Origin of the sequence: Herbaspirillum autotrophicum (assembly GCF_001189915.1) — a bacterium.
Lineage (GTDB): Bacteria > Pseudomonadota > Gammaproteobacteria > Burkholderiales > Burkholderiaceae_D > Herbaspirillum > Herbaspirillum autotrophicum.
The window spans coordinates 57672-115150 of sequence record NZ_LFLS01000019.1 but is presented as its reverse complement, the minus strand read 5'-3'; the positions used below and the strand labels follow the sequence as shown (position 1 = coordinate 115150).

Annotated in this window: 51 protein-coding genes (1 of these 51 only partly in view); 18 read left to right on the top strand and 33 right to left on the bottom strand. The window is 58.6% G+C overall.

Going from position 1 to position 57479, the window contains the following annotated elements; translation table 11 throughout:
- From AKL27_RS27215 to AKL27_RS15855, 6 genes are all read right to left on the bottom strand, one after another.
- Positions 1–159: CoA transferase (locus AKL27_RS27215; RefSeq protein WP_198155985.1), on the bottom strand; the 159-nt coding region annotated here is incomplete at its 3' end.
- The gene (locus AKL27_RS15880) at positions 156–1544 is read right to left on the bottom strand and encodes an FAD-dependent oxidoreductase (RefSeq protein ID WP_050463820.1); all 1389 of its coding nucleotides are present in this window, start codon (positions 1542–1544) and stop codon (positions 156–158) included. The genes AKL27_RS15880 and AKL27_RS27215, both read right to left, overlap by 4 nt.
- A gap of 36 nt (positions 1545–1580) precedes the next feature.
- A complete protein-coding gene (locus AKL27_RS15875; RefSeq protein WP_050463819.1) occupies positions 1581–2417 on the bottom strand; it encodes an ABC transporter permease in 837 nt (278 codons plus the stop codon).
- Positions 2417–3184 carry an ABC transporter ATP-binding protein gene (locus AKL27_RS15870; protein ID WP_157056954.1) on the bottom strand — a complete coding sequence of 256 codons (768 nt, stop codon included), beginning with the start codon at positions 3182–3184 and terminating at the stop codon, positions 2417–2419. The genes AKL27_RS15875 and AKL27_RS15870 overlap by 1 nt, the downstream gene beginning before the upstream one ends.
- An 86-nt stretch (positions 3185–3270) precedes the next feature.
- Positions 3271–4299: an ABC transporter substrate-binding protein gene (locus AKL27_RS15865; protein ID WP_050463817.1), complete on the bottom strand. Its 1029-nt coding sequence runs from the start codon at positions 4297–4299 to the stop codon at positions 3271–3273.
- Between the two features lie 296 nt (positions 4300–4595).
- Complete coding sequence (locus AKL27_RS15855; protein ID WP_050463815.1) at positions 4596–5288, bottom strand: M24 family metallopeptidase; 693 nt, start codon at positions 5286–5288, stop codon at positions 4596–4598.
- A gap of 191 nt (positions 5289–5479) precedes the next feature.
- Between AKL27_RS15855 and AKL27_RS15850 the strand changes: the two genes are divergently transcribed.
- The 4 genes from AKL27_RS15850 to AKL27_RS15835 all read left to right on the top strand — a co-directional run bounded on the left by AKL27_RS15850 (position 5480) and on the right by AKL27_RS15835 (position 11404).
- A complete protein-coding gene (locus tag AKL27_RS15850) occupies positions 5480–6460 on the top strand; it encodes a GlxA family transcriptional regulator (protein WP_050463814.1) in 981 nt (326 codons plus the stop codon).
- A gap of 275 nt (positions 6461–6735) precedes the next feature.
- Positions 6736–8715, top strand: coding sequence for a TonB-dependent receptor plug domain-containing protein (locus AKL27_RS15845; RefSeq protein WP_050463813.1), 1980 nt, complete (start codon positions 6736–6738; stop codon positions 8713–8715).
- 14 nt (positions 8716–8729) lie between these two features.
- Positions 8730–10055, top strand: coding sequence for an ABC transporter substrate-binding protein (locus AKL27_RS15840; RefSeq protein ID WP_157056952.1), 1326 nt, complete (start codon positions 8730–8732; stop codon positions 10053–10055).
- The gene (locus tag AKL27_RS15835; RefSeq protein ID WP_050463812.1) at positions 10052–11404 is read left to right on the top strand and encodes a di-heme oxidoreductase family protein; all 1353 of its coding nucleotides are present in this window, start codon (positions 10052–10054) and stop codon (positions 11402–11404) included. Before AKL27_RS15840 ends, AKL27_RS15835 begins: the two co-directional genes overlap by 4 nt.
- Before the next feature lie 123 nt (positions 11405–11527).
- Here the strand turns inward: AKL27_RS15835 and AKL27_RS27780 are convergent, their stop codons facing one another.
- From AKL27_RS27780 to AKL27_RS15825, 3 genes are all read right to left on the bottom strand, one after another.
- Positions 11528–11680 carry a hypothetical protein gene (locus tag AKL27_RS27780; protein WP_157056951.1) on the bottom strand — a complete coding sequence of 51 codons (153 nt, stop codon included), beginning with the start codon at positions 11678–11680 and terminating at the stop codon, positions 11528–11530.
- Positions 11681–11807: 127 nt separating this feature from the next.
- Positions 11808–13301, bottom strand: a complete 1494-nt coding sequence (locus tag AKL27_RS15830; protein WP_050463811.1) for a M81 family metallopeptidase — start codon at positions 13299–13301, stop codon at positions 11808–11810.
- Positions 13302–13382: 81 nt separating this feature from the next.
- Entirely contained in the window at positions 13383–14702 is a 1320-nt protein-coding gene (locus AKL27_RS15825; protein WP_050463810.1) for an MFS transporter, read from the bottom strand.
- 186 nt (positions 14703–14888) lie between these two features.
- Here AKL27_RS15825 and AKL27_RS15820 point away from each other — a divergent pair, with 186 nt between their 5' ends.
- On the top strand, positions 14889–15806 hold the full coding sequence (locus AKL27_RS15820; RefSeq protein ID WP_050463809.1) for a LysR family transcriptional regulator: 918 nt from the start codon (positions 14889–14891) through the stop codon (positions 15804–15806).
- Positions 15807–15819: 13 nt separating this feature from the next.
- Here the strand turns inward: AKL27_RS15820 and AKL27_RS15815 are convergent, their stop codons facing one another.
- On the bottom strand, positions 15820–16764 hold the full coding sequence (locus AKL27_RS15815; protein ID WP_083439088.1) for an EamA family transporter: 945 nt from the start codon (positions 16762–16764) through the stop codon (positions 15820–15822).
- Between the two features lie 84 nt (positions 16765–16848).
- Here AKL27_RS15815 and AKL27_RS15810 point away from each other — a divergent pair, with 84 nt between their 5' ends.
- The gene (locus AKL27_RS15810) at positions 16849–17328 is read left to right on the top strand and encodes an Lrp/AsnC family transcriptional regulator (protein ID WP_050463808.1); all 480 of its coding nucleotides are present in this window, start codon (positions 16849–16851) and stop codon (positions 17326–17328) included.
- Between the two features lie 28 nt (positions 17329–17356).
- Here the strand turns inward: AKL27_RS15810 and AKL27_RS15805 are convergent, their stop codons facing one another.
- The 6 genes from AKL27_RS15805 to AKL27_RS15780 form a co-directional block, all read right to left on the bottom strand.
- Complete coding sequence (locus AKL27_RS15805) at positions 17357–17704, bottom strand: DUF3325 domain-containing protein (RefSeq protein ID WP_050463807.1); 348 nt, start codon at positions 17702–17704, stop codon at positions 17357–17359.
- On the bottom strand, positions 17701–19335 hold the full coding sequence (locus AKL27_RS15800; RefSeq protein ID WP_050463806.1) for a PepSY-associated TM helix domain-containing protein: 1635 nt from the start codon (positions 19333–19335) through the stop codon (positions 17701–17703). Before AKL27_RS15800 ends, AKL27_RS15805 begins: the two co-directional genes overlap by 4 nt.
- Positions 19332–19622: a DUF3649 domain-containing protein gene (locus AKL27_RS15795; RefSeq protein WP_050463805.1), complete on the bottom strand. Its 291-nt coding sequence runs from the start codon at positions 19620–19622 to the stop codon at positions 19332–19334. Before AKL27_RS15795 ends, AKL27_RS15800 begins: the two co-directional genes overlap by 4 nt.
- A gap of 318 nt (positions 19623–19940) precedes the next feature.
- Complete coding sequence (locus AKL27_RS15790) at positions 19941–20840, bottom strand: PCC domain-containing protein (protein ID WP_083439091.1); 900 nt, start codon at positions 20838–20840, stop codon at positions 19941–19943.
- 76 nt (positions 20841–20916) lie between these two features.
- On the bottom strand, positions 20917–21243 hold the full coding sequence (locus tag AKL27_RS15785) for a hypothetical protein (protein ID WP_050463803.1): 327 nt from the start codon (positions 21241–21243) through the stop codon (positions 20917–20919).
- A gap of 3 nt (positions 21244–21246) precedes the next feature.
- Positions 21247–22212 (bottom strand): DMT family transporter, encoded by a 966-nt coding sequence (locus AKL27_RS15780; RefSeq protein WP_050463802.1) that lies wholly within the window; start codon positions 22210–22212, stop codon positions 21247–21249.
- A gap of 243 nt (positions 22213–22455) precedes the next feature.
- Here AKL27_RS15780 and AKL27_RS15775 point away from each other — a divergent pair, with 243 nt between their 5' ends.
- The gene (locus tag AKL27_RS15775) at positions 22456–22827 is read left to right on the top strand and encodes a hypothetical protein (RefSeq protein ID WP_050463801.1); all 372 of its coding nucleotides are present in this window, start codon (positions 22456–22458) and stop codon (positions 22825–22827) included.
- A gap of 96 nt (positions 22828–22923) precedes the next feature.
- The gene (locus tag AKL27_RS15770; protein ID WP_050463834.1) at positions 22924–23481 is read left to right on the top strand and encodes a flavin reductase family protein; all 558 of its coding nucleotides are present in this window, start codon (positions 22924–22926) and stop codon (positions 23479–23481) included.
- A 34-nt stretch (positions 23482–23515) separates the two neighbouring features.
- Here AKL27_RS15770 and AKL27_RS15765 read toward each other — a convergent pair whose 3' ends face one another.
- The 6 genes from AKL27_RS15765 to AKL27_RS15740 form a co-directional block, all read right to left on the bottom strand.
- Positions 23516–25177, bottom strand: coding sequence for a methyl-accepting chemotaxis protein (locus tag AKL27_RS15765; protein WP_050463800.1), 1662 nt, complete (start codon positions 25175–25177; stop codon positions 23516–23518).
- 92 nt (positions 25178–25269) lie between these two features.
- On the bottom strand, positions 25270–26361 hold the full coding sequence (locus tag AKL27_RS15760) for a patatin-like phospholipase family protein (RefSeq protein ID WP_050463799.1): 1092 nt from the start codon (positions 26359–26361) through the stop codon (positions 25270–25272).
- 519 nt (positions 26362–26880) lie between these two features.
- The gene (locus AKL27_RS15755) at positions 26881–27825 is read right to left on the bottom strand and encodes a dihydrodipicolinate synthase family protein (protein WP_050463798.1); all 945 of its coding nucleotides are present in this window, start codon (positions 27823–27825) and stop codon (positions 26881–26883) included.
- A gap of 90 nt (positions 27826–27915) precedes the next feature.
- Positions 27916–30180 carry a putative bifunctional diguanylate cyclase/phosphodiesterase gene (locus AKL27_RS15750; protein WP_083439087.1) on the bottom strand — a complete coding sequence of 755 codons (2265 nt, stop codon included), beginning with the start codon at positions 30178–30180 and terminating at the stop codon, positions 27916–27918.
- Between the two features lie 174 nt (positions 30181–30354).
- Positions 30355–31914: a methyl-accepting chemotaxis protein gene (locus AKL27_RS15745; protein ID WP_050463796.1), complete on the bottom strand. Its 1560-nt coding sequence runs from the start codon at positions 31912–31914 to the stop codon at positions 30355–30357.
- Positions 31915–32255: 341 nt separating this feature from the next.
- Entirely contained in the window at positions 32256–32867 is a 612-nt protein-coding gene (locus tag AKL27_RS15740) for a TetR/AcrR family transcriptional regulator (RefSeq protein ID WP_050463795.1), read from the bottom strand.
- A gap of 164 nt (positions 32868–33031) precedes the next feature.
- Between AKL27_RS15740 and AKL27_RS15735 the strand changes: the two genes are divergently transcribed.
- Genes AKL27_RS15735 through AKL27_RS15725 form a run of 3 tightly spaced genes read left to right on the top strand, consistent with a single transcriptional unit; the run spans position 33032 to position 37287 of the window.
- Complete coding sequence (locus AKL27_RS15735) at positions 33032–34486, top strand: efflux transporter outer membrane subunit (RefSeq protein ID WP_050463833.1); 1455 nt, start codon at positions 33032–33034, stop codon at positions 34484–34486.
- Positions 34487–34542: 56 nt separating this feature from the next.
- On the top strand, positions 34543–35733 hold the full coding sequence (locus AKL27_RS15730) for an HlyD family secretion protein (RefSeq protein WP_050463794.1): 1191 nt from the start codon (positions 34543–34545) through the stop codon (positions 35731–35733).
- Between the two features lie 6 nt (positions 35734–35739).
- On the top strand, positions 35740–37287 hold the full coding sequence (locus AKL27_RS15725; protein WP_050463793.1) for a DHA2 family efflux MFS transporter permease subunit: 1548 nt from the start codon (positions 35740–35742) through the stop codon (positions 37285–37287).
- A gap of 121 nt (positions 37288–37408) precedes the next feature.
- Here the strand turns inward: AKL27_RS15725 and AKL27_RS15720 are convergent, their stop codons facing one another.
- Positions 37409–39667, bottom strand: coding sequence for a TonB-dependent receptor (locus AKL27_RS15720; RefSeq protein WP_050463792.1), 2259 nt, complete (start codon positions 39665–39667; stop codon positions 37409–37411).
- Between the two features lie 351 nt (positions 39668–40018).
- On the opposite strand from AKL27_RS15720, the gene AKL27_RS15715 reads away from it, so the two are divergent.
- On the top strand, positions 40019–40735 hold the full coding sequence (locus AKL27_RS15715; protein ID WP_157056950.1) for a tetratricopeptide repeat protein: 717 nt from the start codon (positions 40019–40021) through the stop codon (positions 40733–40735).
- Here the strand turns inward: AKL27_RS15715 and AKL27_RS15710 are convergent.
- The 3 genes from AKL27_RS15710 to AKL27_RS15700 are packed head-to-tail and all read right to left on the bottom strand — an operon-like array spanning position 40695 to position 46610.
- Positions 40695–42170 (bottom strand): efflux transporter outer membrane subunit, encoded by a 1476-nt coding sequence (locus tag AKL27_RS15710; protein WP_050463791.1) that lies wholly within the window; start codon positions 42168–42170, stop codon positions 40695–40697. The genes AKL27_RS15715 and AKL27_RS15710 overlap by 41 nt on opposite strands.
- Positions 42167–43387: an efflux RND transporter periplasmic adaptor subunit gene (locus AKL27_RS15705; protein WP_050463790.1), complete on the bottom strand. Its 1221-nt coding sequence runs from the start codon at positions 43385–43387 to the stop codon at positions 42167–42169. The genes AKL27_RS15710 and AKL27_RS15705 overlap by 4 nt, the downstream gene beginning before the upstream one ends.
- 4 nt (positions 43388–43391) lie before the next feature.
- On the bottom strand, positions 43392–46610 hold the full coding sequence (locus AKL27_RS15700; RefSeq protein ID WP_050463831.1) for an efflux RND transporter permease subunit: 3219 nt from the start codon (positions 46608–46610) through the stop codon (positions 43392–43394).
- A 231-nt stretch (positions 46611–46841) separates the two neighbouring features.
- Between AKL27_RS15700 and AKL27_RS15695 the strand changes: the two genes are divergently transcribed.
- A complete protein-coding gene (locus tag AKL27_RS15695) occupies positions 46842–47714 on the top strand; it encodes an oxygenase MpaB family protein (protein ID WP_050463789.1) in 873 nt (290 codons plus the stop codon).
- Here AKL27_RS15695 and AKL27_RS15690 read toward each other — a convergent pair whose 3' ends face one another.
- Positions 47715–48260, bottom strand: coding sequence for an RBBP9/YdeN family alpha/beta hydrolase (locus AKL27_RS15690; RefSeq protein ID WP_050463788.1), 546 nt, complete (start codon positions 48258–48260; stop codon positions 47715–47717).
- A gap of 139 nt (positions 48261–48399) precedes the next feature.
- Between AKL27_RS15690 and AKL27_RS15685 the strand changes: the two genes are divergently transcribed.
- Positions 48400–48909 carry a DinB family protein gene (locus AKL27_RS15685; RefSeq protein WP_198155984.1) on the top strand — a complete coding sequence of 170 codons (510 nt, stop codon included), beginning with the start codon at positions 48400–48402 and terminating at the stop codon, positions 48907–48909.
- 11 nt (positions 48910–48920) lie between these two features.
- Here AKL27_RS15685 and AKL27_RS15680 read toward each other — a convergent pair whose 3' ends face one another.
- From AKL27_RS15680 to AKL27_RS15670, 3 genes are read right to left on the bottom strand one after another with little or no spacing between them, the layout of a single operon-like run.
- Positions 48921–49727, bottom strand: a complete 807-nt coding sequence (locus AKL27_RS15680; protein ID WP_050463787.1) for a sulfite exporter TauE/SafE family protein — start codon at positions 49725–49727, stop codon at positions 48921–48923.
- Between the two features lie 9 nt (positions 49728–49736).
- On the bottom strand, positions 49737–51344 hold the full coding sequence (locus AKL27_RS15675) for a bifunctional protein tyrosine phosphatase family protein/NAD(P)/FAD-dependent oxidoreductase (RefSeq protein ID WP_083439086.1): 1608 nt from the start codon (positions 51342–51344) through the stop codon (positions 49737–49739).
- A 55-nt stretch (positions 51345–51399) separates the two neighbouring features.
- Positions 51400–51738 (bottom strand): ArsR/SmtB family transcription factor, encoded by a 339-nt coding sequence (locus tag AKL27_RS15670; RefSeq protein WP_050463786.1) that lies wholly within the window; start codon positions 51736–51738, stop codon positions 51400–51402.
- Between the two features lie 116 nt (positions 51739–51854).
- On the opposite strand from AKL27_RS15670, the gene AKL27_RS15665 reads away from it, so the two are divergent.
- Positions 51855–52718: an MBL fold metallo-hydrolase gene (locus AKL27_RS15665; RefSeq protein WP_050463828.1), complete on the top strand. Its 864-nt coding sequence runs from the start codon at positions 51855–51857 to the stop codon at positions 52716–52718.
- Positions 52719–52852: 134 nt separating this feature from the next.
- The gene (locus AKL27_RS15660) at positions 52853–53203 is read left to right on the top strand and encodes a hypothetical protein (protein WP_050463785.1); all 351 of its coding nucleotides are present in this window, start codon (positions 52853–52855) and stop codon (positions 53201–53203) included.
- Positions 53204–53525: 322 nt separating this feature from the next.
- Here AKL27_RS15660 and AKL27_RS15655 read toward each other — a convergent pair whose 3' ends face one another.
- A complete protein-coding gene (locus AKL27_RS15655; RefSeq protein ID WP_050463784.1) occupies positions 53526–54176 on the bottom strand; it encodes a 3-oxoacid CoA-transferase subunit B in 651 nt (216 codons plus the stop codon).
- A gap of 1 nt (position 54177) precedes the next feature.
- Positions 54178–54879 carry a CoA transferase subunit A gene (locus tag AKL27_RS15650; RefSeq protein WP_050463783.1) on the bottom strand — a complete coding sequence of 234 codons (702 nt, stop codon included), beginning with the start codon at positions 54877–54879 and terminating at the stop codon, positions 54178–54180.
- Between the two features lie 160 nt (positions 54880–55039).
- On the opposite strand from AKL27_RS15650, the gene AKL27_RS15645 reads away from it, so the two are divergent.
- Positions 55040–55600 (top strand): PAS and helix-turn-helix domain-containing protein, encoded by a 561-nt coding sequence (locus tag AKL27_RS15645; protein ID WP_050463782.1) that lies wholly within the window; start codon positions 55040–55042, stop codon positions 55598–55600.
- A 12-nt stretch (positions 55601–55612) separates the two neighbouring features.
- Here the strand turns inward: AKL27_RS15645 and AKL27_RS15640 are convergent, their stop codons facing one another.
- Positions 55613–56509 (bottom strand): LysR family transcriptional regulator, encoded by an 897-nt coding sequence (locus AKL27_RS15640; RefSeq protein ID WP_050463827.1) that lies wholly within the window; start codon positions 56507–56509, stop codon positions 55613–55615.
- 175 nt (positions 56510–56684) lie between these two features.
- Between AKL27_RS15640 and AKL27_RS15635 the strand changes: the two genes are divergently transcribed.
- Positions 56685–57479, top strand: partial view of an L-tyrosine/L-tryptophan isonitrile synthase family protein gene (locus AKL27_RS15635; protein ID WP_050463781.1) — the 5' portion only. It continues 201 nt past the right edge of the window; 795 of the gene's 996 nt are visible here — the first part of the coding sequence; the start codon lies at positions 56685–56687; its stop codon lies off the right edge, out of view.

Here is a 57479-nt window from a genome sequence, read left to right as displayed (position 1 = left end):
ATCGCCGGCGCCGATACGTTCGATCTTGATGACATCGGCGCCGTAATCGCCCAGCATCTGGGTGCAGACCGGGCCCATCATCACTTGCGAAAAGTCGACGATGCGAACACCGCTGAGCGGCAGATTCTGATCGCCGCTGCCGCCGATATCGGTGCTCATGCAGCCTCCTGCGCGGCCGTATTGCGGATAAACGGCGGCACGGCCAGCCTGGCGCTGCCGTCGTGACCGGGATCGGCACCTTGCGCCAGCAATAGCCGCTGCACCGTAGCAACATCGACATTGCGTACCGTGACGCCGCTGCTCAATGCCACCGCTGCCGCGACACCGGCCGCCTCGCCCATCGCCATGCACGGTGGAATTTCACGTGACATTTTCTGCGCCTGCGACGTCGCCGAGTAATGACGTCCCGCGACCAGCAAATTGTCGATGACCTTCGGCAACAGCACGCCATACGGCATGTAGTAATCGCGGCCACGGGCAATGCTGTCATCGAAACGGGTACGCTGTGCCAGGTCTTCCTTGGTCATGACATATTCGCCCTCCAGCAGACGCGTCTGCCGCACACCAGTTTGCGGCGCGACATCAATCACATGACAGTTCTCGAAACCAGGCATGTTCTGACGCACATAATCGACCAGCGCGTGAATATGCGTGCGACCTTTCACTTCCGCCAGGGTCAGGTCTTCGACCTTGGTGCCATCCAGGCCCGGAATATGCGGACAGTTGCACCAGACGATGCCCGGCAACGGCGTCTTCAGCCACCAGTAAGCCCACGAGCCGCCAAGCACCCGTTTTGCCTGGCGATCGATTTCTGCGAATTTTTCCGGTTCTTCCTGTTCGAAGCGTTCTGCCGTTTCGGTATCGACACCGCCCAGACGGAATACGGTGGTGACAATATAATTGCCGCCGGTATGCGGCGCACCGGCAGATGCCGCCACGTCAAGATCGCCGGTAGTGTCGATCACGACGTCGGCCAGAATGGCTTCGCGGCCATTCTTGGTATCGCAGATGACGCCCTTTACCTTGCCATCTTCGACCAGCGTGCGCGAGAACCAGGAATGCAAGCGCAGTTTGATGCCCAGTTCGGCCACCATCTCCAGCGCCACCCGTTTCCAGCCGTCGGGATCGAAGGCGGCCGCAAAGCAGATCGGATGCGGCGTGGTCTTGCTATGGAAATCAAACGTGCCCCAGCGCGCCCAGCGCTTGTACATCTCCGGATCCCCGCCCCATTCATGATCCTTGGGAAACATGGCCAGTCCCAGCGCTGCCATGCGTTCGATCATGGTCATGCAATTGCCGCGCACCGAAATTTCCTGACGGTGACTGTCCCACATATCGTCCAGCACCAGCACCATACCGCCGGCGGCAAGTCCGCCCAGATGGTTATAGCGTTCCAGCAAAATCACTTCAGCGCCATTGCGGGCAGCAGCAACCGCCGCCGACAATCCCGCCGGTCCGCCGCCGACCACCACTACCTGCGCCGTTGCCGCGATGCGTACGTCGTGCGCGGATTCCTGGATCCAGTCATTTATTTTGGTATGCATAAAACTCTTTCATGAAAAATATAAGACACCTGCTGCTTAATGCGTCACCGCCGGCCACCTGATCACCCAGCGTTCGATCAGCGCGACGATGAAAAAGAAGGCTCCCGTCAACGCCGCACTCATGACGATGGCGGAGTACAGCAGCGCGGAGTCAAAGTTGAAGGTGGCCTGGATGATCAAGGCGCCAATCCCTTCGGTGGAACCGATCCATTCCCCGACAATGGCGCCGATCACCGACATCGAGGCGGCAATACGCAATGAAGAAAACAGGAATGGCAGCGAGTGGTAAGCCCGCAGTTTGAAAAATACTTCGGTCTTGCTGGCCGACAGCACGCGCATCAACTCCAGCGTCTGCGGGTTGACCGAATCCAGGCCTTTGACCATATTGATCAGCGTCGGAAAGAAGCACACCAACGCGGCAATGGTGATTTTCGGTTCGATGCCGTTCCCCATGATGAGCACCAGAATCGGCGCCTTGGCGACAATCGGAATGGAATTGATCGCGACGAACACCGGGAACAAGGTATCGTTGAGCGTCTTGTTGTGAATGAAGACCGTGGCCAGCAAGATCGCCACGATATTGCCCAGCAAGAATCCGCCCAATGCTTCGAGCGCCGTCAACTGCACGTTTTGCAGCAGTACCGAAGACTTGCTGTACAAGGTTTGCGCCACCAGCCACGGTGACGGTGCAATGAACGGCTTGATGTCGAAACCGGCAACTACCGCCCACCACAACACCAGCAATCCCAGCATGCCGGCCAGCGGCAACAGCCGTCGCCGGCGCAGACGCTGACGCCGCTCGCGCAGATAAGTATCGGCCTCCACATCCGGTTCGGTGACCAGCAGGTCACGTTGCAAATCAAGCGTAGTCATCAGCAAGCCTCCAGCACGCGGCGCAGATGCGCGGCGAGTGCGACAAAGTCAGTGGTTTCGCGCACATCCAGCGTGCGATCTTCGGCAAGATTGACCGGCACGATTTCTTTCACCCGTCCCGGATTGGCTGCCAGCATCAAGACCCGCTGACCCAGAAATGCAGCTTCATAAATGCTGTGTGTCACAAACAGGATGGTGATGCCGGTTTCTTTCCATACCCGGCGCAACTCTTCGTTCAGGCGATCACGGGTGATTTCGTCGAGCGCGCCGAACGGCTCATCCATGAGCAAGATCCGCGGCCCGCTGACCAACGCCCGGGCAATCGATACCCGTTGCCGCATGCCACCCGACAGTTCGTGCGGATAGGAATTTTCCCAGCCACTCAAGCCCACCAGTTCCAGCAATTCGCGTGGTGTCGACTTGCCGGCGCGCTTGGCGCCGCCGGCCACTTCCAGCGGCAGCTCGACGTTCTGCAATGCCGTGCGCCACGGCAGCAAGGCGGCATCCTGAAACACAAAGCCGATATCGCGTCGCAACCGGGCTGCTTCCGGCGCTGCCCCCAATACATTGATGCTGCCTTTGCTCGGATTGATGAGATCGGCGACGACGCGCAACAGGGTCGACTTGCCGCAACCGGAGGGGCCGAGCAAGGTCAAAAACTCGCCTTCGGCCACGTCCAGGTCGAGTCCCTGCAACGCGGTAACGCTGCGCCGTTCGGTAAAAAAGCGGACGCCCAGATTGCGGCAGGATATGGCGCTGCCGGCCATTGCCGGCAGCGGTATGGTGCCGGGCGACACCAGCCCCTGCGCCACCTTGTGATGTGACGCGTGATGTGTAATTGCAGACTGCATGATTATGCTTTCAGACGTGAAGCCAGCGTCGCGGCGAGAATATCCATGGTGTAGACATCTTCCGGTTTCGGCGTGTGCTTGGTGAACTGTCCCAGTTGACTGTACATATCGATTTGCTCTTGCCATACCACCGGGTCCATCGCGCCCCAGCCGTGCACCTGGGTGTTCTGATTGAAGGCGTAGGTCATGAAGGTATTGATGGCCTCGCGCTCATCGGCACGATTCAGATTGGGAAATTCCTTGACCAGCATATCGACGGCGCGATCCCGGTTGGCATTGGCGTAGACATAGCCGCGCGCAGTCGCCTTCAGGAATCGTTGCAGCACATCAGAGCGGCTCTGGATGGTCTTGACGGTGGCGTAGTAAGGCAGCGCATACAGGCGCACGCCGGCATCCCACATGCGCAAATCGATACGATCGGGTCCCAGCGCCTTGAGCGCCGTGGTGTTGGTTTGCCAGCCGGCAATCGCATCTACCTGGCCGGCCAGCAGCGGACTCATGTCGGTGCCGATGGGGATGATTTGCACTTCTTTTTCCGGCACCTTGTTCTTCGCCAGCAATGCCTTGAGCAGGATCATGCCGGTCGAGTGGATACCGATTTTTTTACCGGCCATGTCTTTGACGGTGCGCACCGGATTCTTTTTCAGTGAAAAGAAACAGTAAGGATGTTGCTGCAAGCCGGTAGCAAAACATTTGATCGGCAATCCTTGCGACGCAGCCAGCATGATCGACGGACTGGAAGAGATCTGGCCGACCTCGAAACGACCGGAGGCAACCACCGCAACGCCATCGGTACTCGGGCCGCCGGATTCGATCTTGAGTTCTATTCCTTCCTGCGCGTAGAAGCCCATCTGCTTGGCGACGACTTCCCCGATCTGGTTCCCGCCCGGAATCCATCCCAGTTGCATGCTGACGACAGCCTTGTCTGCGGCCAGTGCCTCGCAAGATAAAAATGTCCCGCTGAAACCCGTTACGGCAACGGCACCGGCTTGCAACAAACGCCTGCGCCTGACATCAAAAACTTCCGACATAGTTCATCTCCTGTTTGTTATGGCAACACTTCAAACACTGGCTGTCACACCGTGTCATTGAGTTTCTTGTGGATGGACTATAACGACGGCATCGCGCTCGCGATAGCGCTAGATTTCTTCATGGGCGATGCTTTTTTTAGAGCGCTTGATCAGCGCCGCGAGCAGAAAAACCAAGTCGCAGTGCAGCATTTTTTGTCGCGGAACAGGACAAAAGACAGGCCGTGCAAGGCCAGATGGAAGGCAGGAGACAGGTGCGGCGCAATCAACGCCGTGATCGCGCCCGGCTCGATATTCAGTTACGCAACATAATGCGCGTCATCGAGCAGCATATCCTCGAAGAAAGCGCCGAATTCACCGGCCGGATCACGCAAATGGATCTCCAGTATCCAGCGCATTGCCTGTGGTGCAACCTCGAATTCGGCCAGTGAGCCGGTGTGAATCGCGGCGTGCGGGAAATCCGAGATGCGGTGGCCGGGCAAGTCCATGTTCAGCTCCCAGCCAAGTTCATGCGCCCGTTGCGCCGCATAGCGATACAGGCCTTGACCGCTCAACTGATGTTCGCGCCAGACTTTGCGTACTTCATGAAAGACGATCTGGGCATCGCGTGCACAGCGTTCGCGGCGCTTGTCGCTGCCGACCGTAAACGAGGCGCCGCCGTCACCTTCCCAGAGATCGACGCGCGGTGCGATATCGATGAAGAAAATGTCATTCTCCTGCAGCACCACGCCGGGTGTCGAGGCCAGCTTCATCGCTTTCATGGTGTTCCGGCCAAAGCGGACCCGGGTCGGATGCCAACTGCGCGCATGTCCCTGCGCCAGCAAGATCTGCTGCGCCTGCACTACTGCCTCTTCTTCCAGCATGCCGGGCCGGACCATGGCGGCAATGTCGTGAATCGCCCGCCGCGTTGCTGCCCGCGCTCGCAACATTCCTTCATCGCTGAATGCTGCGCCTACACTTTCTGCTGCCTGATATTCTGCTGCCTGCTTCATACACTTCTCCTGTTGGCCGGTTCGGGATTGCGCTGACTTCGCTGCGCTCAAGTATGCGTATCGCGGGACCCCGACAGAAGCACGACATGACGCGGCAAACTGCCAGCAGCAACGACTTTTCTGCCATGCGCTGCGGCCGGCGGCAAAGCAGGCTAAGGTAGCGCATGATTTGAACTGCGCAGGAGCTGACCATGCCCGTTATTGCCATGCTGGTGTTTCCCGGTGTGCAAGCCCTTGATGTTTCCGGACCGCTGGACGTGTTCGCCGAAGCCAACCGTTTCTTGCCGGCGGCGGCGCATTATCAGTTGCACGTCATCGGCAGCATCCCTGGCATGATTGCCTGTTCCAACGGCATGCAACTGCTGCCGCAGCAGTACTACGCCGATGTCGTCATGCCCTTCGATTTGCTGCTGGTGGCCGGTGGTCCGGACCTGCCAATGCAGCCGCCCGATGCCGCGTTGTCGGCGTGGTTATGCACCACCACTGCGCGCGCCCGCCGTTTCGGCTCGATCTGCAACGGTGCGTTCTTGCTGGGTCATGCCGGTCTGCTGGCTGGCAAGATGGTCACCACGCACTGGAATGACAGCGCCGTACTGGCTGCCATGTTTCCCGCAGCGCGGGTCGACGCCGACCGCATCTTTTTACGCGACGGCAATCTCTACACCTCAGCGGGCGTGACGGCCGGCATTGATCTGTCGCTGCATTTATTGTTTGAAGATGCCGGCCCCGAAGTTTCGCTGCAAGTGGCCAAGCGGCTGGTGGTATTCACTCAGCGCTACGGCGGTCAATCGCAATTCAGTCCCTATCTGACACCCCATCTGCCGGCCGCTGCGGCCGCGCCGTCGCCGGTCGCCCAAGTGCAACAACATGTGCTGGCGCATCTGGGCGAGGATCTGACGGTCGATGCATTGGCGCGACAGGCCGGCATGAGCGCGCGCAACTTCGCCCGCGTATTTGCGCGCGATGCCGGCGTCACGCCAGCCGAATTCATTGAAAATGCCCGTCTGGATGCGGCGCGGGTCATGCTCGAAGCCAGCCGCGAACCGCTCAAGACCATCGCCTGGCGCTGCGGTTTTCGCAATCGCGACCACTTGCGCGCCGTATTTGTCAAACGTCTCGGCTTGACTGCAATGCAATACCGCAGCAATTTCGCCGGCTTCAATCTGCGCTGAAACCCTTTCCGGATAAGCACCTCAGGCCAATATCGGCCGCTTCGCTGCGCATTGCCATTGCAATTTGTGCCACGGACATTTATAGTTCGCTATCTCCGGCTGAATATAGCGTATATAACTATAGACTGCGTTAACAGCATCGATTGCCGTGCATAGTCCGCGTTGATCGGCCGGTGCGAATTGCCTTTGATGCGCAATGTGCCTGCACGTCGCGTTCGAGGGGTAGTTACGGCTATCGCTATATCCATAAAAATATTACGAGGGGATTTTCCATCATGAAAAAGAAATTGCTTGCACTGTCGATCTTGCCAGTGTTGATCAACAACGCCTTTGCTGCGCCTGACAGCAGCGTCTTCACGCTCGGCGAAATCCGGGTGACCGCCAGCGGCAATAAAGACAGCGACAACTTCGGCGGCAGCACTGTCGATATCGATGAAATGCGCCAGCAAGATCGCAATACCGTCGGCGAAGCCTTGAATCTGGCACCGGGCATCAGCTTGAGCAAGGTCGGTGCGCGCAATGAACAGATGGCCTACATCCGCGGTTTCGATCTGCGTCAGGTGCCGATCTATGTCGATGGCATTCCGGTCTATGTCCCGTATGACGGCTATGTCGATCTGGCCCGCTTCAGCACCTTCGACTTGTCGCGCATCGATGTGGCCAAGGGTTTCAGTTCTGCCTTGTATGGTGCCAACACGCTGGGCGGTGCGATCAATCTGGTCAGCCGTCGTCCGGAAAAGAAATTCGAAGGTGAAGTCGGCGGCGGCATCGTGTTTGGCGACAAGGGCGGCATGTCCGGCCAGCAGTATTACGGCAACGCCGGCACCAATCAGGGCAGCTGGTATTTGCAGGTCGGCGCGTCGTATACCAATCAGGACTTTTACATGTTGCCGTCCTCATTCACACCGACCAAGACGCAAGGCAGCGGTGAGCGCAACAACAGTGCTCAGCATGACTCCAAGGTCAACATCAAGATTGGTCTGACGCCGAATGCGACCGATGAGTACGTGTTCAATTACATCAACCAGCATGGCGTCAAGGATGTGCCGCCTTATACTGGCGCCGATCCGGATATGGCCATCAGGTACTGGCAATGGCCGTACTGGGACAAGGAAAGTTTTTACTTCCTGAGCAAGACCCAACTCGGCAATCACACGCTGAAGTTCCGCGCCTTCTACGACACCTTCAAGAATTCGCTGTCGCAATTTACCAATGCGACCTATACCACGCTGGGCACCGGCAGCAGCGCGCCGAGCTTTTACAATGATTTCACCACCGGCTTCAGCGTCGAAGATGATATCCGCATCGGTGAACGCAATCAGTTGCAGATCGCTTACAACATCAAGACCGACGTACACCGCGAAAACGCCGTGGGCCAGCCGGTACAGACCGACAAGGATCAAACCCAGACGCTGGCGATTGAAGACACGCACGCCGTCACTGACCGGCTGACACTGGCGACCGGCCTGTCATTCCAGCGTGCCGAAGTATTGAGTGCGCAGAACTACAACTCCACCACCAAGGTTCTCAGCAATTACGAGACCGGTTCCAAGTCCGCACTGAATGGCCAGGTCGGCCTCAATTACAAGCTCAATGACAGCGACTCGGTACACGCCACGATTGCACGCAAGAGCCGCTTTGCCACCATCAAGGACCGCTATTCATATCGCATGGGCAGGGCGATTCCGAATCCCGAACTGCAACCGGAAAAAGCCACGCATTACGAAATCGGCTATCGCGGCAAGGTGGCCGACAAATGGATGCTGGGTGCCAATCTGTTCCGCAGTGACATCACCAACATGATTCAGGCCACCTCCATCACCAGTTCGATTTCGCAACAGCAAAACGTCGGCAAGGTGGAAGTCAACGGCATCGAACTCGAACTGCGCGGCAGCATCGGAAGGCTTGATCTGGGCGGCAACTACACGCTGATGAATCGCGCCAATCTGAGCAATAACAACAAGCTGACCGATACGCCAAAGCAAAAGCTGTTCACTTATGCGACCTGGAATGTCAGCGAAGGCTGGACCGTCAATGGCAGTTTCGAAGCCAACTCCATGCGTTACTCCAGCACCGACGGCAAGCAGGTCGTTCCGGGTTACGCGGTCACCAACGGCAAGCTCGGCTACCGCACGAATGGCGGTCTGCTGGTGGAAGCCGGCGTGCGCAACATGTTTGATCGCCTGTATTCCTATACCGAAGGTTTCCCCGAAGCCGGACGTACTTACTTTGTTCAATTCAATCAATCGATGTAAACCAGGAGTCGCAGATGTCATCGAAGATGCAAAAGTCATTACTGCCGAATCGGCGGCGTCTGCTGCTGGCGCTGAGCGGCGCCAGCCTGTTGCCGGCTTTGCCGCTGGCCGCGCTGGCGGCAGCACCACGCCAGATCAACATTCTCACCAGCTATCCGGATGAAGTGATGGCGCGCTTTGAAAGCGCGTTCGAAAAGCGTTATCCGCAATACCGCATCCGCTTTCTGTGGCGCATGCCGCACGACGCGCTGCCGTATCTGGAACAGCAAAGCGGCAGCGAAACGGTGGATGTGTACTGGTCGGCGTCACCGCGCACGTTTGCGCGGCTCAAGGATCAGCGCTTGCTGCGCAAGCTCGATATCGGTCACGGCACTTTGCCGGCCCGCATCGGCAAGACCCAGATTTCCGATCCCGACGGTTATTACCTGGCGACCGAAATCGCTGCGTATGTATTTGCCTGGAATCAAAAGAAACTCGACGTCCTCGGTGTTGCGCCGCCGCGCGACTGGCCCGATCTGGTCAATCCCAGACTGCGCAACAACATCGCCTTGCCGGTGCCGTCCGAAGTCGGCTTTGCGCCGGTGATGTTCGACATCGTGCTGCAAGCTTATGGCTGGAAAGCCGGCTGGGCCATGTGGAGTGAAATCGCCGGTTTGTCGCGACTGGTGCGACGCGGCTCGACCTTCATCAGCGACCTGATCGGTTCCGGCGACACCGCAATCGGTTTGTCGATCGACTTCTTCGTCAATGCCGCGATTGCCAACGGCGCCGATATCCGGCAACGCTACCCGATTCACAACGGCATCAATCCGGGCCATATCGCGTTACCGCTGGCCGGCAACAATGCCGCCGGTGCCCAAGCCTTTGCCGAATTCGTGTTGTCGCCGGAAGGCCAGCGCTTGCTGACGCTGCGCGACATCCGCAAATTACCGGTGCGGCCGGAAATCTATACCAATGCCGACAGCAACGAATTCAATCCTTTCCGTGCCGCCGCCGACGGTGCCATGAATTACGACGGCGAACGCGGACGCTGGCGACTGGCGGTGATTTCCGCCATCTTCAGCAGCATGCTGGCCGAACCGCATGCCGAGATCAGCGCCTTGTGGCAACGCGTGCATGTGGCGGAAGCGGCCGGCAAGCCGATGGCTGAAGTACGGCAACTGCTGGAAACGCCGCCGGCCGATGAAGCGATGGCGGAAAGTTATGCCGTCAAGAAATTGTTCTACAACGATCTGGAAGGCGCGGTCGCGACGCGTCAGGACATCATGCAAAACTGGAGCGCGACCTGCGCCAAACGACGTGCACAAGCACAAGCCTTGCTCGACAGCGCAGGCGCATGATGCGCCGGTTCACCATCCGCTGCTGCCTGTTGACGGTTGCCGGTATGCTGCCAGCCGTGGCATCGGCAGCCGGCCCCTACGCCACCACCAATGTCACGCGCGAAGCATTTTCGCAGCCGTTGCCGCAACTGCCGGAACAACTGCGCGACAGTTTTGCGCGCGGCCGTTCCCTGTTTCGCCAGAACTGGGTCATCGCACCGGCGCGTGACAGTGAAGTGGATGGGCTCGGCCCGTTGTACAACCGCATTTCCTGCATCGCCTGCCATGCCGCCAACGGCAAGGGACATGCGCCCGATGACCCGCGCGAGCGCGCCGGTTCGTTGCTGGTGCGTTTATCCGTCGCCGGACAAGATGCGCATGGCGGCCCCAACCCCCATCCGGTCTATGGCGATCAATTCAATGAAGCCAGCATTCCGGGGGTGCCGGCCGAAGGCCGGGTCAGCGTCAGCTGGCGCAGCCATCAGGTAACGCTGGCCGGTGGTGAAAAAGTCAGTCTGCGGCAACCGCGTTTGCGCTTTCATGAACTCGGTTACGGTGCGCTCGGCAAGGTCATGACCTCGGCCCGGGTCGGACCGCCGGTATTCGGCCTCGGCTTGCTGGAAGCGGTACCCGAACAGGCCTTGCTGACACTGGCGCAGCAAGCACCGGCGCGCGCCGTGCGCGGACGGATCAACCGCGTCTACGATGTACAGAGCGGGCAAACCGTGTCCGGACGCTTCGGCTTGAAAGCCAATCGCAGTAGCTTGCGCGATCAGATCGCTGCCGCCATGGCCGGCGATCTCGGCATCACCTCGACCTTGATGCCACACGACGGTTGCATGCCAGCCCAGACTGCCTGCCTGCAAGCGCCCCATGGCGGCATTCCGGAATTGTCGGATCAGCAACTGGATGACTTGACGATTTATCTCAGCTTCCTGGCACCGCCGGCAGCACGCGACACTGACCGTACCGACGTCAAACGCGGCGCGCAATTATTCAAGGCTGCCGGTTGTGTGGCCTGCCATCGTCCGCACTTGCCGCTGGCGCAACATCCGCTGCTGGGCGATCTGAGCGGCACGGAGATTGCGCCCTATACCGATCTGTTGCTGCATGACATGGGGCCGGGTCTGGCCGATGGCCGTCCCGATTATCTGGCCAATGGCCGCCAGTGGCGTACCGCGCCGCTGTGGGGCGCCGGCTTGCTGCGCAAGATGAATGAACGGGCCGGCTATCTGCACGATGGCCGTGCCCGCAATGTGCAGGAAGCGATCTTGTGGCATGGCGGCGAAGCACAAGCGGCGCAACGCCGTTACGTGCAACTGACGGCGGAAGAACGCAAGGCGTTGCTGGCGTTTATCGATTCACTGTAACGATGCTGCCAGGCGCTCACTGATACAGGCCGGAGATGCGGCTCAAGGCCATGCGCACGGCAACCAGACGACCATTGCCGCAGCGCCGGTAAACGCCATAGAAGCGGAAAAAGTCATCGATTTTCATGTCGTCAACCGATAGCCGGTGACATTGGTATTGGTCTTGACCGGTGCCACAGCGGGTGCCGCCGAGGGCGCCTGTGACGCCAGCCAGACCACGATCAGCGACAGAAATACCGCGCCGCACATAAAGCCGAGAAAAAATCCTTTTTTCATGATGTTCCCTCCTGACTGCTGCCATAGTGACAATCGTCGTACCCTGAGAGAAATCATAAAGCGCGCGGCCATGGCGAAAACGACAAAACCTTGTCAGATTGCGCCAGATGCACAGCCAATCAAATACTCAGTTCAGGCCAGCCTTGAACGGCTTGCCGCCAGGACTCATGCGAATCCCGTCCGCCAGCCGGGTCCACGGCAAATCGGCGGAGTCGGCGACGAATGGCCCCGGTGACTTGGCTACCAGCACGCTTTCGGCAATCGGCTGGAAGTCGGCGCGGAAATGGACCGAACTCTTGTTGACCAGAATCTTCATCTGCTCCGGTGCAATGCCGGCGGCGCGGTACAGATTGCGGTCTTGCATGGCGACCTTGACCGAGCTGACGGCAATGCGGATGTCGTCGATTCTGAGGCAGGCCACCGGTCCCAGTTCGACCTGCATGCCGTTCATCATCGGACCATCGAGCCGGCAACTGCCATCCGCCAAATATTCGACGTGGAACGTGGCGTGCAGTGGTTCGTCACCGGGCGTACCGGATTGGCCGCCGAGCGCCAGCGTGATGTCGCTGCCGACACCGCTCTGATGCGCCAGTGCGGCAGCCGCGGGGTCGAACAGCAAACCCAGTGCTGCGCCCTGCGCCTTGCAGCGTATCAGTGCCCGCAGCATGCCGGTGGTATTCGAATCGCCACCGGCGCCGGGATTATCTTGCGTGTCGGCAATCACCACCGGACGCGATGCATGTTGCGCAATGCGCTGCGCTTCCAGTACCGCTGCATCGGGGGTCATGAACTCTACCCGCCATGCATTTTCACGCGCCAGCAATTCCTGATACAGGCTGTCGACGGTTCGCTCGACCACGGCGGCATCCTTGCCGTAACCCCAGATCACCGGACCGCATTCAGGAAAGTCGGCGGCCGGGAAACCGGGGGCGAACGATAAGGCGACGCCGCTGCTGCGTTCCATATGTTCCAGTTGCTGGTAGGTATCGCGCGCCGGTTCCAGCAAGGTGCACATGGCATTGATCGGAATCAGGAACGGCAGCCTGCGTGCCACGTGGTGCGGTTTGATGCCGCTGTTGAAACAATCGTTGAGAAATGCGGCAGCGCGTTCGCCGGTTGCTGCCATGTCCACATGCGGATAGGTGCGAAACGCAATCAGGCCATCGGCATTGGCCAGCATTTGGGCGGTGACGTTGGCATGCAGATCCAGACTTGCCACGATCAGCACATCGGGACCCACTACCTGCCGCAGGCGGGCCAGCAATTCGCCTTCGCCATCGTCGATATGCTGCGCCACCATGGCGCCGTGCAGATCGAGATAGATGGCATCGACGGTTTCCGCTTGCGCGGCGGCCACGATTTCACCGGCAATGCGCTCATAGGCATCTTGCGTCACATGCGCCGATGGTGTGGCGCCGGCCCAGATGACCGGCACCAATTCATGGCCCGACATGGCATTGATGAAACCGCCGATGGGTATATTGACTTCGCGCATGGCCAGCATATCCGCGCCGCGCCGCATGGCCGGAAAACCTTCGCCGCGCACGAAATTGTCGTAGCTGGCCGGTGACGGCGCGAAGGTATTGGTTTCGTGCTGAAACCCGGCGATCAAAATGCGCATACAAAATCCTTCATACTCTGATGGTGACAAATCAAATCATGCTTGCCGCCGGCACCGGGCCGGCAGCGGTTACGCGCAATCTCAACCGCGTGCGGGCTTGCGTGACAATGGCGGCAACACCGGCATGACGCGCTTGTTGAGTACCACGGCAATGCTGCCCAGCACCAGCAAACCGACCATCACGTACAGACCGGCGTTGAGACTGCCGTAGGTGGTCTTGGCCCAGCCGATCAGCGACGGGCTGAAAAATCCGCCGAGCAAACCGATGCTGTTGATCAACGCAATGCCACCGGCGGCGGCCTGGCCTTTCAGATATTCCGACGGCATCGCCCAGAATACCGTGTAAGCCGCCCAGATACCTGCGGTAGCAACACTCATGCAGACCATGAACAACACGAAATTGTCCGGCACCAGCGCCGCCAGACCCAATGCCAGTGCCGCTGCCAATGCTGCCAGCGCCACGTGCCAGCGCCGTTCGCGCAAGCGATCCGAGCTGCGGGCCAGCAGCAACATGACCACGCCTCCAACCAGATACGGGATCGCCGAATACAAACCGATCTGCATGACATCCACGATGCCGGCATTCTTGATCATGGTCGGCAACCAGAAGCTGATGGTGTAGATGCCGCAGATAAAGCAGAAGTAACTGAACGCCATGACGTAGACGCGCGGGTCCTTCAGCACCGTCAGGAACGACGAATGCGAGGTTTCCGGCTGGACGATATCGGCCGCCAGCAATTTCTTTTCGCGCTCGGACAGCCAGCGCGCATCGGCCGGCTTGTCGACCAGGAAGAAGTAAGCGAACACGCCCAGCACCACGCATGGCAAGCCTTCCAGCAGGAACATCCATTGCCAGCCGTGCATGCCGTGGCTGCCTTCGAAGGCAGTCATGATCCAGGTCGAGACCGGGCCACCGAGCGTGCCGCCCAACGGGCCGACCAGCATCAGGACCGCCAGCGCACCGGCCATCCGCGAGGATGAGTACCAGTAGGTCAGATAGAAAATCATGCCCGGAGCAAAGCCGGCTTCAAACACGCCCAGCATGAAGCGCAGGATATAAAAGGTCTGCGCGTCGCGCACGAACAGCATGGCGGCGGAGGTCAGGCCCCACAACACCAGGATGCGGCTCATGGTCTTGCGGGCGCCAACCTTGACCAGCAGCAGGTTGCTCGGCACTTCAAACATCACATAGCCGAGGAAGAAAATGCCGGCGGCCAGGCCGTAGACGGCATCGCTGATACCGATATCTTGTTGCATCTGCAGCTTGGCAAAACCGATATTGATGCGGTCAAGATAGGCAAAGAAATAGCACACCAACATCAGCGGCAGCACGCGCCAGCTGATTTTGCGGTAAATCGCGGCAAGCTCGGCGGCTGAACCGTTAAGGCGCTCGGTAGTCATTGATAGGTCTCCTGGCTGATCGTTCTTGTTGAGTCGGCAAATGATTCAGGAATCCGGAAGTGTTGACAATAGCAACGACAGTCAATTATCGTTGCCCATCGAGCAACGCAAGGCAAGGCATGCCGATTCCCTTGATCCGCGCCCGCCCGGCAACCACGAAACCCCTTCCACCAAGGCAAGCCAGTCATGAATGAAATCAATCAGCGGCGCATGCATTACTTTCATGAAGTGTTGCTGGCCGGCTCCATCCGCGGTGCGGCAGATAAGCTGAACATCGCGCCGTCGGTGATTACCCGGCAAATCAAATTGCTGGAAACCGAACTCGCGGTCACCTTGTTCGAGCGCCGGCCGCGTGGCGTGGCGCCGACCGAAGCGGCCGGCATCTTGCTGGACTATTATCGTGGCTGCCGCTCGCAGCAAGAACTGCTGACCGCGCATTTGCAGGAGCTCAACGGCTTGCAACGCGGCCATGTCGATATCGTGGTGACCGAAGGGTTCATCGATCCGCTGATGGATGAGATCGTGAATGATTTTTGCCGACAGTATCCGCGCCTGAGCGTGGTGGTCGAGCAAGTCTCTGCCAGTGAAGTGGTGACGCGCCTGATGGAAGATTCGGCGCATATCGGTCTGGCCTTCAATCCGCCGATTGATCCCGCCGTGCGCTGCCGGCTGCGTACTACCCAGCCGGTGTGCCTGCTGGCCGCCACCGATCATCCGCTGGCGCAAAGCGCGGCCCCGGTCACCATCGCCGATGCCATGCGCTATCCGATTGCGCTCATGCCGGCCACCTTCGGCTTGCGGCACATCATGCACATGGTGGAGTTTTCAGAAAAGATCCGAATCACGCCGATGCTGACCACCAATTCGATTGCGGCCCTGAAGCGTTTTGTGCGCAGCGGCGCCGGCCTGACCTTCGTGCCGGCATTCGCAGCGCGCCGCGAAATCGATGCCGGCGAACTGGTCGCGCTGGATCTCGGCCATCCGATTCTGGCCAGCGCCGAAACCCGCGCCATGGTGCGGCTCGGACGGCAATTGCCGGTGGCCAGCAATATGTTGCTGACGCAGATCCTGTCGCGCTTGTCGATCTTTGCGCGTCAGACCTGAGGTCTGCCCCGCGTCACCCCGGCATGATCAGATCGCGTTCGGCCTGCAGTTTGGCCATGCGCGCCCGGTGCGCGGTCACGGTACTGCCGGCCGAGGCCACGATGATGCTGACAATCGCCAGCCATTCGAGCCCGCTCAGATGTTCCCCGAGAATCACCAGCGCTGCCAGCGCGCTGATGGCCGGTTCCATGCTCAGCAAGATACCGAAGGTATGACGCGGCAGACGTTTGAGCGCGACCATTTCGAGTGAGTACGGAATCGTGCTGGAAAGAATCGCCACGCCGAGTCCGATCAGCAATAGCGACGGATCGAGCAAGGCCATCCCGGCATGGGCGACACCGAACGGCAACACCGTCAGCGCTGCCACCGACATGCCGAGCGCCACCGCCTGACCGCCATGCAAACTGCCGGCGCGCTGACCGAAGATGATATACAGCGCCCAGCACACGGCGGCCGCCAATACATAGGCGACACCGACCGGATCGAGCGAGCTGGCGCCATGACCGAACGGCAGCAACAAGGCCAGACCGGCAACAGCAAAAGCGATCCAGACGAAATCGACCAGCCGCCGCGACGATGCCATCGCCACCACCAGCGGGCCGGTAAATTCGATGGCAACCGCAATGCCCAGCGGAATGGTTTTGAGCGCCATGTAAAACAGCAGATTCATCGCCCCCAGTGCCACCCCGTACAGGATCACCGAACGCACATCGCGCGCCGTCAACGGCCAGCGCCACGGCCGCCAGATGGCAATCAGCAGCAAAGCCGAAAACACAACGCGATAAGTGGTGGTGCCCTGCGCACCGACGGCGGGAAACAATTGCTTGGCCAGCGAACTGCCCACCGCCAGCGACACGATGCCGCCGATCAGGGCGGCAACCGGCAGCAGTGCCGTCAGCGTGGCAGAAGCAGGAGCAGACGCCGCAGCGCCAGAGGAAAGATTGGTCTGATTTGACATCGGCTGAGCATACGCGGAATACGTTGCGCTTATGGGCATAATCAGGCGGCAAGCCAACTTTTTCCGTCTTATAATCGGCGCATCATGCCGAAATCATTCAACATCGATGCCTTTGACCGCGCCCTGCTGGAATTGGTACGCCGCAATAATCTGACACCGGCGCACGCGCTGGCCAGCCAGGTCGGACTTTCCGAGAGTGCGGTATTGCGCCGCTTGCGGCAGTTGCGACGGGATGGCGCGATTACTGCCGATGTCGCGGTCCTGAATCCGGCGGCTTTCGGTTCAGCGCTGACGATGCATGTGCATGTGACGATGGAACGCGAAGGCAGCGCCGTGCTCGATGCCTTTACCCGCAAGGTCAGGCAACGGCCGGAAGTGCGTCATGCATGGTATGTCGCCGGCGATATCGACTTCATCCTGCAAATCGAAGTGGCCAGCATGGAAGCATTCGATACCTTCAGCCGCGAAGTACTCAATGACGATCCGAATGTGCGCGCGTTTCGCACCATCATTGCGATCCGTCAGATTGTCGACGCCACCAATGCCTGCCTGCCGCCGTTATGAGAGACGGGCAACTTTGCCCGCCGGCCCATCAGCCAATCAGCCAGGCCACACCACAAGCGAGTGACAACAATGCCGCCAGCCGGCCGCTTCTGATCGTCCAGTGCGGTACGTAACTGAGCACCACGACGCTGATCAGCGCTGCCATGGTAATGGTTCCCATCCAGTACACCGGTCCGATACCCCAGCCGTCGGTCACCACACAAATGGCAAACGTGACCACCAGCGCCAGCGTCCCGGCCAGCCGGCAACGTGTACGGATCTTCGGCGGCGGCTCGGTGCCGCGACCATGCACGTCGGCATAGTGGCGGTCCATGCCCATGCTCAATGCACTCCAGCCGCTGTAAGCCAGCGCCAGACAAATGACGAAGGCAATCATGCGGCTTCCTTTTGCGGTTCCGCATGCTTGCGGACAGCGACTGCGGCGGCACCGCTTTTACTCCTGGCCTTGCGTCCCACCTTGCGCGCCGCTGCTGCCAAAAACAAACCCAGCGCCAATACCGTCAAATCAAATCCGGCCACTGCCCACGGCCCGCGTCCCTGCAACAGCGTCACGCCCAGATGCGACGAGGTGGTGAACACATTCAACACCGGCAAACCGATGAACAGCAAGGCACCGGCCCGCAATTGCCATTGCCACATGCGGCGGTCGGGCCGGAGTTGCGCCAGTACCGCAGCCACCCCCCAGGCGGCGAAGAAACAGGTAATTTCAGCTTCGGCCCGTTTTTCCAGCACGATCGGCAACAGACGGTTGGCCCAGAAATAGGCGGCAAAGGCAATCGGCAGACCGGCAATCGCGCCGATGTTCAGGCCATCCACCAGACGCAGCCCGAAACCGACGCGCCCGCCCTTGGCCAGCACCTTGGCATGCCCCTGTCGTTCCTTGACCGCCCATAACAAAGCGCCGGTGGCGACCATCGCACAGCCGGCCAGACCACAGAGGAAAAACAAGACCCGCAGCAAGGGTTGCGCAAAATGCGCCATGTGCAAACCGTACAAGGCACCGCGCGTTTGCGCTGCGGGCGCGATCTGATCGCCATTGGTCGCCAGCAATTCACCGGTGACACCGTTGAATTGCATCGATGGCTGCAAATAGGAAAGCTCGGCGCCGCGCTGACGCGTGATCACGACGGTGGCGTTGGCATCGCCCGGATGATTGACCACCAGTCGCGCCGCCCGCGTGCCGCCCCAGTGCTGCTCGGCTTGCGCCACCAGTGGCGCCATTGCGGTCAGCGGTGCTTTGACGCCGGCGGGTTTGGTATTCGAGGAATTGCCTGGAAACACGTCGCTGAAGAATGCCTTTTCGTCTCCCTTGTATGCCATCTGCGCCGCCGACGGCATGTACATGAACATCAGCGTGACCAGTCCGGTATAGGTGATCATCAGGTGATACGGCAACGCCAGCACCGCCGTTGCATTGTGTGCATCGAGCCAGGAACGCTGGCCTTTGCCGGAACGGAAAGTAAAGAAATCCTTGAAGATGCGTTTGTGCGTGATCACGCCGCTGATGATTGCCACCAGCATGAACATGGCGCAGATGCCGACAATCCAGCGCGCCCACAGCACCGGCATGTAATGCAGGTCGTAATGCAGCCGGTACAGAAATTCACCGCCGCGGGTCTCGCGCACGTCGGCAGCTTTCTCGCCAGTGACGGTGTCGATGGTATCGCTCTTGAATTTGCCGCGCTTGCCGGCCGCCTTGTCGGCGGCAGATGGCGGCACCACGTAGCCGCCGCTCAATTCGCTGCTGCGATCCGCCGGCAAGCTGATAAACCAGCGCGGCGCCTGCGCTGCATGCTTGCCCATGTAATTGACGGCGATCTGTGCCTGCTGTCCGGTGGATGCCGGTTGCTGTGCGGCGCGATGCAATTCCGGTTTCATCCACAGCGTGATTTCTTCCTTGAAGTAGGAAGCGGTACCGGCGCCAAACACCAGAAACAAGACCCAGCACACCAGCAAACCCGACCATGTATGCAGCCACGCCATGGACTGCCGCAAACCTTCTCTCATGCCATGCTCCTCGTTATCAGCAACAGCAAGCCGAGACCGAGCGCCGGCAGCAGAATGCCGAACCAGGCGCGCCAGGCACTGCGCGCGGCGAACACCCAGATCACGGCGCCGGCATAGAGCGCAAACGACAACAGGGTGGCGGTCAACACCGCTTCGGCACGCGCCATGGGCAGCCACAGCGCCAGCAAGGCAATCGCCACCGCGGTCAGCGCATAGCCGCCGAGGATGGCAGCGAGCGCGCGCGATGCGACGGCAAAACGGTAACCAATGGCGGTACCCGGTTTCATGCACGCCCCCCGGCGTCAGCGACATCAATGTCGCGCGTGTGAATAACTGGTGTTGGCATCTGGTGGCTCAAAAAATGGCGTCACCTGTACCCTGCATCAGGTCGCGGCCTGAGCAAGCGGCACAAATGAATCAGGAAACAGAACGCAATAAAAAAACGGACATCGCTTTCGGATGCCCGCCAAGCACTCTCTGAGGAGAATATTGAGAATGATTATCATTATATACGTGGTATTTACATCGTGCAAATACCAGCCGCTTGCCAACTGCCCCGCTGTCGCCGCTGGCGATCAGGGTTCGGGTTCAGCGCTGCGCGGTCTTCAGTGAGACGGTTGCTGCACCTCTTCCAGCACCAGTTCAAAACAGATCAGCACCGGATTGCAGCCGCGCGCCAGGCGTCCGCGATGTACGGCGCCGTGAATATCGATCAGAAAAATGTCGAGAGTGGTCATCAGGGTACCGGCGGCATCGATATCGACGCGGCCATTCTCGACCAGGATTTCGGTGGCGCGCTCAGGGATGATGCGCCCATCCTCGAAGACCGCACCGACAATGCTGCCCAGGCTGCCACGAATGATGGCGTGATCAAAACCGTGGCGGGCGCAGATTTCTTCCAGCGCATGGGACAAATCCTGATTCGGCCGGATGCGTGCCACGGCTGAGCGCGGCTGTTTTTCAGCAGCGGCAGCCGGCGCCGGCGTGGTACAGGCCAGCGGATGAAACAGCGAAAAATTGGTCTCCGGATCGTAGTCGACCTGCATCGCCACATCGCGACTGCCCCAGGCCATCGCGGCAACCGGTGCTGCGATCAGCGACAGATCGGTCAGCACATGACCGCCCTCGCAATTGCCGTCGGCATCTTCCCACCATGCATGGCAGTGCACGAACGGCGCGCCATCCTTGCTGCCGAAGGTGGCATTGGCGCGCATCATGCACACCGCCGGCTGGCTGAATTGGTCGCTGTAGTACGCGGCATGGTCGGGCGTCGCCGACAACGCCGGACGCACGTAATGAAATGGTGCAAATTGTACGTTTTCCAGTCGCACGCTGGCACTGACGATACCGGCCGCCAGCAACGGCGCGGCAATTGCCTCGCGCAAGGTGAGACCGGGTTCCAGCGTGAATGACAACGGCACTGCGGTGCTGGCGATACTATCGATACGTTCTGCTGCTGCCGGGCCGGGTTGGGTTACCTGCCGGTCAAGATAAGAAAGAGTCATGGTGTCGTCGAAGTGGAGGGATTGCCATCGGATGCCGACGAGTATAGCGCCGCGCGCCGGTGGCTGCAGAACATCGTCAGGCTTGCCAGACGCCATAGCCGGCTTCGCGCAAACCGATAGCCAGTTCGACTTCCATTTCCCGTGCGCCTTCATATGGCATCGGGTTATACATTTCGTACAACGCCGGCAACAGGCGCAATCCGAAATCGCGCACGAACCGATTCGACTGGATACCGGCCTTGTGCTTGTCGAAGCGAACGTCCGGATTGAGTCCGGTCATGCCGACATACACACATGCCATACCGGTAACGTAATCCGGATTGGCCTTGCGAAACTTGCTTTCCCAAATCACATCCGCCGCGAGCTCAATGACATAGACCGAGTAGTGATAGCGGCGTCCCATGGCTCAGCTCTGATGCGGCAATTTCCCGCTGACGGTCCCGGCATCTCCGGTGTCACGCCCCTGCTTGCCGGGCAAGGTCACCAGCAACATGCCCGACAAGGCAATCGCAAATGCCAGCAGTTGCATCATGCTGAACTGTTCGCCGAGTACCGCCACGCCGATCACTGCCGCGGTAATCGGCAGCAATACGGTAAACACGCTGGCACGCGACGCCGGGATTGATTTCAGCCCGGTCATCCACAACCACACGCTCCAGACGCTGGCGGCCAACGCATAGAACAGCAGCAACAGCCAGATATCGGCGCCGACGGCAGTAAAGTCGAAATGGAAGGCGGCATAAATGCCCATCGGCGTCATCAGCACCAGTCCCCACAAATTGATGATGGCACTGATGCGTTTGGGACTGAGGACGGCGGTCAGCTTCTTGCCGAGGACCGCATAGATTGCCTCGCACATGACGGCACCGATGATGAACAGATTCCCGAGCCAGGCTTGCTGATGGGCGGCGTCACTGAGCTGATCGACATGACCGGCCTTGCTGAACGACAACAGGCTGATGCCGAGCACGCTGCAGGCAACTGCCAGCCAGGTCCGCAGACCGATTTTTTCACGCAGAAAAATCCAGCTCATCAGCGCCACCATGGCCGGAATGGCAGACATGATGACGCCGGCCGAGACGGCGCTGGTCATGCTGACGCCGGTAATCATGCATACCGTGAACAGGAAGTTGCCGAAAAAGGATTCCAGAAACACCAGCATTTTGGTGTGGCCTGAAATTGCCGGCTCCGCGGCCGGCTTGACCAGCCAGCGCGTCATCGCGATGGCGCCGATGCCAAACCGCATCCAGCCCAGCAAAAAGACCGGCAATGCCAGCGACAGCGGCTTGGTCAGCGCGACATACGCGCCCACCATGGACATGCTCAACGCGAGACAGGCGTACGCCACGGGGCGGCTGGGAGAATAAGACATGGACTTGTGTTTTTCTGTTTGCGGATGGAAGACAGGCACTGTGCGATGCATTCTAATATGAATACGCCCGCTTCATGCCTGCCCGCTGCGGCGCACTGCCGGTGCAGAACTTGCTCCGGGCAAATTGGCGGCATCGGTAAGAAGTGTAAGCAATTACTGCGATTCGCGCGAAACGCCTGGAAATGACCTATATTCAATTCGTCGCACCACCCTATCGGTGCTACCTATAAAGAGGACCACATCATGTTCACCAAGAAAACCATCCCCGCGCTGCTGGCTGTTGCCGTGCTTGCAGTATCGGTATCCAGCTCCGCCGTTGCCGGTGATCGTTATCATCGCGGTGGCGGTGGGGGAAATGGCCTGGCGATTGCCGCCGGCATCCTCGGTGCAGTGGTCGTCGGCTCGATGATTGCCAATGCCAACTCGGCGCCAAGCTATGCGCCGCCGCAACAGCAGATTTATGCACCGCCGCCACAGGCATATTACCCGCCGCAACAGGTTTATTATCAACCGGCCCAACCGGTGTATGTCCAGCCGCGTTATGTGCAGCAATATGACAATCGCTATTATCGCGATGACCGTGGTTATAACGACGGCTATTACTACTCACGCTAAGCGCGGCCGGTGCCTGCACCGTGACGTTGCCCCGCCGTTGACAATGCCTGCATGCCTGCCATGCGGGCATTATCTTTTTGAGGAGCTTGCATGACCATGAAAACCCATGACAAGGAAGACTTTCCGGTGGCGCAGATTCGGCGTTATCTGGAGCCGGGGCCAATCGTGCTGGTGAGTTCGGCATGGCGCAAGGAAGTCAATGTCATGACCATGGGCTGGCATACCGTCATGGAATTTTCACCGTCGCTGGTCGGTTGCGTGATCGCCAGCGGCAACCACAGTTTTGAGCTGATCCGCAACAGCCGGGAATGCGTCATCAATATTCCCACTGCCAGCCTGATCGATCAGGTAGTCGGCGCCGGCAATTGCTCGGGCCGCGATATCGACAAGTTCGCGCACTTCGGCTTCACCGCCAGCAAAGCCGGCAAGGTCAGGGCACCGCTGATTGCGGAATGCTTTGCCAGCCTGGAATGCAAGCTGGCCGACGACAGCCTGATCGACAAGTACAACTTCTTCATCTTCGAGGTCGTGCGCGCCCATGTCGCGCGCGTCCCCAAACATCCGAAAACGCTGCATTACACCGGCAATGGTGAATTTGTGGTGGCCGGCAAGACGCTCAGCCGCCGGCGGCAGTTCCGGCCCGAGTATCTTTAGGCCACCGCGCGCCGGCTTGTTGCGTCAAGGTTCATCACACCTGTTCATGCTGCAAGCGTTGCTGTCCCCTGCCACCTGACAGTTGCCGGCCAGCCGGGGTGATGTCGATCACGTTGCGTCGTTCTGCGCTGATGCCGGCGGCGGCCACCGCCGAGGCCGACAGCTTGAATACGCTGACCACCTGTTCCAGGGTCTCTGCCTGATGTTGCAATGCTTCGGCAGCTGCCGCCGCCTCTTCGACCAGTGCCGCGTTTTGCTGCGTCACTTCATCCATTTGCGATACCGCCTGATTGACCTGCACGATATCGCCGCTCTGCTCTTCGCTGGCGCTGGAAATTTCACCAACGATATGACTGACGCGCTGCACGCTGGCCACGATGTCGCTCATGGTGACACCGGCCTGTTCCACCAGCTTGCTGCCGGACCCGACCTTGCTGACCGAGTCATCGATCAAACCCTTGATTTCCTTGGCCGCCGAAGCGCTGCGCTGGGCCAGATTACGTACCTCGCTGGCCACCACTGCAAAACCACGCCCCTGCTCGCCGGCGCGTGCCGCTTCGACGGCGGCGTTCAATGCCAGGATATTGGTCTGGAACGCAATGCCGTCAATCACGCTGATGATATCGACGATCTTGCGCGAGGAGTCGTTGATCGAATTCATGGTCTCCACCACTTGCCGCACCACGTCACCGCCCTGCGACGCGATCTCGGATGCCGACGCCGCCAGTTGATTGGCCTGACGCGCATTCTCGGTGTTCTGCTTGACCATCGTCGTGAGCTGCTCAAGGCTCGATGCAGTTTCTTCCAGCGACGCCGCCTGGCGTTCGGTACGCGACGACAAATCGGCATTGCCGACGGCAATCTGGCGCGCCGCAACACTGACCGAGTCGGTCGAGCTGCGCACCGTGGCAACGACTTCGACGATGCGCGCCTGCAATTTATTGAAGGCAGTTGCGGTATGGCCGATCTCATCCATGCGGTCGATCTTCACCGGCTGCGACAGATCCAGCGACTGACTCACGCGCTCGAAGGTGGCCCGGATCGAACCGAGACTGCCGCTGATGTTGCGATACAAATGCAATGCCAGCACGGCCGTCAGCAGCAATGCCACGACGATGACTGCGACCATGCTGCGAACTGCAAAATGATAGGCCGCCATACTGTCCTGTCGCACATCCTCGACCAGCTTGTTGTTATAGGCAATATGGTCGTCGAAGCCTTTCTTGACCGCAGCAGCGGCCACCGCCAGCGGGCTGCCCGCCACCAGCGTGGCGCGCACACCATCCATATCGCCGGCATAGGCCGCGGTGAAGAACGGTTTCAGCGATTCGCGATAGGCTGCCATGTTGGCCTGATCGGCCACCAGCATGTTGCGGTCGGTGTCGTCATACACGCGCTCGCGTTCGTAATTGGTGACGACGTCGTCAAACGCCTTGTTGGTATCGGCCACCGATTTGCTAAGCGCGGTCTTGTCACTCAGATTGGAAAAAACCGCAAGCCGATATCCTGCGAGCCGGGTATCGGCCAGATAGCCTTTGGCGGCATACAGACCATGAATGCTCGGAATGATTTTGTCTTGCACGGTATCGAGGCGTTGCTGTGCCCGCTGCAATTGCCACAGCCCGCCAAAGCCGACAAACAGGAGCGCCAGCAGCGCCGTCGATAAAGTCAGTATCAATCGCTTGGTAATAGTCATGTGATGGGTCTCTAACAGTCAAAAGTTGGATAAGCGCGGCAAGGATTCATGCCGTCACGGCGACCGGACTGTGCCGGATCTGCATGCAACGTTCAGGCGGCTAACGGTGTATCGTCAGTGCTTCCGGTCAGACCGCCACCGTCGCGACGACAGAAGTCGCGGCCGGCCCGATAACCGAGGTCGAACAGCAATTGCATGTTCGAGGCTGACCAGTCGAGTATCTGCGGCCAGTGATCTGACGGCACTTCCGCCATCAGATCAACCTTGAGCATGCGGCGCAGCGGTTTGCCGCTGAGCGGGTCGGTGTTGTGTTCCAGTTCGAACAACCGCAATTCACTCTTCGACATCTGCACCAGCGGCGTGATGATGGAACGGGTCCAGGCGTCGTACAGATCGCGCGGTTTGCGAATCAGACGCTCTTCGCCGAGAATGTCCAGCACCACGATCGTGGTCACGTCGTTTTCCAGGGCCGGATTGTCCGGGGCGCCGATGAATGGTTTGAAGTTCAGTGTTTCCAGTGCCGCCCCTTCGATATAGTCGTTGCCATCAATCTCGGTGGGCGGATACAGAAACGGAAAAGACAATGCCGCACGTACATGGCGTGCCGTGATTTCATGCTTGCCCCAGATTTGCATGCGGCCCTGGTTCACATTGAACGCATTGATGTAGAACGCCGGCCCCATGGCGGCGATAACGTCGAAATCAATCGCTTGTTCGATGAACGGCAAGTGTGCGCACAAGCCCAGGCTTTTGGCGGACAAATCCGATGGCGACAATGCGCTCATCATCAGATTGCTCCAGTCCGACCAGGCTTCGGTGGCATCGCTGAACTGTTTCGTGAATGCATTCAGGAACGGATTGCCGGCCATCGCTTGCATGCTGTCGCGATAACTCTGCGCCTTGATTCCGGGTTGCTTGAAGATTTTGTAGTTGACCGGGAACATGCTGTAAATGCTGTCGGCCACGCCGACATCGGCCCAGCGGCGCAGCGCCTCGCCCGGCGTGCCATTCTTGGGCGCGGTATAGAGCAGTCCCATCACGACCCCGGCACCGGAAGCGGAGATCACATCAAAACTGATTCCCTCTTCCAGAAATGCCGCCAATGCTCCTGCGATCAGCGTTGAATTTGGTGCTCCACCTCCGATGACCAAAGCCGTTTTGCCGGCGTTGCATTGTGTATTCATGATCGCCCCCACGCTATCAATATGCCTCAAAATACATCTCCCCCCACGTCAGAGATGCTGCTTCCGTACAAGCAAAATATAGCCTCATGGCAACACAGGAACATCGAAGAAATTCGATTTTATTTATCCATATCTGCTATTCAAAGAATTGATATCTGGGTCCAATCCCATTTTGACTCTGCGTCGCTCAACAGAATCATGACGATGTAAAATTTTCGTTCGTTGTGAATTGGCTGCACATCGGGAAAACAAACGTAACGCGCACGTCGGCACATCGACATGTGCCATGACGGATCGGTGCAAGGGCGGGAATTGCGCGGCAAATCACAGGCAGAAAATCAACATGCCCGTGCGGTGTTTTTATATCGCAGGCCGATGACATGGTAATGACCATTTTTCCGCGACGGGTGAATTGCCAAAGCCGGGATGGCATCCGCAGCCGGTGGCATGGCGGATGCTATATGAAACCGGGAGCAATGCCGGCGCTCCATTGCAGAGCGCCGGCAATTTGTAGATTGCTTACTTGCCCCAGCTTAGTACCAGCGGATTGAGACGTCGTGCAATCTTCAGCAAGCCGGCGCGGGTTGCCGGCTGCATTGCCGGGAACGGATGCCGCACAGCGTCCGATTTGATGACGCCACCTTCCAGCATCAGCGCCTTGCAGGTAGCAAAGCCACCCTGACGATTTTCATAATTGATCAACGGCAGCCATTGTTCGTAATGCTGCGCCGCCAGTTCGGTATCGCCGGCGACATAGGCATCCACGATCTTGCGGATGCCATCAGGAAAACCACCGCCGGTCATGGCACCGGTAGCGCCGGCATCGAGATCGGCCATCAGGGTAATCGCTTCTTCACCATCCCACGGTCCGATGATGGCATCGCCACCGAGCGCGATCAGTTCACGCAACTTGTTGGCGGCCTGCGGCACTTCGATCTTGAAATAGGATATCTGTCCGATCTCTTGCGCCATCTTGACCAGGAACGGTGCCGACAATGCGGTGCCGCTGACCGGCGCGTCCTGAATCATGATCGGGATGTCGATGGCATCGGAGACGGTACTGAAAAATTCGTAGATGCCGCGCTCGCCGATGCGAATCGTGGCGCCATGATACGGCGGCATGATCATGACCATGGCGGCGCCGGCATCCTGTGCTGCGCGACTGCGCTGGGCACAGATGCGCGAACTGAAATGGGTGGTCGTGACAATCACCGGAACCCGCCCCGCCACATGCTTGAGCACAGTGTCGACCAGCAGACTGCGTTCATCGTCAGCCAATGCAAACTGCTCGGAGAAGTTGGCCAGAATACAGATACCGTTGGAACCGGCATCGATCATGAAGTCGATACAGCGCCGCTGACCGTCCAGATCCAATTCACCGCGCTCGTCGAAAATCGTAGGCGCTACCGGGAAAACGCCGCGATAAACGGGTGCAACGCCGGGCGCAGTAATGGTCTTGGTCATAGGTCTCTCTTGGTCTCGGTGAAAATGATTTGCCGCCGTGACGGCGGAAATTGGTAAGACCAATATCTTAACGCAGCTGCGACCGGTTTGCTACGCGCCGGATAAATTCGCGTTCAACAGGGCCACGACCTGTTCAAATTCCATTGGCCGGTAGTAATAGAATCCCTGAAAAAATCCGCAGCCGATGGCCTTCAGAAATACTTCCTGCTCCCGCGTTTCCACACCTTCAGCCACCGTGGTGCAGGACAGAATGGCGGCCAGCGAGACCACCGCGCGAATGATCAGTTCGCTTTTTTCGTTAAGGCCGATCTGCGCCACGAATGATTGATCGATCTTGATGCTCTTGGTCGGAAAGCGGCTCAACTTGGACAACGACGAATAGCCGGTGCCGAAATCATCAATGGTGATGCCGAACCCTTTGGCGCGCAGCGCTTCCAGATGTTGAATCGCCAGATTTTCGTTACCGATCAGACCGGTTTCGGTGATTTCGAACTCCAGACATTCGGGCGCGACGCCATGTCGCTGGCAACTGGCGTTCACCAGCATCAGCAAATCCTCGCGCACCACATCAATGGCAGACAGGTTGATGGCAACCGGTAAACAACTGCCCTGCAAATTGGTGATCTGGCGAATATGCGCGCACACCTGATCGACCACGAATGCAGTGATCTGGCGAATGGTGCCGCTGCCTTCCGCAATCGGGATGAATTCGGCCGGCGATACCTCCCCCAGCAGCGATGAGCGCCAGCGAATCAGGGCTTCGAGGCCGACGATGGCGGCGTCGTGATCTACCTTGGGCTGGAACACCAGACGAAATTCACGTGCTTTCAAGGCGGCCACGATAGCCTGTTCGATGCTGAGTTTGCGGCGAATCCTGGCAGCGGCGGTCTCATCGAACACGCTGACTTGCTGCCCGCCGCTTTGACGCGCGCTGTCGTTGGCGACCTTGCCGCGCTGAATCAGATCGTCCGAGGATGCATCATCATGACGGGAAAAGGCAATCGCCACCGACAAGCGTACCTGATGCTGCTCGCCATCGACGGCGATTTCCTTGGGTAGCTGACTGCAAATGTATTCGGCCTGGGTCACGGCATCCAGACTATCCGCATCGCTGTCGAGCAAAAAGCAAAACACCACGCTGCGCAGGCGGGTACAAAACCCCGATGCAGGCACCTGTGCGGCGAGGGCTTCGGCAAATGACTTGATCAGGGCATCGCCGGTCGCCATGCCGTGCGCATCGTTGATGTACTTGATGCTGTCCAGACGCAGCGTCACCAGCGCCAGCCGCCGCTCCGGTCGCAGCGTCGGCAATATCTCATCCAGATGGCGCTTGAGCATGCTGCGGTTGGGCAGATTGGTCAGGTGGTCGTGGCTGCGCAAGAAAGACACCCGTTGCGTGCTCTGTTCCAGCGCATCCTGCATCTGGCGCATGTTGGACATATCCCGCAGCAGCACGATGCAATGGTTGTCCGACGCCGAGGTAATTCTGTCGATGGTAATCAGCTTGCCGGCGCTGGTACGCAATTCCTGTCCCGGCACCAGCGAAGCAAAGTCGGGCGTTGCCGGAGCCGCCGCCGTGCCGGTCCCGGCACGCAGCAATCCGGTCAACTTGCAGGTGTCGCCGGGGTCCCGGCCGATCAGCAGATTGGCTTGCGAGTTGGCCTTCAGAATGGTGCCCTGCACGTCGCACAACAAAATCGCGCCGCCGGCATTTTCAAAAATCTCTTGATATTGCGCATGGCTGGCCAGCAGATCTTTGCTCGATTTGCTGTGGCGGATGATGGAAGCATCCAGTGCATGCAGCAGACGGAACACGCCCAGCGGCACGCAAATGTTGAAAAACAGGAATAACAGCGATTGTATATAGCCGTGGGCGTCGGCCAGCGGCGGCCCCAGACCGGGATAGGTCGGCAGCGCATCATGGCGCAGGATCAGCCAGAACGGAAAGACATTGATGCCCATCAGCAGCAATGCCACCCGCGGCCCGAAGAACATGCGCCCGATCAGCGGTGCGGTATAGACGAACATGAGCCCGAGACGGGCGATTTCCTGATCGGTGATGAAGTAGGCGATGCAAAACGCGGCAGCGTAGATGGTCGCGATCAGCAGCGCACTTCCCAGTACCGGGCGGCGTACCGAATAATAAATGGCGATGGCGAGCAGCACGAAGAACAGACCATCCAGCGCCAGGATGTAATAGTGCCCCAACTGGAGCGCCTGCCACCCGCTCAATATGCCGATGCCCATCTCCAGCAGGAATCCGGAGACCAGAATGATGCGCAATGCGCTTTCTTTCCAGACGTTATTCTCTGCTGCGGTAAGCGTATTCTCTGATAACAAAAGCCATTGGAACATGCGGTTGTGTCGAATATGAGGGGGCGTGAACGGGCTCCGTATATTCTCACAAACAATTTCCAACTGGCAAATTTTTGCTGCAGGTATTTCCGGTGCGGCCGGGCATGCCGCACGCGGGCGGCACGGGCCTCACAACGGTGCCCCGGCCGGGCTTTCCGACCGGGGATAACTGCTTCAGGAAATGCTGCGTTCGAGCTTGAACACGCCGACCACCTGCGCCAGTTTGCCGGCCTGATCTTGCAGCGATTGTGCCGCCGCTGCGGCTTCTTCTACCAACGCCGCGTTTTGTTGGGTAACTTCGTCCATCTGGGTGATGGCGCGATTGACTTCTTCAATGCCGGTGCTTTGTTCCTGGCTAGCGGCGCTGATCTCGCCGACGATGTCGGTCACCCGGCGCACACTGCCGACCACTTCAGCCATGGTGGAACCGGCTTGCTCGACCAGCTTGCTGCCGCTGGTTACTTTTTCGACCGAGTCGTCGATCAATACCTTGATTTCCTTGGCCGCAGCGGCACTGCGTTGCGCCAGGCTGCGCACTTCCGACGCCACCACCGCAAACCCGCGCCCCTGCTCACCGGCACGGGCTGCTTCGACGGCGGCGTTCAAGGCCAGGATATTAGTCTGGAAGGCAATGCCATCAATCACACTGATGATGTCGACGATCTTCTTGGAGGAATCATTGATCGAACCCATAGTGGCAACCACCTGACCAACCACATCGCCGCCTTCCTGCGCCACGGCCGAGGCCGATACCGCCAACTGGTTGGCCTGACGTGCGTTGTCCGCATTCTGCTTCACGGTCGAGGTCAGCTCTTCCATTGCCGACGCCGTTTCTTCCAGCGAACTGGCCTGTTCTTCGGTACGGCTCGACAAATCCAGATTGCCCGAGGCGATTTGCGTAGATGCCGTGGCAATCGTATCGGTGCCGAGGCGCACTTCACGCACGATCTTGAGCAAACTGTCGTTCATAGTCTTGAGCGCCCGCATCAACTGGCCGGTTTCGTCGTTGCTGACGGCATGAATGTCGGCCGCCAGGTCGCCGTCGGCAACCCGTTGCGCCACCTTCACTGCCTGTGCCAGCGGCCGCGATACGATGCCGGCAATCCACACCGCCAGCGTCATGGCAATCACGATGCTGCCGGCGAGCAAACCGATGATCCAGTTGCGGGCAGCGCTGAAGGCAATGTCGGCACCTTCGTTGGAACGGGCGCTGCCGTCATCATTGATCTTGACCAGCGAATCGAGCTGGCCGCTGGCTTGCCGGAACAATTTGACAGAATCAACCCGGAACATCGCCCGCGCTTCATCTTTTTTGCCTTCGCGCGACAATGCCATCACGTTCTTGCTCTCGGCCAGATATTGGTCGACCGTCTGCTTGAACTGCGGGAAGATGATTTTCTCGTCAGGCTCCGACACCAGCGCCTCATACGCAGCCTCATCCTTGCGCAACAGTCCCAGCCGGGTCTGCATGACTTTTTCAGCTTCCAGCATGTCGACTTCATCGTTCGACAAGATGTGCTGCAATTCAGATACCCGGAAACGCGCCAGCGATGCCTGCATCTGCAAGCCGAGACGAATGCTTGGCAACCAGTTGGTAGCGATTTCGGTTGAGGCCTGATTGACCTTGGTCAGCTGGAGGATGGAAAAGATACCGAGTACTGCGGTCAAAGCGATCACAACCAAAAAGGAAAGCAGCAACTTTTTGGCGATCTTCAAATTGTAAAACCAGTTCATGGCGAGCCTGTGAGGGTGAGCGAAAGAGGAATTCAAGCGCTCGGGAGATGCGTTGACACATCATCGAAAACCGAGTCATCGCCGCGCATGTTACCGGCGAACACAGTCGCCCTATGATCAGAAGAAGAGGCTATTTATAGCTTATTTTGTAGTGAGTTTTTACCGCGCAAATCCGGCGCCGCGCACTTGTTATCAAGCAGGCATGACAAGCGATACGTGCCGGTTTGTGGACTTTTTTGCGTGCTGCGCAAACCGTTTTTTGAGCCGCAAAAAAAACACCGCTGAAAGCGGTGCAGGGAGATCGGACAAATGCGTACAACAGTGTTGCCGCGCAAATTTTGCTACCCGGTTTTTTCCGGTGCGTAGGCCCGCATGAAGGTATCGACGGCGCGGGCCACCGACAATTTGATCTTGGCCGGCGACACATTGGTGACCACCCCCAGCAAACGCTGCTCGATCCATTCGGATTCCAGCAGGGCCCGCAATTGCACCGCAGCTACCCAGCTATCGGCGGTGCGCAATTGATTTTTCTCCATCGCCCGTTGCAGAAAACCGGCGGCGCAAGTCCAGGCCAGTTTCGGCCCGCGTTCATATAACAATTTGCCGACTGCCGACCGTTCCGCGTAGTAATACACCATGCGTTTGATCGCGACCACTTCCGGCGTCATGACCACGGTCAGGTACATTGCACCAAAACGTTGCAGCGTAGCGGCAAGCTCTTCATTCTCATCAAGGCTGGCAAACGCCGCAGTGAATTGCTCACCGGCCTGGCAGCGCATGACCTCCATGAAAATTTCTTCTTTGGATGAAAAGTAGTTATATAGCGTTGCCTTCGATCCGCCCAGCCTGGACGAAATCTCCGCCATCGAGGCACGCTCGAATCCCATTTCATTAAATATGCCGGCAGCGATATCCAGTATCGCCTGTCGCCGCTCTTCACTCTTCTTGCGCATCTTGCTTCCTTGCCATGATTCTGCCTGTGGTCCGCTCACCAACACCCGGACGCCGAAATTGATCGTGTTGCTTTATCTCGTTTGGTGCCCATAGTTTTACTTGACGGCGCTGAAAAGTCAATACTATACTGAACTGTACAGTTTAATTATTGACGGATTTCATCATGCAGCGCACATCGCTCCCCTCTTCCTTCCTGCTTCGCGGCACCGGTTTGACCGGTGCCGTTTTGCTGGCGCTGGCCCTTGGCGGCTGTGCCCAGTTCTCTGAACTTGGTCCGCGCGCCGAACCCAAAACCATCACGGACTATCAATCCACGCAAACGCTGGCAGGTACTGCCGCGGCCTGGCCTGAAGATGCCTGGTGGAAAATCTATGGCGACCAGCAACTGAATGCCTTGATTGACGAAGCCCTGCGTGGTGCGCCATCGCTGGCCGCAGCGCAGGCACGTTTGCTGAAAGCCGAAGGCATCGCGCAGCAGCAAGGCGCGGCGCTGTTACCGCAAGTCAGCGCCAATGCTTCGCTGGATCACATGAAGCAGAGTTACAACAACGGCGTGCCGGCTGACTTCGTACCCAAGGATTACAACAACGAAACCCAGGCCACACTGAACTTCAGCTACGAAATCGATTTCTGGGGCAAGAACCGGGCGGCATTGGCCGCCGCTACCTCCGAACTGGATGCGGCCAAAGCCGACGCTGCGCAGGCGCGCATCACGCTGGCCACCTCCCTCGCTTCGGCCTACGCTGAATTCGAACGCCTGCTGAGCCAGCGCGATACCGCCGAAGCGGCGCTGCAAGTGCGCAAGGAAACGCTGGAGCTGTTCGACCAACGTCGCCTCAACGGTCTGGAAACCACCGGCAGCGTCAAACAGATGCAAGCGCGGCGGGCAATGGCCGAAGCCGACTTGCTGAGCGTGAACGAATCGATCGACTTGCAACGCAACAAGCTGGCTGCACTGGCCGGAGCCGGACCGGATCGCGGCCTGCAATTGGTGCGTCCGGTACTTGATTTGTCCAAACCGTTTGGTTTGCCAAGCGCGTTGCCGGTCAATCTTCTGGGCCGTCGCCCGGATGTGGTGGCTGCGCGTCTGCGTGCCGAAGCCGCCGCCAAACAAATCAAGGTGGCGCGCGCGCAGTTCTATCCCAACGTGAATTTGAAAGCCTACTTCGGCTTTCAGTCGCTGGGCTTGAATTTGCTGACCAGCGCCGGCTCGGATATCGGCAGCATCGGCCCGGCCATTTCACTGCCGATTTTTGAAGGCGGCCGCTTGCGTGGTCAGTACCGTTCCGCCAGCGGCAGCTATGACGAAGCCGTCGCCAACTATGACAGCGCCGTCACTCAGGCATTGCAAGACGTAGCCGATGTTGCCGTCAGTGAAAAGGCCTTGAGCGGCCGGCTCGAAAAAGTGACCGAAGCCGCCGACGCTGCGCAAGATGCCTATCGCATTGCCCGCAATCGTTATGAAGGCGGCCTCGCCAATTATCTCGATGTCTTGAACGCACAAGATTCACTGCTCAGCAATCTGCGTGATCTGTCGACCTTGCGTTCGCGCATGTTCGCGCTCGATGTTGCGATGGTGCGTGCGCTCGGCGGCGGTTATCAGCCGGCCACCATCTGAATTCTCTTTTGATTTTATTTTGACCCTTAGTTGCCCCGTATACAAAAGGTACCTCCATGTCTCACAGTGATTCCCAGGCTGCACTTAATGTCATCGCCGCAGATGAAGCCGCTGCCCGCGCCACCTCGCAAAAACGTAAAAAGCTGTTCAGCATCTTTGGCGCCGTCGTCATCGTTGCGGCAGTCGGCTACGCTACGTACTGGCACTTTATCGGCTCGCGTTATGTCAGCACCGACAATGCCTATACCGCCGCCGAAATTTCGCAAGTCACACCAGCCATCAACGGCATCGTCGCCGCTGTCAAGGTAGTCGATACCCAGGCCGTCAAGCAAGGCGACATTCTGATCGTCATCGACGACAGCGATGCCCGTCTGGCACTGGCACAGGCCGAAGCCGATCTGGGCCGGGCCCAGCGCCGGGTGCAGGGCTATTTCGCCAATGACAGCGGACTGGCCGCACAAGTGCTGGCACGCGATGCCGAACAAAAACGCGCCGCCGCCCAACTGCTGTCGTCACAAGCCGATCTGCAGCGCGCTGAACTTGATCTGCGCCGCCGCGAAGCGCTGGCCAAATCCGGTTCGGTGTCGGGTGAAGAGTTGAGCAACGCCCGCACCATGTTGCTGACCGCCCAAGCCAATCTGAAAGCGGCAGAAGCCGGTGAAGTACAAGCCAAAGCCAACCGCAGCGCCACCGTCGGTGCGCAAAAAGCCAGCACCGTGCTGACCGCCGACACCACCGTCGATACCAACCCCGAAGTGGCACTGGCCCGTGCCAAACGCGATCAGGCCAAACTGGATCTGGAACGCACCGTGTTGCGGGCGCCCGTCGACGGCGTCATCGCCCGTCGTCAGGTGCAAGTCGGACAGCGGGTGCAGGCCGGTACGGCACTGTTGTCAGTGGTACCGATTCAGTCATTGCACGTGGACGCCAATTTCAAGGAAAGCCAGTTGACCCAGGTACATATCGGCCAACCGGTGACGATGAAAGCCGATCTGTACGGCAGCGCAGTTGAATATCACGGCACGGTCATCGGTGTCTCGGGCGGTACCGGTTCAGCGTTCGCCGTGATCCCGGCACAGAATGCCACCGGTAACTGGGTCAAGGTGGTGCAGCGCTTGCCGGTGCGCATCTCGATCGACAGCAAGGAATTGACCAAAGAGCCGCTCAGCGTCGGTCTGTCGATGGAAGTATCGATCGATACCCGCAGCAAGGATCAAGCCGCAGCAACCACTACCGCCAGCATGTAACAGACCATGTCGTCCTCTTCCTCGTCCTCCGCCGATTTTCTGAGCCAGCCGCTGCAAGGCGCTCAGTTGATCGGGGCCGGCATGCTGCTGGCTGCCGCCAATTTCATCGCCGTCCTTGACACCACGATTGCCAACGTCTCGGTCTCCACCATTTCCGGCGCGCTGGGCGCCTCGACCAGTCAGGGCACTTACGTCATTACATCGTATGCCGTGGCCGAAGCGATCACCGTACCGCTGACCGGCTGGCTGGCCAACCGCTTTGGTACGGTGCGGGTCTTCATCACCTCGATGATCTTGTTCGGCATCTTCTCGGCGCTGTGCGGCTTTGCCAATTCGCTCGGGATGCTGATTGCCTTCCGCGTGTTGCAAGGTCTGGCCGGCGGGCCGCTGATGCCGTTGTCGCAAACCCTGCTGTTGCGCATCTTCCCGAAAGAAAAAGCACCCGCTGCGGTCGGGTTGTGGGCCATGACCACACTGATTGCACCGATTGCCGGACCGATCCTTGGTGGTGTGTTGTGTGACCAATATAGCTGGCCTTATATTTTCTTCATCAACGTCCCGGTGGCGCTGGTCTGTGGCTATATCGGCTGGAAGATGCTGCGTCGCTACGAATCGCCGATGATGAAATTGCCGATCGATAAGATCGGCCTGATCCTGATGATCATCTGGGTTGCGGCATTGCAGATCATGCTCGACGAAGGCAAGGAAAAGGATTGGTTTGCTTCGAATGAAATCATCATCCTGGCGTTGATTGCAGTCGCCGGCTTTGTCGCCTTCCTGATCTGGGAACTGACCGAGCGCAATCCGATTGTCGATCTGCGGGTATTCCGGCATCGCGGATTTACCGCCAGCGTCACTACCATTTGCCTGGCGTTCGGCGCCTTCTTCGGCGCCACCGTGCTGACCCCGCTCTGGTTGCAGGGCTACATGGGCTATACCGCCACCCACTCCGGCCAGACCACGGCCATGAGCGGTATTCTGGCGGTGTTGACGGCACCGTTTGTGGCCAAACTGGCGACCAAGGTCGATCCGCGCAAGCTGGTATTTTTCGGGGTGATGTGGCTGGGCATGGTGACCTTGATGCGCAGCTTCAACACCACCGACATGACCACGTTCCAGATCGCATGGCCGTTGCTGGCACAAGGTATCGGCCTGCCCTTGTTCTTCGTGCCGCTGACGGCGCTGGCGCTGAGCAGTGTCAAGCCGGAAGAAATGGCATCGGCTGCCGGCCTGATGAGTTTTTGCCGCACCATGGCCGGCGCGATTGCGACGTCGCTGGTCAATACCGGCTGGGAAAACCAGGCGATCCACTATCACGCCGAACTGTCCGGTCTGGTGGACCGCATGGGCGATGCCACCAACGCCTTGCTGCAGTCAGGCATGTCGATTGACCAGGCCCGCCTCAGCATTGAACAGACGGTGCAGTCGCAAAGCATCATGCTGTCGACCAACCACATCTTCATGCTGGCCGCCGGGTCATTCCTGCTGGCCGCGATAGCGGTGTGGTTTGCACCGAAGCCGACACGGGTGGCGGATACTTCGGCAGCGCACTGACAATATTCTTCCGCAACAAATAGAAAAGGGGTGCCGTTTTAAAGCGGCACCCCTTTTTCTTTACTTCTGCGATTCGCGTCACCTTGCTACGGTGACGATTTCAAACATCACACGATCCTGATCAGAACCGCAGGTTGGCGCTCAACACTGCCGAGCGACCCGGTGCCATGTGTGCATAGTGCGTAGTGAATGCCTGATCGTAATAGATCTTGTCGGTCAGATTCTGTACGTTCAGTTGCAACGTCACATTCTTGTTGACGGCATAGGTAGCCATGGCATCGTAACGAACATACGACGGCACATAGAGGGTATTGGCAGTATTGCCAAAGACACGGGAAACATAATAGACACCGGCACCCAGAGTCAGCTTGGGCATGATTTCATAGGTATTCCACAAGCTGAAGCTGTCTTCCGGCGTATTGGGAAACTGGTTGCCATTGTTGGCTGCTGCACCGTTGTAGCTACCATTGTCGACCAGCTTGCTGTTCATGTGGCTATAACCGCCGAACACAGTCCACTTCTTGGTCAGATTACCCGCCACACCAAGTTCAAATCCTTCGACTTCCTGCTTGCCAGCGACTGCCTGGGTATTGGCGTCGATGGAGACCCGCGCATTATTCTTCTGAATCTTGAATACGGCGGCAGTCAACGACAATTGCTTATCAAACAAATCCCACTTGGTACCGATTTCCATCGTGCGGGTACGCTCCGGTGGCAAGGCCTGGTTGGCGGCAGAAATGTTGTCGCCACCGTCGCCGGTGCTGGCACCTGGCGGCGAAGATGCCGTCGAGTACGATGCATAAATGCTGCCTTCAGGTGTCAGCTTGTAAACCAGGCCGGCGGAATAATTCCAGAAGCTGGCGTTATTGCCAAGCGAAGTGCCCTGAATGGTGCTGCCTGCAGGCCGTGAAACGCCGTTCACTGTCGTCGGCACAATCGCAGTATAGGTAGGTGTACTTGCAGTAGTGCTGTAGCTGTCATAACGCAAACCGAGATTCAGGAACAAATCCTTGGTCAACTCCATCGTATCGATACCGTAAATCGATTTGGTATTGGTGACCGTCTTGGTCGACAACGGCGAAGTGACGATGCTCCCTCTCCAAGGATCATTGGCATTGGGATTGTACAAGCTGGTGCAATTGTAATTTGCCAGCAATGCCGCGCCACATGTCCGGCCGGCGCCGCTCAACAGGGCGTTAGGGAAAATTGTGTAGCCACCGACGTTGGTCTCTTCACGGGTCAATTCAAGGCCCACCGCAAATTTGTGATTGAGACTGCCCGTCTTGAATTCTCCGGTCAAATCGGTTTGGTTCGTCAGTGTCGTGGTGTCTGCAATACGGCTCTTCGGTGAGCGGTACACAAAACCGTTTTTCACGTTGCCGGCCGAATCGTCCGGATTGGTGACGATAAAATCATTCGAGGTTTTGCCATAACGTGTTGTATTGCGCACCACCAGTGAGTTACCAAAATCGTGCTGTACTTGCACGGTGCCGATATCGGTCTTGGTATCACGGAAATCACGATCTGTCAGACCATAGAATTTGCGCCCGATGCTGACCGGGCCTTCAGGATTGGCTTTGGTGCGTACACCGCTATTCTGGTATGGCGTGCTGTAATCCGGCATGTCGCTGGATTGCATGTGATAGTAGCTGAGCGTTACCGATGTCGGTCCGGTCAAGCCGAATTTGAGCGATGGCGCAAAACCCCAACGCGTGCCGTCAACGTTATCGCGACCGGCAACATTCGCATCGTAATACATGGCGTTCAAACGGATCGCGGCATTGTCACCGAGCAGGATGTTGCTGTCTGCGACTACCCGCTTGTAGTTGTCGGTGCCGACACCGACATTCACTTCATTGAATGCTTCCTTCTTTGGTGTCTTGGTCACCAGATTGATGCTGCCGCCGGCGCCGCTGCGGCCACCGTTGGTACTGTCGGAACCGCGCACGACTTCAATCGACTCAATATTGAAAATGTCCCGGGTCTGTGAACCTGTATCACGCACGCCATCGATAAAAGTACTGCTCTGGGCATCAAAGCCGCGGATAGTCGGGCGATCACCAATCGGCGTGCCACCTTCACCCGCAGTAAAACTGATGCCTGGCGTCGTACGCAATGCTTCTACCAATGAAGTGGAACCAGTCTGGCTGATCACTTGCGAAGGAATCACTGTCACCGATTTCGGTGTATCCAGCAGCGGAGCGGTAAATTTCACTGACGAGGCAGTGTCTACCTTGACGCCATTGTCGGCGCTCTCCTTGACCGTGATTTCCGGCAACGCCGCATTGGCAGCAGTCTGCGCAAACGCCGGTTGCATCGCCAGTGGCGCTGCCACGGCGGCAAACATGGTTGCGGCGATAGGGGTTAAACGGTGATTCATTGCATTCCTTCCCTGGTATTGATGGTGAAAAGTACTAGGGCTGGCTAATGCGGTTGAGACCGTGTGGCTGGCGAAGCGTACTGATTAATGGCGTTTGAAAATGGCTTTTTGGCAATATCACTAACAATTGCTGACAACTGACTGACAAATGTTAATGAAAATCGTTATTATTCGAAAGACAAATGATATTATTTCTCATTTGGCTGTGGCACTCCTGCAACGCCCGCCGCGCCTTGTAGCCACCGGGAAACAGCCGGATTGCACTGCTTTCGTTGTACTTATTTTTCACTGATCATCATGTCGCCATCCCCGACTCACCTTCCACCGACCTCGGTCCAAGAGCTGCATGCCATGACGGCACCGCAATGGCAGACTTTGCTCGCCGGTGAACCCGGCGAACTTGCTCGCTTTCTGAAAGCAGCAGCCGAACTCGGTGACGCACAGGCCCAGGCCATGCTCGGCCAGTTATTGCTGGACGGGCACGGTACCGAAAAAAATCAGCAGGACGCGGCCCGCTGGTTTGTCACCGCGGCGCGCAACGGGCATGCGATGGCGATGAACATGGCCGGGCGCTGTCTGCAATATGGCTGGGGCGTCGCGGTCGATGCGGCAGCGGCGGCCGACTGGTTTCGGCAAGCGGCGGAACAGGGATTGGATTGGGGCATGTACAACTATGCCAATCTGCTGAGCACCGGCAATGGCGTCAGTCAGGATCAGGTTGCGGCGCTGGCCTGGTATCGCAAGGCAGCCGAATCGGGGCATGCGAAATCGCTCAATCTGGTCGGCCGCTTTTATGAAGAAGGCATCGCCGTTGCCGCCGACAAGACGATGGCATTTGCCTACTACCGGCAGTCGGCGCAGGGCGGTGATTTTCGCGGACAGTACAGTTACGCGACCATGCTGGCGGAACGCGGCAGCATCAATGAAGCCGCGGCGTGGCTGCGCAAGATTCCCGCCACCGCTACCGCCGGCTTTCTGGAAAAGATCGGACCGGAACTGGCGCAATCGCCGCATCCAGCCATCCGCGCTATTGGCCTTGAGATACTGGCGAACCCGAAGTCTGCATGACAGTTTGTTGTGCGCCTTGCCAGTCACCACCGAGTGCCTTGATGAGGAATACCGAGATCAGCAAACGTTGTCCCATCAATTGCGCGGCCTGCCGTTCGCTGTTGAGCAGCGACTGCTGCGCGGTGATCACGTCAAGATAAGTTGCCACTCCGCCTTCGTAACGGCTGTTGGCCAGGTCAAGTACGCGGCGGGCGCTGACAATCGCCGTCTGCGCCTGTGAATGCGCCCGCTCCAGCGTCGCCACGCCGGTAATGCCATCTTCCACTTCCTGCATTGCACTCAAGACCACGCGCCGGTAATTGGCGACGGCGACGTCATAACCGGCGCGCGCAAAATCGACATTGGCATTGAGCCGGCCACCGTCAAACAATGTCTGCGTTGCCGACACGCCGAGTGACCACAGCAAACTCGGGGCATCAAACAAGGCGCCCCAGGCGCGACTGTCGACACCATACGATGGCAACAACATGATGCTTGGATAGAACGCAGCACTGGCGACGCCGATCTGCGCATTGGCCGCAGCCATCGCCCGTTCGGCCGCAGCAATATCGGGTCGCCGTTGCAGCAGATCGGAAGGCAGACCGAGCGGCACCGGCGGCGGCGTCATGGCCTGCGCCAACGGCGGCAAGGAAAATAATGGCGCCGGGGTGCCGGTCAAGGTGGCAATGGCGTGTTCAAATTGCGCGCGTTGCTTGCGCAGCACATCGACTTGCGTCAGCGTGGTATCCAGCAATGCTTGCTGTTGCGCGACATCGAGTCCGGAAGTGGCGCCCAGATCATGGCGCGAGGTCGCCAGTTCCAATGCCTGTCGTTGCAGCGCGATGGATTGCGCCAGCACATCTTGCTCGACATCCAGTTCGCGCAGGCTGAAATAATTGACAGCCAGTTCGGCGGTCAGCAACAAGCGCGTGTTTTCCAGATCGGCTGCCGATTGCTGTGCCGAGGCCCGCGCCCCTTCGACCGACCGTTGCACCCGGCCAAACAGATCGGCTTCGTAGCTGACGTTCAGACCGAGCGCGAAATCATTTTGTACAGTGGCGAAATTGGGTGACGCGTAATTGGTCAGCGGCCGGTTGGCGGAAATACGCTGACGTGCTGCGCGCGCACTCAGACCGACTTGCGGAAACATGCCGGCCGAGGTGGCATTGGCCGAAGCCCGCGCCTGCATCAACCTGGCATTGGCCGCTGCCAGTGTCTGATTGCCCGCCAGTGCCTGCTGCGCCAAGGCATTCAACTGCGCATCACCAAAGCGCTCCCACCACGCGCCCTTGGGTTCGCTGTCACCCGGTTTGCCTTGCTGCCACGGCGCTTCCAGTTGCCAGCTGACTGGCATCGCCAGTTCCGGTTTTTGATAATCCGGACCTGCCGCGCAAGCACTCAACACTGCTGCCACCAGCGCGGCCAGCGGCCATGCGATCAAACGCCGCGCTGTCACGATTTGGCCTTGGGTTCAGCGGCCAGCGCCACTTCGTCTCCTTCAGCGACCGAATCGGAAGGATTGAGAATCAAGCGCTCGTTGCCCTTGATGCCATTGAGCACTTCCACCGTTTGCCCATAATTGCGGCCGATCTGCACCGTCTGCAAACGGACTTTCAATTTATCGTCGACGACTGCCACCATGGTGCCATCGCGGCGGAACAACAAGGCGTCAGTCGGAATCACCAGTGCACCGCTGGGCTTGAGCGGCAACGCTGCTTGCACGAATGCGCCCGGCATCAGCGCGCCATCCGGATTGGGCAAGGCGATTTCCACCTGCATGGTGCGCGTTGCAGCATCAATCGACGCCGCCGTGCGCGCTACCTGTCCGGTGAATGACTGACCGCGCAATTCCGCCTGGGTCACAACCACTTTCTGTCCTTGCCTGACCAATTGCGCGTAGGCCTGCGGCACGTTGACATACACACGCAAGGGATCGGTCTGCGACAACACGAACAAGGCGCGCGCCGAACCACCGCCGGCACCCGGATCAATCAGATCGCCGACATCGACATTGCGGCGTGTGATGACGCCCGAAAATGGCGCCACGATACGCTTGAATCCCTCCACCTGACGCAAGCGCTCGACATTGGCATCGGCTGCCGCCAGATTCGAACGCGCCTGCGAAAATCCGCTGCGCCGTTCATCGAGTTCCTGTTGCGACACTGCATCTTTTTTGCGCAAGGCTTCCCAGCGGTCTACCGTACTCTTTGCCAGTTCCAGACTCGATGCCGCCTGCTGTCGCGCGGCAACCGCTTGCGATAATTGCTGATCGATTTCCGGTGTATCCAGCTCGGCCAACAGATCGCCCTTGTTGACGCGACTGCCGATATCCTTGTACCAGCGTTTCAGATAACCACCGGCGCGCGCCGAAATCGGCGACTGCACAAAACCCTGCAAGGTGCCCGGCAGTGACAGGGTCTGGCCGGCATCGGTACTCTTGACCTGGGCGGTCTTGACATATTGTTTGGCGCGCTCGGCAGTGCCGGTTTCCAGTTCGCGCGCGTTGACCGAGCGACTGACCACGGTCCGCACCGCACCTGCGGCCAGCAACAGCAAGACCACGACGGTGATGATCTTGGTGCGCTTGACGATCTGCCGGCGCTTGAGCAGTTCGCCTTGCCCGTCCGGGTCAAGCGGATGAATACCGAGTTGGGAATGACGTTCTTGCGACATTGCTTCAGATCTCCTGTTGCGGATTGTTGCCCGTCACCGGTGCATGACTTTCCGGTCCATGTCCTTGCGGGGTCTGCGCCGCCTGACGGCGCGCCAGCCATTGATGCACGCCCGCAAACAAGACGGGAACGAAAAACAGAGTGGATACCGTGGCAAACAGCAGGCCGCCGATCACCGCGCGTCCGAGCGGCGCATTTTGTTCTGCGCCTTCACCGAGGCCGAGCGCCATCGGAATCATGCCGATGATCATCGCCAGCGCGGTCATCAGCACCGGACGAATCCGCGTGGCGCCGGATTCCAGTGCCGCCGCCAGCGGCGTCGCGCCCTCTTCGCGGCGTTGCCGCGCGAACGAGACGATCAGAATACTGTTGGCGGTCGCCACCCCCATGGTCATGATGGCCCCGGTCAGCGCCGGCACGCTCAGGGTAGTGCCGGTGATGAACAACATCCAGGCGATCCCGGCCAGCGCCGCCGGCAAGGCGGCGATGATGATGGCGGCGTCGACCCATGACTGGAAGTTCACCACCACCAACAGATACACCAGCACGATCGCCATCGCCAGACCGACACCGAGGCCGATGAAGGACGACTCCATGGTTTGCACCTGGCCGCGAATCACCACCTGGCTGCCGCGCGGCAATTCCGGCCGCATTTCATCTACCAGCCTGGCAACCTTGCCGGCCACACTGGCCAGATCCGTTCCCTGCACACTGACATACACGTCAATCGCCGGCATGATGTTGTAACGCGAGGCAATCGCCATTTGCTTGGCCGGTCGGACATCCACCAGATTGCCGAGCAATTGCGTATTGCCGCCGCCGGCACCGCCGGTGCCGACCGGAATATTGAGCAGGGAATCGAGCGAATCAACATTGTATTGCGGCGACTGTACCGCGATGTTGTACACCACGCCGTTTTGCGGATTGAGCCAGAATGCCGGCGCGGTTTGCGAACTGCCCGACAGCGCGATCAACACGTTCTGGCCGACATTGGCCGCACTCAGACCGAATTGCTGCAGGCGCGTGCGATCCATCTGCATATCCAGACTCGGACCATCCAGCCGTTGATGCACGTGGGCATCGACGGCGCCCGGCACTGCGCGAATTTTCTTGACCAGTTGCGCCGCCAGCTCGGCATTCTTTGCCATATTGGCGCCGGTGAACTGGACGTCGATGGCGGCCGGTAAACCGAAGTTCAGAATTTGCGTCACGATATCGGCCGGCTGAAAAAAGAATTCCACACCCGGAAACCGTTTCGGCAATTCGGTGCGCAGCAATGCCACCAGATCAGCGGTCGGGCGGTGGCCTTCATGCAGCGACATCAGAATTTCGCCATCCAGCGTGCCGATGGTGCCGGCATTGCTGTAAGAGAGATTGATACCGCTGTTCGGGACGCCAAGATTATCGAGAATGGTTTCCAGTTCTTGCGGCGGGATCAGCTCGCGAATAGCGACCTCGACCTGATCGGCGATGCGCGCTGTTTCCTCAATCCGGGTGCCGGTCGCCGCGCGCATATGCAGGCGAATCTGGCCGGCATCGACATTCGGGAAGAAGTCGCGCCCGAGGAAGGGGTACAGCAGACACGAGGCTACGCAAAACAGCATGAACCACGTGGCAAATGCGCGCCGGCGCGACAGCAGGGCAGACAGTACCAGCGTATAGGCGCGCCGCACATGTTCGAAGCGACTATCGAAGCCGAGATACACGCGTTGCAGCAGATTCGGTTTGCCGGCGGGTTGCCCGTGGCCGCCACGCATCAGCAACATGACCAGCGTCGGCACCAGCGTACGCGACAGGATGTAGGAGGCCAGCATCGCAAACACCACCGCTTCCGCGAGCGGCACGAACAGAAAGCGCGCCACGCCGGACAGGAAAAACATCGGCACGAACACGATACAGATACACAGCGTTGAAACGAAGGCCGGCACTCCGATTTCGCCGGCGCCGACAATGATCGCCTGCTGCAACGGCGTGCCCATGTGCAGATGTCGCTCGATATTTTCAATCGTGACAATCGCCTGATCCACCAGAATCCCGACCGACAGCGCCAGCCCGCCGAGCGTCATCAGGTTGAGTGTTTCGCCCAGCATGTACAACACCAGAATCGAGGTCAGGATCGACAGCGGAATCGTCAGCGCAATGATCACCGTGCTGCGCCAGTTACCGAGGAACAGCAACACCATGGCGGCGGTCAGGCCGGCCGCAATCAGCGCTTCGGCCACTACGCCCTTGACCGCAGCCTTGACGAATAATGACTGGTCGAACAGCGGCGTGATCTTGACGTCGGCCGGCATGGTTTGCTGCGCCTGCGGCAGCATGGCGCGCAGGTTGGAGACGATGTCCAGCGTCGAGGCGCCGCCATTTTTCAGTACCGACAACAACACCCCGCGCACGCCATCCTGACGCACGATATTGGTTTGCGGCGAAAAGCCGTCGCGCACATACGCCACATCACGCAAGTAAGTGGTGGCGCCATTGCTGGTACGCACCGGCAAATCATTGAGACCGGCCACGGCTTCCGGCGACCCGTTCATCTTGACGGTATATTCGGTGCCGCCGAACTTGGCGGTGCCGGAGGGCAGAATCAGATTTTGCGCATTGACCGCGTTCACCACATCAACCGGCGACAAGCCGCGCGCCTGCAAGGCCTGGGTATCCAGATCAACCGAAATCACCCGGCTCTTGCCGCCGTAGGGATAAGGCACGGCGACGCCGGGAATGGTGATCAGTTGCGGCCGCAAGGTATTGACCGCGGCATCGAACAAGGAGGGTTCCGACAAGGTCGGGCTGGACAATGCCAGTTGCATGACCGGAATGCTCGATGCCGAATATTTGATCACCAGCGGCGGCGTGATCCCCGGCGGCAGTTGGCGCAATTGCGATTGCACCGAAGCCACTACCTGCGCGATGGCGTTTTGAATATTGGCGTTGGGCTGGAAGAAGACCTTGATCACCGCGACCCCGGCCAGCGATTGCGATTCGATATGTTCGATGTCGCTGACGACGGTGGTCAGCCCGCGTTCGTTTTGCGAGGCGATGCGCTGCCCCATTTCCTGCGCTGACAAGCCGTTGTAGTTCCAGATGATGCTGATGACCGGAATATTGATTTCCGGGAAAATGTCGGTCGCCATTTTCATCAGCGCCAATGGCGTAGCCAGCACGATGAGCAGCGCCATCACAATAAACGTGTAAGGGCGACGCAGCGCCAACTCGACCATTGACATGAACATTAGTTCCGTATGAGGGATTTTTATTATACGCAGTTGATACGCATTCATGCACGGCAATCCATGCCTCGATATCGGCTTATTTCATCGGCTCGCAACACTGTTTCGGCAGCGCCTCTTTTATCCTTGCCAAAAAGACAATTCAGCAGAAATGCCAATGTTGCCCGACACCGGCACGGACCAGCGAAAACCTTTACCATGCCCTTCTCGCAAACAGATTTTGGCATCATGGAATTTCTGCGCACCCGCATCGAAGCCAGCGTACTCGATATCAGCCGCCCCACCGCTGGTCCCGATCTGTTGCAACCGCCGGGCGATCCCGGCCTGTTCGGCCCGGACTCGGCTTGCTGGCAAGTGCACGGCGATTTCACGTCGATGCTGATCGGCGGCGTCAGCGCGCTGTTATTGCAGATGCTGCATCCGCTGGCCTTGAGCGGCGTCTGGGATCACTCCACGTTTCAACAGGACATGCTCGGCCGCCTGCGCCGCACGGCGCAATTCATCGCCGGCACTACTTATGGCAATCTGCAGCATGCGGAACAATTGATTGCCCGCGTACGGCGTATTCACGAAGGCGTCCACGGCATTGCGCCGGATGGACGGGAATACGCGGCCAGCGATCCGGACTTGCTGACCTGGGTCCACGTCGCCGAGGTATCGAGTTTTTTGAATGCGTATTTGCGCCACAAGAATCCGGCGCTGAGCCTGCAACGGCAAGATCAATATCTCGACGAAATTGCGGTCATCGCAGAAAAACTCGGGGCAGTTGATGTACCGCGTTCAAGGATTGCGCTCGATGCCTATTTGCTGCGCATGCAACCGCAACTGATTTGCGACCACCGCACGCAGGCCACGCTGGAAATGGTATTGCATGCGCCGGCACCGAATCCAGTCGCGCTGCCATGGGTCAGGCTGATGATGCATGCCGGCATCGAATTGCTGCCCGACTGGGCCAAACATAAACTCGATGTCACTGTCAGCGGCGTCGTCCAAAGAACACTGCTGCGCTATGCGGTCGCCACCGCTGCCGTGCCAGTGCGCTGGGCCGTGCGCAATGGTTCGGTGCATCTGGCGCGGCGGCGCATGGCGACGCCGGCCTGATCACGCGGGCGCAGCCGTCCGCAATTCTTGCACACGGGAGAAACCGTAATCCCAGCTTCCCAGCAGTGACGCCGATCCAAGATGACCGCAGGCACCGGCGATATCCAGCCGACTGCCCCAAGCCTGCGCGAACTGCGTGGCGCGCGCCAGTGAGACGCGGGGATCATCGGTACTGGCAATGACAGTGCTGCGAAACGGCAGTGTTTGCAGCGCCATCGGTGCAAAGCCAGTGGTGCCGGGTGCATAGGCCGGCGCTTCAACATCGCTCGGCGCCACCAGCAATGCGCCGATAACCGGACCGGCATGTCCGGCGGCCCAATGTGCGATCAATCCGACCGACAGGGAGTGCGCTACCAATACCACCGGTCGTGTATCGGCCGTGATCGCTTGATGCAGAGTAGCCACCCACTCGGCCCGGTCCGGACTGTTCCACTCACGCTGTTGCACCCGCAAAAAATCCGGATTGGCGGCTTCCCAATGGGTCTGCCAGTGATCGGGACCAGAACCGCCGCGACCGGGCAAAATCAAAACACGGGTATCAGACATAATGCTTGCATGAAATAAAAACCACATGGTGACACAAGCCGGCCGGGCTGATCGTTCATCATCACCGGCTTGCTGCAAGCGGTGCTAATCTGCAATAGAGAAAATGAGAAAAATGACAATGGCGATGGGAGAAGCGGCAATGATGAAAGCACACTACTGCATGATGGCAGGCTACAACACCTGGGCCAATCAACGCCTGTACGATGTGGCGGCAACACTCAGCGATGCCGATTACCGGCGCGATTGCGGTGCCTTTTTCAAATCCTTGCACGGCACCCTGAATCATTTGCTGGTGACCGACGGCATCTGGTTGCGTCGCTTTCAGAACATCACCAGTGCCGTGCCGGACCAGCTCGACGCCATCCTGTTCGATGACCTGGCCACGTTGCGTGCGGCCCGTATCGATCACGACCGCCAATTGCAGGACTATGTCCACGCGCTCGACGAACAGCAGTTGACCACAACGATTCGCTATCGCCGCGCCTCGACGCCGGACATACAGGAACAGAATTTGTCGTCAGCGCTGGCGCATTTGTTCAATCATCAAACCCATCACCGCGGACAGGCACACACCATATTGAGTCTGCTGCAGGTGGCGCCGCCGGCGCTGGACCTGTTGTTCTTTCAACGGCAAATGGCACCGAAATGAATAAATGAATGTCAGACCAGTCCGGGAAAATTGGTTTTGATGATCAGTATCATGGCCACCACCAGCGTGACGATGGCGAAGCCGATTTGCAGACGGCGCGCCGGCAAATGCGGCGCGGCCCAGCGGCCCAGCAACATGCCAAGTACTGCGGTAGCAATGAAGACCCAGCCGAGGACCGGAATCCGCGTGCCATGCACCAGCGTGCCGATCACGGTAGTACCGGACACCAACGCGATTACCATCAGCGACGTGGCGACAATGCCATGCATGGTGATGTTGCTGAACTGACGAAACGCCGGCACGATCAGAAAGCCGCCGCCCACGCCCAGCATGCCGGTGAACAAACCCGACACCGAGCCGACCGCCGCCAGCGTGGTCCAACATCGTAAATTCCAGCGCAACTTGCCGGTGGCCGGATTGAGCATGCAATTCTTTTCCAGATAGGCCGGACTGGCCTGGCTTTTGTCTGCTGCCTGACGATACATGCGCAGCGCGATGAACAGCATCACCAGACTGAACAAGGTCATCAGCAAGCGATTCGACACTTGATGCGCGACCCAGATACCGAGCGGCGCAAACAATGCGCCCAGGCTCGCCATCAACAGCCCCGCCTTGTAACGCACCAGCCCTTTGCGCAAACCATCGATACACCCGAGCAACGCCGCCGAAGCGACCGCCATCAACGCCACCGGGGTAGCAGTGACGACACTGAAACCCAAACCCAACACCAGTGCCGGTACGGCAAGAATGCCGCCGCCGGCACCCGTCAATCCCAATACGCCGCCAATGGCGATACCCAACAATGCTGCCAGCAACATGATCCGACCTTACTTGACCGATGGCCGGGCCAGCCACTCACGCCCTTTAAGCACCAGATGCCAGTACACCGCCGGCAAGATTGCAGCTTTCAGATACCAGGCGCTGCGGCGCGGCACGGTCGCTTCAAGCGGAAAGGTCGGCAACAATTTGCCGCCGTAACCGAATTCGGCCAGCACGATCTTTCCTTTTTCGACGGTCAGCGGGCAGGCGCCATAGCCATCATAGGTGGTCGGCAAGCGTTGTCCGGCGCGCAATGCCAGCAGATTTTCCGCCACCACCACGACTTGCTTGCGCACTGCCGCCACAGTTTTGGCATTCGGCGCCGAGCACACGTCACCGAGTGCAAACACGTTCGGAAAGCGCGGATGCTGCAAGCTTGCGTGATCCACCTCGCACCAGCCGGCGGCATCCGCCAGCGGGCTGCGGCGCACCACGTCCGGCGGCAATTGCGGCGGCACCACGTGCAGCATGTCGAATGTCTTCTCGATCCGGCTGACAGTGCCAGCCTCATCCTTGACGTCGAACCAGGCCAGCTTGCGCGGACCATCAACCTTGACCAGATTGGCATTGAAGGACAGTTTGACGCGATACTTTTTCATGTAGCTCATCAACACCGGCACGAAAGTGGCGACGCCAAACAAGACGCCGCCGGCATTACAGAATTCGACTTCGATATTGCCGTCCACACCATTGCGAGCCCAGTGATCGCAAGACAAATACACCGCTTTCTGCGGCGCACCGGCACACTTGATCGGCATTCCCGGTTGCGTGAAGATGGCCTTGCCGCGCTTCAGGCCGGCCACCAGCTCCCAGGTATAAGGCGCCAGATCGTAGCGATAGTTGGAGGTCACGCCATGCTTGCCGAGGGTTTCTTCCAGCCCTTCGATCTTGTCCCACGCCAGTTGCAATCCGGCGCACACGATCAGTTGCTGATATGTCAGCACACGGCCGTCAGCCAGACCGACACGCTGTTCATCCGGCGCAAAAAATGCCACTGCGCGCTGAATCCATTGCGCGCCGGACGGAATCACGCTGGCGGTTGGCCGCACGGTTTTCCGCACATCGAATTCACCGGCGCCGACCAGTGTCCAGGCCGGCTGGTAATAGTGTTGCTCACTCGGTTCAACGATGGCGATGCGCAATCCCGGTTGCCGCTGCAACAGACTGGCGACGACCGCAATGCCGGCCGAACCGCCGCCGACCACCACTACGTCAAAACTGCTGGCATCGGCAGCGACATTGGCTTGCGGCTGCGTACCCGATTGCGCGGTTGCGGCGCTGTCGCCCGCCAACCGGAACAGATTGGTCGAGCGCGCACCACTGCGACAAAACGCCAGCACCGGTCCCGGCAGTTGGACCAACAAGGCGTGCATTGCTGCGCCCTGCTCCGGCGCCATGCCGGAACGTCCCACTGGCAAATACGCGAACTGCATGCCGAGTGCTGCCGCCTGCTTCTCCAGTTCGGCGCTGGCGACATGCTGACCGCCATCTTCATCGTCAGGACGATTGCAGATGACGGAACGAAAGCCGGCTTCGGCGATGAGGGTCAGGTCGTCGATGGCGATTTGGCCGCTGCTGGAAAACTGTTCGGTGTGTCTGGTGATTTGAATCGGCATGTGACTGATCTCCTGGCGATGATTACCGTGCGTAACTGAGGCGACGCCGGCAAACTTAATTTTTCAAACTATCTCTGACCTTGCCGCAGTACAGGCTCGACAAGGTTTGCATGACCTGAATCACTTCATGGCTGGCCAGGCTGTAATGAATGTATTTGCCTTCGCGGCGGGTATTGACCAAACCTTCTTCACGCAACACGCCAAGTTGCTGCGACAGCGTCGGCTGATGAATCCCGAGCTCGCTCTCCAGATCGCCGACATTGCGTTCGCCAAGGGTCAGCTGGCACAGGATCAGCAAGCGATCTTCGTTGGCCAGCACCTTGAGCAGTGAACATGCGCGGGTGGCGGAGTCGCGCAACATGGAAATGCCGACCGGGGAGATGGACTCGTTCATGGTATCGGGTGGTAAAGGGTACGGGGAATCAAGTTTGACTGCGGAACATATTATTGACAAACATATTATTCGTCAATAATATGTTTTTTTATATATTGATGACCGCCAGCCCGCCCATGCCACAGTTTCACACCCACGCATTCTTCGATACCAGAACCTCAACGTTCAGCTACGTCGTATATGAAACTGCGGGCGGCGCCTGCGCCATCGTTGATCCGGTGCTGGATTACGATCCGCTCAATGCGCATACCTCCACTGCCGGCGCCGACCAGATCATTGCCTTTGTCCGCGCCAACCATCTGCAAGTCGAGTGGCTGCTGGAAACCCATGCCCATGCCGATCATTTCTCGGCCGCCCCTTATCTGCGCACGCAACTGGGCGGCAAGATCGCCATCGGTGAACACATTCGCGACGTGCAGCATGTCTTCAACGATATCTATCATCTGGACGCCGATGGCGCCCGCTTCGATCATCTGTTCGCGGCCGACGAAGTCTTTCATATCGGCCGCTTGCAAGCGCGCGCCATGCATGTGCCCGGCCATACGCCGGCCGACCTCGCGTATGTCATCGAAGATCAGGCGGCCTTTGTCGGCGACACCTTGTTCATGCCCGACGTCGGCACCGCCCGTTGCGACTTTCCCGGCGGCAGTGCGGCCACCTTGTACCGCTCCATCCGCAAGTTGTTATCCTTGCCGGCCGGCACCCGGCTGTTCGTATGCCACGACTATCCGCCGGCCGCGCGCGAACCGATGCATGAAACCACGGTGGCCCTGCAATGCGCGCATAACATTCATGTCCGCGACGGCATCAGTGAAGCCGACTTTATCGCCATGCGCACCGCACGCGATCTCACGCTGAGTCTGCCGACATTGATGCTGCCGGCAATTCAAGTCAACATCTGTGCCGGCCATTTGCCGCCGGCGGAAGCCAATGGCGTGTCCTATCTGAAAATTCCGCTCAACGTGCAATGGCAACGCTGACCCCGATGCGCTGACGCCAACCACGCTTTTGCCATACCGCCCGTCACGATTAATTTCAGCAACGTCGCCCGCCATCGACTTCGACTCCGGCTTACGCATGTCATAATCGACAAAAAAATACGCCGGAGGGAACCATGCTGCATCAACCACAATTTCGCGCCGGTTTGTCCGGCCTGCTGTTCACTTTACTGTTGACAAGCGCCGCAACAGGCACCGCGCAAGAACTGAACAAGCCGCGCCTTGATCTCGGTTTGCCGGCCACCGCAACCAGCGACACCCCGGCCCGCGCTGCTACCCAACCCGCCAATCCGCTCGCTCCGGCCTTTGACGTCCCGACACCGTCGGGCCATCAAACCAGCCAGATATGCCGCGACGGCTCGCGCAGCACCACGTATCTGATAACCGAGGGCAAGACCTTCTACAAGTGCGATGAAGTCATGCGCGAGGGACGCGAACCACCATTCGCACCAGACCGCTTCCGCTGATACGATGGGCGGCGTCGCACTGCCGGCGCGGCTCATCTGGCAACTTCGATTGGCGTGCCGGCGGTCACCAGACCACGCATCGCCAGCAAACCCAACAGCGGTCCGGGCAGCAGAATCCACGCGACCCGGGTGCCGATAAAGAACTACTCTGCGCTGGATAAAGCCGCCGCGTTTTTCCTGGCTTACTTGAGAACGCTGCGCCCGGTGACCTGATCAGGGTCATCAAGGTCAATGGCTATCGTCCGCTGGCCGGACGACCAAAAAAACAAAAACGGCGCGGATGATGAATCCGCGCCGTTTTTATCATACATCCAGACGTTACTTACACCGCACTCACATCCAGTTCGGCTTCGGTATTGGCCAGCACCTCTTCCTTGGTCACGCCGGTGGCCAGCTCAATCAGTTTCAGACCTTGCGGTGTTACGTCGATCACACCGAGATCGGTAATGATGCGATTGACCACGCCGACGCCAGTCAACGGCAGATTGCATTGCTTCAGGATTTTCTTGGAAATGCTGCCGTCCTTGCCCTTGGCCACATGTTCCATCAGCACCACGACCCGGCCCACGCCTGCCACCAGATCCATTGCGCCGCCCATGCCCTTGACCATCTTGCCCGGAATCATCCAGTTGGCCAGATCGCCACCCGACGATACCTGCATCGCACCGAGAATCGCGATGTTGATCTTGCCGCCGCGAATCATGCCGAATGAATCGGCCGAGCTGAAAAATGAAGAACCGGGAATGGTTGTCACGGTTTGCTTGCCGGCGTTGATCAGGTCGGCATCGACCTTGTCGTCGGTCGGGAACGGACCGATACCGAGCAAACCGTTTTCCGATTGCAGCCAGACTTCGATATCGCTTGGCACATGGTTGGCCACCAGTGTTGGCAGACCGATACCCAGATTCACATAAAAACCGTCTTGCAATTCCCGCGCCGCACGCGCCGCCATCTCATCTCTTGTCCACGCCATTTCAGTTCCCCTTCGACACGGTGCGTTGTTCGATACGCTTTTCCGGCGTCGCATTTACCACGATGCGGTGCACGAAAATGCCCGCAGTATGAATCTGGTCCGGATCGAGTTCGCCGACTTCCACCAGATGCTCGACTTCGACCACCGTGATCTTGCCTGCCATCGCAACGTTGGGATTGAAATTGCGCGCGGTCTTGTTGAAGACCAGATTGCCGGCCTTGTCGGCCTTGTAAGCCTTGACCAGCGACACATCGGCTACCAGCGAACGCTCCATGACGTATTGCTCGCCATCGAATTCGCGGATTTCCTTGCCTTCCGCCACCAGCGTACCAACGCCAGTCTTGGTGAAAAATGCCGGGATACCGGCGCCGCCGGCGCGCAGTTTTTCTGCCAGCGTGCCTTGCGGTGTAAACTCCAGTGCCAGTTCGCCCGCCAGATACTGGCGTTCGAATTCCTTGTTTTCGCCGACATACGAAGCGATCATTTTCTTGATCTGGCGTGTTGTCAGCAACTGACCCAAGCCAAACCCATCAACACCGGCATTGTTGGAAATGGCAGTCAGGTTCTGCACGCCGCTGTCGCGCAAGGCGGCAATCAGCGCTTCGGGAATGCCACACAGACCAAATCCGCCGACGGCGATGGTCTGACCATCCTTGACGATATCGGCTAACGCAGTTGCTGCGTCGGGATAGACTTTATTCACAGGTCTCCTTTCGGGTTTTTATATACTGACGAAATGCTAAAAAATGCAGCAAATATCATATTGCGCCGGCATAGGCCATACAATACGGTAAAACTACTTCCGTTACGCTTTACACTGCGTTCTTTTATCCAAAGACGCACTTAACACACGGCATCACACCATGAACAACCCGCAACTGGTCGATTACGCACAAGTATTCATGCATGCGCCGATAGGTATGTGCGTTTCGCATAACCGCATCATTCATCAGGGCAACCTGGCGATGGCGGCAATGTTCGGCTACCAGCAGCCGGAATTGTCAGGACAATCGTTCATGGTGCTGTATCCGACTGCCGATGAATTCGAACGCACCGGCATGCGTCTGATACCAATACTCAATGAAAAGGGATTTTACTCCGACGAGCGCATCATGAAGCGCGCCAACCAGGAAATGTTCTGGTGCCATGTCACCGGCCATTCGCTGATCACCGGCGATCCGCATGCAGCCGGTATCTGGACCTTTGAAGATGTCAGCGCCAAACGACCGCTGGCACCGGGCCTGACGCCGCGCGAGCGGGAAATTGCTGCGTTGCTGGTGGAAGGCAAGACCAGCAAGCTGATCGCGCGCCAGATCGAACTCAGTCCGCGCACGGTGGAAATGCACCGGGCGCGGCTGATGCGCAAATTCTCGGCAGCAACGTCATCGGAACTGGTACACAAGCTGCTCAGCATTACGCCGTAACGGCTGACGCCATCAGGCATCGGCCCAGCTCGCTTCCTGAAATCGCTGCGCCATAAAATCCAGCATGGTGCGCAGCGTGGCCGGAATGTATCTGCGCGAGGCATACACGCCATAGATGTTCAGCGCCAGCGGTTCATATTCCGGCAATACCCCCACCAGCCTTCCCGACGCGATGTACGGCGCAGTCATGTATGCCGGCAGGTAGGCGATGCCGGCTCCCTCCAGCGTCGCATGCAGCAACACCCGCGCTTCGTTGGCGCTGATATTGCCATGGACCAGCACCGACGCCGGTTGCCCCGCGCGTTCGAACTGCCACAAACTTTTTCCCATATAGAAATGCGTCAGGCAATTGTGCCGTTCCAGATCCACAATCTGCTGCGGCGCACCGCGCTCATTCAAATACAGCGGCGAGGCGCAGACCGAGGAGCGACAGACCGCCAGTTGACGGGCAATCAGACTCGGGGCCAAATGGGTCGTCATGCGAATCGCCAGATCGATGCGCTCGGCGACCAGATCGACGGTGCGATCCAGCATCACCAGATCCACCATCACATCCGGATAGCGCCGGCCGTATTCGGTCACCAGCCGCGCCAGTTGCGGTCCGAATGAAGTCCCGGTGCTGATGCGCAGCAAACCCTTGGGCGTGGCATGCAAGGGATTGGCAAAGCTGCGCAGATCTTCCATCGAATTCAACATCTGGCGGCAACGCTCCAGAATGTCATCCCCGACCGAAGTCAGACTCAGGCGGCGCGTGGTCCGATGCAGCAAACGCGCGCCGACCCACTCCTCCAATTCAGCCAGATAACGCGACACCCGCGGTCGCGACATGTTGAGTTGCACCGCTGCTGCCGACTGACTGCCACATCCGACTACCGTCACAAACACACGCATCGCCATCAATCTATCCATGCCACCTTTGCCTATCTGCAACGATTCCGGGAACAAACTGTTTTTCATTATGCGGTTTTTCAAAAACAAGGAAATGACTAATCTGAACTCACCAATCTCTTCCCGGTTTTTTTCGAATCATTTCCTGTTTTTTCCAATTTGTTTTCGACAGATCTTTCAGAAACGAGGTCCCATCATGAATACGACAGCGATTGCCATGCAGGTATTAAGAGAGTTCATGTACTACCGCCGGCGCTATCCCGAACTGCGCCGGCACGGATCCGAAACGGCAGAAATCAGACAGGTGCTGCAAGTACAGATACCGCGCATCAAGTCCTTCATCGATGCCGGCGCAACCATTGAATTCGTACTGCCGGCATTTCCGGCCAAGTCGCCCAACCCCGATAAAATACTTGGCGTGTTGCCGGACATGGCGGAAAAAATATCGATCATTTTCTTGAATCAGGTGTGCCAGCGCATTCGTCTTTTCTATCCGCCCGGCGCAACCATCAGGATCTGTTCTGATGGCCGGGTGTTCGGTGATCTGGTGCGCATCAGCGATGACAACATCAGCGCTTACCGTGACACCTTGCAATGCCTTATGGATGAAACCGGCATTACCCATGTCAGTCTGTTCAACCTGGAAGATGTGCCCGCCTTTTCCGCTTGCGCCAACGATCATGCCCGGTTGCGCACGCATCTGATCGAACGCTATGCGCAGCCGCTGGAAGTCATCAGAACCAGCCTGATGCGCAGTGAGGGCGGCGTTCTGTTGTATCGCGCGATCACCCGCTTTCTGTTTGAAGACGGCCTGACGCCTGACTATCGCGGCTCGCGCACTGCCTTGCAAAACGATACCAAAACCAGAGCCTGCGGCGTGATACAGCGCAGTTGGGCATGGGGTGATTTGTTAGCGGATTTGTTCCCGCAGGCAATCCGCTTGTCGATCCATCCGCAAGCAGCAAGCAGTATCAAAATGGGCATTCACATG

What these genes read in the sequence shown, in the direction of transcription:
- AKL27_RS15775 (WP_050463801.1), top strand. Translation starts at nt 22,456, where the DNA reads ATGTTCACCAAGAAAACCATCCCCGCGCTGCTGGCTGTTGCCGTGCTT.
- AKL27_RS15825 (WP_050463810.1), bottom strand. Translation starts at nt 14,702, where the DNA reads ATGACTACCGAGCGCCTTAACGGTTCAGCCGCCGAGCTTGCCGCGATT.
- AKL27_RS15875 (WP_050463819.1), bottom strand. Translation starts at nt 2,417, where the DNA reads ATGACTACGCTTGATTTGCAACGTGACCTGCTGGTCACCGAACCGGAT.
- AKL27_RS15715 (WP_157056950.1), top strand. Translation starts at nt 40,019, where the DNA reads ATGACGGCACCGCAATGGCAGACTTTGCTCGCCGGTGAACCCGGCGAA.
- AKL27_RS15700 (WP_050463831.1), bottom strand. Translation starts at nt 46,610, where the DNA reads ATGTCAATGGTCGAGTTGGCGCTGCGTCGCCCTTACACGTTTATTGTG.
- AKL27_RS15740 (WP_050463795.1), bottom strand. Translation starts at nt 32,867, where the DNA reads ATGCGCAAGAAGAGTGAAGAGCGGCGACAGGCGATACTGGATATCGCT.
- AKL27_RS15790 (WP_083439091.1), bottom strand. Translation starts at nt 20,840, where the DNA reads ATGACTCTTTCTTATCTTGACCGGCAGGTAACCCAACCCGGCCCGGCA.
- AKL27_RS15640 (WP_050463827.1), bottom strand. Translation starts at nt 56,509, where the DNA reads ATGGATAGATTGATGGCGATGCGTGTGTTTGTGACGGTAGTCGGATGT.
- AKL27_RS15830 (WP_050463811.1), bottom strand. Translation starts at nt 13,301, where the DNA reads ATGCGCATTTTGATCGCCGGGTTTCAGCACGAAACCAATACCTTCGCG.
- AKL27_RS15730 (WP_050463794.1), top strand. Translation starts at nt 34,543, where the DNA reads ATGTCTCACAGTGATTCCCAGGCTGCACTTAATGTCATCGCCGCAGAT.
- AKL27_RS15645 (WP_050463782.1), top strand. Translation starts at nt 55,040, where the DNA reads ATGAACAACCCGCAACTGGTCGATTACGCACAAGTATTCATGCATGCG.
- AKL27_RS15810 (WP_050463808.1), top strand. Translation starts at nt 16,849, where the DNA reads ATGCCGAAATCATTCAACATCGATGCCTTTGACCGCGCCCTGCTGGAA.
- AKL27_RS15835 (WP_050463812.1), top strand. Translation starts at nt 10,052, where the DNA reads ATGATGCGCCGGTTCACCATCCGCTGCTGCCTGTTGACGGTTGCCGGT.
- AKL27_RS15760 (WP_050463799.1), bottom strand. Translation starts at nt 26,361, where the DNA reads ATGAATACACAATGCAACGCCGGCAAAACGGCTTTGGTCATCGGAGGT.
- AKL27_RS15675 (WP_083439086.1), bottom strand. Translation starts at nt 51,344, where the DNA reads ATGCCGATTCAAATCACCAGACACACCGAACAGTTTTCCAGCAGCGGC.
- AKL27_RS15805 (WP_050463807.1), bottom strand. Translation starts at nt 17,704, where the DNA reads ATGATTGCCTTCGTCATTTGTCTGGCGCTGGCTTACAGCGGCTGGAGT.
- AKL27_RS15750 (WP_083439087.1), bottom strand. Translation starts at nt 30,180, where the DNA reads ATGTTCCAATGGCTTTTGTTATCAGAGAATACGCTTACCGCAGCAGAG.
- AKL27_RS15660 (WP_050463785.1), top strand. Translation starts at nt 52,853, where the DNA reads ATGCTGCATCAACCACAATTTCGCGCCGGTTTGTCCGGCCTGCTGTTC.
- AKL27_RS15820 (WP_050463809.1), top strand. Translation starts at nt 14,889, where the DNA reads ATGAATGAAATCAATCAGCGGCGCATGCATTACTTTCATGAAGTGTTG.
- AKL27_RS15655 (WP_050463784.1), bottom strand. Translation starts at nt 54,176, where the DNA reads ATGGCGTGGACAAGAGATGAGATGGCGGCGCGTGCGGCGCGGGAATTG.
- AKL27_RS15840 (WP_157056952.1), top strand. Translation starts at nt 8,730, where the DNA reads ATGTCATCGAAGATGCAAAAGTCATTACTGCCGAATCGGCGGCGTCTG.
- AKL27_RS27780 (WP_157056951.1), bottom strand. Translation starts at nt 11,680, where the DNA reads ATGAAAAAAGGATTTTTTCTCGGCTTTATGTGCGGCGCGGTATTTCTG.
- AKL27_RS15690 (WP_050463788.1), bottom strand. Translation starts at nt 48,260, where the DNA reads ATGTCTGATACCCGTGTTTTGATTTTGCCCGGTCGCGGCGGTTCTGGT.
- AKL27_RS15705 (WP_050463790.1), bottom strand. Translation starts at nt 43,387, where the DNA reads ATGTCGCAAGAACGTCATTCCCAACTCGGTATTCATCCGCTTGACCCG.
- AKL27_RS15800 (WP_050463806.1), bottom strand. Translation starts at nt 19,335, where the DNA reads ATGAGAGAAGGTTTGCGGCAGTCCATGGCGTGGCTGCATACATGGTCG.
- AKL27_RS15785 (WP_050463803.1), bottom strand. Translation starts at nt 21,243, where the DNA reads ATGGGACGCCGCTATCACTACTCGGTCTATGTCATTGAGCTCGCGGCG.
- AKL27_RS15685 (WP_198155984.1), top strand. Translation starts at nt 48,400, where the DNA reads ATGATGAAAGCACACTACTGCATGATGGCAGGCTACAACACCTGGGCC.
- AKL27_RS15845 (WP_050463813.1), top strand. Translation starts at nt 6,736, where the DNA reads ATGAAAAAGAAATTGCTTGCACTGTCGATCTTGCCAGTGTTGATCAAC.
- AKL27_RS15745 (WP_050463796.1), bottom strand. Translation starts at nt 31,914, where the DNA reads ATGAACTGGTTTTACAATTTGAAGATCGCCAAAAAGTTGCTGCTTTCC.
- AKL27_RS15720 (WP_050463792.1), bottom strand. Translation starts at nt 39,667, where the DNA reads ATGAATCACCGTTTAACCCCTATCGCCGCAACCATGTTTGCCGCCGTG.
- AKL27_RS15795 (WP_050463805.1), bottom strand. Translation starts at nt 19,622, where the DNA reads ATGAAACCGGGTACCGCCATTGGTTACCGTTTTGCCGTCGCATCGCGC.
- AKL27_RS15670 (WP_050463786.1), bottom strand. Translation starts at nt 51,738, where the DNA reads ATGAACGAGTCCATCTCCCCGGTCGGCATTTCCATGTTGCGCGACTCC.
- AKL27_RS15850 (WP_050463814.1), top strand. Translation starts at nt 5,480, where the DNA reads ATGCCCGTTATTGCCATGCTGGTGTTTCCCGGTGTGCAAGCCCTTGAT.
- AKL27_RS15765 (WP_050463800.1), bottom strand. Translation starts at nt 25,177, where the DNA reads ATGACTATTACCAAGCGATTGATACTGACTTTATCGACGGCGCTGCTG.
- AKL27_RS15735 (WP_050463833.1), top strand. Translation starts at nt 33,032, where the DNA reads ATGCAGCGCACATCGCTCCCCTCTTCCTTCCTGCTTCGCGGCACCGGT.
- AKL27_RS15865 (WP_050463817.1), bottom strand. Translation starts at nt 4,299, where the DNA reads ATGTCGGAAGTTTTTGATGTCAGGCGCAGGCGTTTGTTGCAAGCCGGT.
- AKL27_RS15815 (WP_083439088.1), bottom strand. Translation starts at nt 16,764, where the DNA reads ATGTCAAATCAGACCAATCTTTCCTCTGGCGCTGCGGCGTCTGCTCCT.
- AKL27_RS15870 (WP_157056954.1), bottom strand. Translation starts at nt 3,184, where the DNA reads ATGGCCGGCAGCGCCATATCCTGCCGCAATCTGGGCGTCCGCTTTTTT.
- AKL27_RS15695 (WP_050463789.1), top strand. Translation starts at nt 46,842, where the DNA reads ATGGAATTTCTGCGCACCCGCATCGAAGCCAGCGTACTCGATATCAGC.
- AKL27_RS15780 (WP_050463802.1), bottom strand. Translation starts at nt 22,212, where the DNA reads ATGTCTTATTCTCCCAGCCGCCCCGTGGCGTACGCCTGTCTCGCGTTG.
- AKL27_RS15770 (WP_050463834.1), top strand. Translation starts at nt 22,924, where the DNA reads ATGAAAACCCATGACAAGGAAGACTTTCCGGTGGCGCAGATTCGGCGT.
- AKL27_RS15680 (WP_050463787.1), bottom strand. Translation starts at nt 49,727, where the DNA reads ATGTTGCTGGCAGCATTGTTGGGTATCGCCATTGGCGGCGTATTGGGA.
- AKL27_RS15755 (WP_050463798.1), bottom strand. Translation starts at nt 27,825, where the DNA reads ATGACCAAGACCATTACTGCGCCCGGCGTTGCACCCGTTTATCGCGGC.
- AKL27_RS15725 (WP_050463793.1), top strand. Translation starts at nt 35,740, where the DNA reads ATGTCGTCCTCTTCCTCGTCCTCCGCCGATTTTCTGAGCCAGCCGCTG.
- AKL27_RS15665 (WP_050463828.1), top strand. Translation starts at nt 51,855, where the DNA reads ATGCCACAGTTTCACACCCACGCATTCTTCGATACCAGAACCTCAACG.
- AKL27_RS15880 (WP_050463820.1), bottom strand. Translation starts at nt 1,544, where the DNA reads ATGCATACCAAAATAAATGACTGGATCCAGGAATCCGCGCACGACGTA.
- AKL27_RS15855 (WP_050463815.1), bottom strand. Translation starts at nt 5,288, where the DNA reads ATGAAGCAGGCAGCAGAATATCAGGCAGCAGAAAGTGTAGGCGCAGCA.